Source organism: Rhodococcus ruber NBRC 15591 (assembly GCF_001894945.1).
GTDB classification, from domain to species: domain Bacteria; phylum Actinomycetota; class Actinomycetes; order Mycobacteriales; family Mycobacteriaceae; genus Rhodococcus; species Rhodococcus ruber.
On record NZ_BCXE01000012.1, the window covers coordinates 57672 to 115342 of the forward strand.

Consider the following 57671-nt stretch of genomic DNA (forward strand, 5'->3'; position numbering starts at 1 on the left):
CGGCCCTCGACGCGACACTGAAGTATCCGTGGACCCGCCCGGCGCCCGGCGCGAAGTTCGGCGCCTACGACGACGACGCCGACGTCCTCGAGTGGGTGCGCGACGGCGCGCCGGACCGGCGCAAGTGCCTCGAAGCCCAGATCATGGACTGGTCCGACGACGTCGCCTACTCCGTCCACGACGTCGAGGACGGCGTGATCGACGGACGGATCGACCTGCGCGTGCTCACCGACCCGGCGTCGGTGAGCACGCTCGTCGATCTCGGCATGCGCGAGTTCTCCGGTCTCGACCCGAACGAGCTGGTGGAGGCCTCGAAGCGACTGTCGCAGATGCCGGTGGTCCAGGCCGTCGACACCTACGACGGCAGCCTCGCGTGCTCGGTGGCGCTCAAGCGGCTCACCAGCGAACTCGTCGGCCGCTTCGCGACGGCCGCGATCATCGGCACCCGCGCCGTCACCGGCGATCGCCCGGTCACCCGCTACGACGCCGATCTCGTCGTCCCGCCTGTCGTCGCGTCCGAGGTGGCCCTGCTCAAGACCATGGCCCTGCAGTTCGTGATGTCCGATGCCGCCCACCGGCAGCGCCAGGAACGGCAGCGGGAACGGATCCACCGCGTCGCCGAATGGCTCGAGCGCACGGCCCCCGTGGGCCTCGACCCGTTCTTCGTCCCCCTCTGGGACGCCGCGCCCGACGACGCCGCCCGCATGCGGGTGATCGTCGACCAGATCGCCTCGTGCACCGAGTCCCGGCTCGAGCGGATCGACCGCGACAGCCTCGCCGCGCAGGCGAGTTGGGGGTAGCGCCTAGACTCGTCGTCGTGGCCGGGCGAATTTCAGACAGGGACATCGCGGCCGTCCGTGACCGCGTCCGGATCGAGGACATCGTCGGCGAGTACGTCGCCCTCAGGCGCGGCGGCGCCGATTCGATGAAGGGGCTGTGCCCCTTCCACGACGAGAAGTCCCCGTCCTTCCACGTCCGTCCCAACCACGGCCACTTCCACTGCTTCGGCTGCGGCGAGGGCGGCGACGTGTACTCGTTCCTGCAGAAGATCGAGCACATCAGTTTCGTCGAAGCCGTCGAGCAGCTCGCCGACCGGGTCGGCTACACCCTCAACTACGAGGGCGGGGGACCGTCGGTGCAGCGCGACCGCGGCACCCGCGCACGGCTCGTCGCCGCCAACGCGGCCGCGCAGGAGTTCTACGCCGAGCAGCTGCGGACGCCCGACGCTCAGGCGGCGCGGGACTACCTGACCGAACGCAGCTTCGACGAAGCCGCGGCCGCGGCGTTCGGGTGCGGATACGCTCCCGCCGGCTGGGATGCGCTCACCAGGCACCTGCTCTCCCGCGGCTTCGAATTCGCCGAGCTCGAGGCGGCCGGTCTGTCCAAGCAGGGTCGCCGCGGACCCATCGACCGGTTCCACCGGCGGCTGCTGTGGCCGATCCGCAACCTCGCCGGCGACGTCATCGGATTCGGAGCCCGCCGCCTGTTCGACGACGACACGCTCGCGGCAAAGTACGTCAACACCCCGGAAACGTTGCTCTACAAGAAATCCCAGGTGCTGTTCGGACTCGACCTGGCCAAGCGGGAGATCGCCAAGGCACACCAGGCGGTGATCGTCGAGGGCTACACCGACGTCATGGCAATGCACCTGTCGGGCGTGAAAACCGCAGTGGCCGCGTGCGGCACCGCGTTCGGCGACGAGCATCTGGCGATGCTGCGGCGACTGCTCATGGACGACAGCTACTTCCGCGGTGAGATCATCTACACCTTCGACGGCGACGCCGCCGGCCGGGCTGCGGCGATGAAGGCGTTCGAGGGCGACCAGAAGACCACGGCGAAGACATTCGTCGCGATCGCACCGCAGGGCATGGATCCGTGCGAGCTGCGGCAGGAGTCCGGCGACGGAGCGGTGCGCGACCTCGTCGCCCGGCGCACCCCGATGTTCGAGTTCGTCGTCAAGTCGATTCTCGCCGAGCACGACCTCGACACCGCCGAGGGTCGGGTGGAGGCGCTGCGCCGGACGGTTCCCGTGGTGGCCCGGATCAAGGAACGTACGCTGCGCGACAGTTACGCGGTGCAGTTGTCGCACTGGGTGGGCTGGGACGACATTCCGGCCGTCCGCCGCCGGGTGCAGGAGGAGTCCCGTCGCGTCGCGCGCGGCGGCGACGAGAAGGCACGCACCGTCGCGCCGCACCAGCGGGCGGAGGCGGGGCCCGCGGAGACGGTCCTGCGTCGGCCGCGTCCCGACGATCCGGCGCTGTGGCCGCAGCGCGACGCCCTCAAGGCGGCGCTGCAGTACCCCGGCATCGCCGGGACCGTGTTCGATTCGCTGCCCGCGGAGACGTTCACCGATCCGGCCTACGCGGCCGTCCGCGAAGCCGTGGCCGCGGTCGGCGGGACCGGCGCGGGACTCGGCGGCGCGGAATGGGTCGACGCCGTCGGCCGCGCCGCCACCGACCCCGTGGTGCACTCGCTGGTCATGGAACTCGCGGTGGACTCGCTGCCCGCGGAGGAGGACCGGATGCCCCGCTACATCGGCGGGGTCCTCGCGCGGCTGCAGGAGGTCTGGGTGGGGGAGCAGGTCGCCGAACTCAAATCCAAACTGCAGCGCATCTCCCCGGCCACCGAATCCGACGAGTTCCACTCGCTGCTCGGGGACCTCGTCGCACTCGAGCAGTATCGGCGCAGCCTGCTCGACCAGGCCATCGGCGACACCAGCGGCGACGGCCTGGCCGGCTGACCTCACGCCACCCGCGTCACCGCCGCAACTGGTCGCGGGGGACGAGGATCGTGGTCTGCTCGTCGAGCGGCTTCATCGGTTCGAGCTTCGGCTCCGGGCTGAGGGAGTCGGCCAGCTTCTGCCGGCTCACCTCGATCGCCTTCTTCGTCACCGGGCTACCTGCGACCGCCTTCGCCGTCCTGCTGAGCTGTTCGTATCGGGCGCGGCCCGCCCGTGTCCCCAGGACGTAGCCCGCGGCAACCCCCACCAAAAGTCCGATCAACGTCGTCTCCGTTCAGCCGTGTCAGCGTTTTACCCATCCTGCCCGATCCAGGTCCCCGGGCTCACAGGCAGGCGATTTGGTGCCGCGTCGGGTGGGGCGCTACAGTTCTTCACGCACCGCGGGAAACGGCGGGGCACGCAGGACAATCCCCTGTAGCTCAATTGGCAGAGCATTCGACTGTTAATCGAACGGTTGCTGGTTCGAGTCCAGCCGGGGGAGCTTCCGGAAAACCCCTTCCACCCGATCTCGGGTGGAAGGGGTTTTCGCGTCCCGGCCGGCACGAACCGTGGCCGGTGTGACGGAAGTTACACACGCCTCCTCGTGGCCGCGGTTCGGCCTGGCCCGGCGACACGGGGTGACCCGCGACCGGGACCGGCCGTCGCGGCCGGTAGCATTCGGCACACGTCGCGTACCTTCGGATACGCGCGGACGGGGCGGTAGCTCAGTCGGTTAGAGCCGTGGACTCATAATCCATTGGTCGCGGGTTCGAGCCCCGCCCGCCCCACCCTTCCCGCTCCGGCCGTCACACCCCCTGGAGCCGGATCTGCTGGAAGGCGACGGCGTGCCGCACGCCGATTCGGGTTCCGGCGGCCGCGGTGAACTCGCGCAGGAACGCCGCAGGATCGAAGTCCCGGCCCAGCCCGTCCAGGTAGGACCGGTGGGCGCGCAGTGATTCGATTCCGGCGTCGAGACTCTCGGTGACGTCGACGGCGTGCGACGGCTCGTTCGCGCCCATCAGGTACACGTGGCCGACCCCGTGCCACGGAGGCAGGTTCTCGTCGAGCAACTCGGGGAAGATCCAGCGATTGCCGGCGTCGCGGGCGCCGTCGAGTACCGCCAGGCCCACGGCGCGGTGGTCGGCCTGATTGACGATGCGCCCGCCGTCCAGTCCGTAGGTGGGCTCGTACGTGGCGGTGATCAGCACGTCCGGCCGGAACCTCCGGATCTCGCGGGCGATGGCGCGGCGCAGGTCGAGTCCGTATTCGACGACGCCGTCGCGGTATCCGAGGAATGTCACGTCCTCGACGCCGACGACGGCGGCGGCTTCGAGCTGCTCGCGGCGTCGCAGAGGTGCCGCCTCGGCGGGGGTGCGGCCGTCGATGCCGGCCTCGCCGTCGGTGGCGACGACGTAGGCCACCGACTTGCCCGAGCGGGTCCAGCGGGCGACGGCGCCGGCCGCGCCGTACTCGAGGTCGTCGGGATGCGCGACGACGGCCATCGCGCGGTTCCAGTTCTCGGGCAGCGTGGTCGATGTGGTGTTCACGACGGGTCCTTTCGAGTCGGTGACCGGGTCTCCTTTCGGACGTCGCACCGCGGCGAAGGACGCATTCGCCGAGCGCGAACGACGCGGCTGCGTCCGTTCGGCGCGACGGTCGTCAGTAGGGAGGACACACGGTGACGAGGATCCATGGTGGATTCCCGGGCCGGTGTCCCGATTTCGAGGAGAGACCGCCATGTCTGCCACCCGAGTCCAGCTCGCTCTCAACGTCGAGGACATCACCGCGGCGACCGAGTTCTACACCGCGTTGTTCGGGGTGTCACCGCACAAACAGCGCCCCGGGTACGCCAACTTCGCGATCGAGGACCCGCCGCTGAAGCTGGTGCTGATCGAGAATCCCGGTGCGCGCGAACGTCTGAACCACCTGGGGATCGAGACGGACGGCCCCGACGAGGTGTCCGGAGCGCTGGCTCGGTTCCGTGCTGCCGGACTGACCGCCACGATCGCCGAGCAGGATCTGTGCTGCCATGCCGTGCAGGACAAGGTTTTCGTCGACGCGCCCGACGTGCCCAACGGATGGTGGGAGTACTACGCCGTGACCGACGACGATCCCGCCAACCCGGACGGGCTGACGGGTTCGGCGTGTGCGGTCGCCTGCGCGAGCGAGGACAGCCCGACAGCGGGGGCCTGCTGCGGCTGATCGGAACTCGCCCCGGTGTGCCGTCCGGCGACGGCACACCGGCGCGCACCGCAGGATCAGCACCCCTGGATCAGCGGGGGTCGCCGGCGCAGCGGCAGTCGGTCGGGGTGGTGTAGTCCACGGGCATCCCGTGCGCATCGAGGGTCAGCGCGCAGCACCGTCCGAGCAGTTCGGCCAGCTTCCGCCGGCCCCGCTGGACCCGGGACTTCATTCCCGACAGCGACACCCCTTCGACGGCGGCGGCGCGGGCCTGCGTCAGACCTTCCAGGTCGGTCAGCTCGACGGCTCGGCGCTGCTCGGGGGAGAGCCCGTCGAGCAGCGGGCGCAGGCAGGCGGCCAGCTCCCGCTGGGCGGTCGCCGCGTCGTCCCCGTCCGGTCCGGCCGGGTCGGGCGCGTCGCCGGTGAGCGGTGCGAGCCGGTCCCGATCCCGGGCGGCCCGTCGGTAGTCGTCGATGATCGCGCTGCGGGCGATCCGGTACACCCACCGGATCAGGTGCTCGCGGTCCTCGACCCGGCCGAGGTTCCTGTGGACGCGCAGCAGGATTTCGCCGAGCACGTCGTCGGCGCGGTCCGGATCGGCGATCCGCCGCTGCACGAAGACGCGGAGCTGCGCTCCGAACTCGCGCCAGACGGCTTCGGTGGTCAGGGCGTCCGCGTCCGTCGCGGACCTGGTGGATGCCGTGGTCAGGGTGGATGCCGTGGTCATGGTGTGGTCCTCCGGGAAGGGGCGCTGTACGGGCGGTGTCCCTCCACAGACGACGGTACCGGGGAAAGGACGCAATCCCACGTCGGTGCCTGCACGCTCCGCCGGGATTGCGTCCCTGCGGCGGCGGCGACGTCTGTCTCGGTGCCAGTGCGGGACACACGATCCCGCAGCATCGGACGAAGGAGTGATCATGACCGGCATCGTGGAACGTGACGGCGACCGGGCGCTGAAGGCCAGGCACCGGGCGTTGTGGGCGGCCGGGAACTATCCGGCGGTCGCGGCCGACCTGATCCCGACGTTCGGGCCGACGCTCGTCGCCGCGGCCGGGGTGGTGGCGGGCCTGCGGGTCCTCGACGTGGGCGCCGGATCCGGCAACGCTGCCATCCCGGCCATCCCGGCCGCCGAACGGGGCGCGATCGTCACCGCCGCCGATCTGACGCCGGAGTTGTTCGTCGCGGGCCGCAGCGCCGCGACGGAGCGGGGCGTGGACCTCGAGTGGGTGGAGGTGGACGCCGAGGCCCTGCCGTTCCCCGACGCCGGCTTCGACGTCGTGCTCTCCAGCGTGGGCGCGATGTTCGCACCACACCACCGGGCCGTCGCCGACGAACTGCTGCGGGTGTGCCGGCCGGGTGGGACGATCGGGATGATCAACTGGACACCGGAGGGCTTCATCGGTCAGCTGTTCCGGCTCATGGCCCCGTATGCGCCGCCGCCCCCGCCCGGCGCGTCGCCGCCCCCGATATGGGGCGACGAGCGGCACGTCCGGGAGTTGTTCGGCGATCGGATCAGCGACCTGAGCATGGATCGCCGAAGCGTGGTGATGGACCCCAGCCCGGAGCCGATCGAGTTCCGCGAGTACTGGAAGCGCAACTACGGTCCGGTGATCGCGGTGTACCGGTTCAACGCCGCCGACCCGGACCGGACCGCGGAGCTCGACCGGAGCTTTCTGCAGTTCCTCACGGACTGGAATCGAGCCGGAGAGCCCGGCCGGACCGCGTACGACGCCGAGTACCTGCTGCTCACCGCCCGCAAGAGGTAGCCGCCCGATCGGTGCGGGCGTTCACCGCCGCGGCGCGGCGATCGGCTGCCGGCCGCGGCGCGGCGATCGGGTGCGGGCCGCGGCGCGGCGATCGGGTGCGGGCGCTGCAGCGCTGCCGAAGGGGAAGAATGCGAGGCCCCGCCGGCTTCGCGCGTCGTCGCCGGCGGGGCAGGGCCACTGTGCAGGGGGGTCGTGGCCGGATCCGAGCGTAGGCGGCCTGCGAGCGGATGTGAAGGAGAACGGCCCGGTCGGGCAGGGTAGAAGGTCCCGAACCAGGCGATTCGGGCGCCTCGACGGGGGTGCGGACCCGACTCAGCGGCGCTTCCGCGTGCCGTGCGAGGGGTGGACATCCGCGTAGCTGTCGAGGATCTCGCGGATCTCGGCGACGGCCTTCCGGCGCGACTCCGCATCCGGGATGCGTCCGAGCTGCTGCTTGAGGCTCACCGCCAGTTCGGCGTAGTCGTTCTGCCAATCGCGCCCGCTCAGGCGCGCGACGTCCGCGCGAGCGGGTTGAATCCGCGACGCGGGGGCACCGGACGCCACCTGGTAGCTCTCGCCGATCTCCGGGGTGACAATCGACAGCGAAGGGTCGAGCTCGTGCACCAGTTCGGCCAGCGCCGCCACGGCCTCCGGCTCGCCGTGGGTGAGGAACAGGCTGCCTGCCACGGGACCGCGTACCGTGATCCAGTCCAGGAGTTCGGCCTGATCCGCGTGTGCGGAATAGCTGTCGATCCGCCGGATCTGCGCCCGCACATCGATGTCCTGACCGGAGATGCGGACACGCTTCGCACCGTCGAGAATCACGCGGCCGAGCGAACCCTGCGCCTGGAAGCCGACGAACAGAATCGTCGAATCCCGACGGTGCAGATTGTGCTTCAGGTGGTGACGGATGCGCCCCGCCTCGCACATTCCCGAGGCCGCGATGATGATCGCTCCCGAGACGTCGTTGATCCGCTTGGACGTGGAGGCGTCGTCGACGTAGTGGATCGCCGGATGGCGGAAGATGTTCTTCCCCTCGAGATCCTCGAGTTCGCCCGCGTGCGCGGCGAACACCGCGGTCGCCCGGTTGGCGAGCGGTGAGTCGACGAACACCGGCACCGCGGGGATGCGGTTCTCGTCGACGAGGTGTGCGATGTCGAGCAGCAGTTCCTGCGTCCGTTCCAGCGCGAAGGCGGGGACGACGAGGTTGCCGCCGTGCCCGACCGCACGGTCGATCTCCTCTTCGAGCAGGTCACGCCGTTGCTCGATCGTCATCCGCACGCGGGTCCGGTTTCCGTAGGTGGATTCGCAGACGAGATGGTCCGGCCCCGAGGGGCCGGTCGGGTCGGGGTGGAACGCCTTCTGGGCGGGACCGAGGTCGCCGGAGAAGAGCAGGCGCACACCCTCCGCGTCGATCTCCGCCGACGCGGCCCCCAGTATGTGCCCCGCGTTCCACAGCCGTGCGCGAAAACCTGCAGCGGGCTCGAACCACTCTCCGAGCGCCACCGGACGGGCCTGCCCCCAGGCGGCGAGGGCGTCTGCCTCCGTGTAGAGCGGGGTGAACCTCCTTCCGCGCGTGCGGTCGCGTCGCCGATTCCGCCGCTCGGCCTCGAACTCCTGGATGCGCCCGGCGTCGGCGAGCATGAATTCCAGCAGGTCGGTGGTCGGGCCGGTGCAGAAGATCGGCCCCTCGAAACCCTGGGCCACCAGCTTGGGCAGCAGACCGCAATGATCGATGTGGGCATGGGTGAGGACGACGGCGTCGATCTCGTCCGGTGCGAACGCGAAGTCACCGTAGTTCAGCTCTTCGAGAGTGCGTGAGCCCTGGAACAGGCCGCAGTCCACCAGAATCCGCGTCGAGTCCAGCGCGATCTCCGTGCACGAGCCGGTGACCGTCTGCGCGGCGCCGTGGAAGACGAGAGTCGGGTCGTGCGCCACACGCAGCTCCTACGACATGGAATCGCGGTCGAAATTGCGGGTACCACAGTCAAGCTATCCGAACCTCGGGTCGGTCGGACCCCGCTCGGGCATGTCGCGTATTCGAATGCGCCGACGGGCCCGCACCCGCCGGCCGTGGATATCACCCCGGGTCTCACCCTCGCCTGCTGTCACACGCGCCGGCGCCTGCCCGATGGACATCGTGGTGGCGTCGAGCACCCCGACGTTCGGCGCCACCTCGGACCGGCGCCCGGCCCGGACGGGCCGGGCGCCGCGTCAGTCCCGCAGCTCCGCGCACACGGTGCGCGGCTGCTCGGCGCGGGCCGCACCGTGCGGGCGCCGTCGTGGTCCCTTCGGCTGCATCGGACCGGGCCGCGGGGACCGATGCTCGGCTCTGAGGGCGATCGCTGCCCCGACGATCGTGGCCACCACCGCAGCGACGGCGACCCACGCGACGAGCAGCGAGGCGATCACGTTCATGCCGTCTACACCGCCGCTGCCCGGGGAAGGGTTACGCGGTTTTCGATCTTCACCCTGGGATTCACCCTGGTCGACGTCCCGTTCGCGTGATCGGTCCGGTTTCACCGTGCCGGCGCCGCCGGCCCGGCGGGTGCGGCGGGGGTGCGGTCCGGCTTGCGGCCGGGCCGACCGCCGGCGATAGAACCTGTTCCAATTTCGCCGTCTTGTGGCTATGGTCACATGCGTACACACGCACTGTGACGGAGGGCGATGCAGATGAAGACCAAGGGCGCGATCCTGTGGGGTCTCAACGAGCCGTGGTCGGTGGAGGAAATCGAGATCGGTGACCCGGTCGCGGGCGAGGTGCAGATCCGCATGGAGGCGGCGGGGATGTGCCACTCGGACCACCACATCGTCACGGGAGCGACGCCCATGCCGTCCTTCCCGGTGATGGGCGGCCACGAGGGGTCCGGCGTCATCACGAAGGTCGGCGACGGCGTCGTCGGCCTGGAGGTCGGCGATCACGTCGTCCTGTCCTTCATTCCGGCATGCGGTCGCTGCCCGTCGTGCGCCACCGGTCACTCGAACCTGTGCGATCTCGGCGCGGGCCTGCTCAGCGGGATGGCGATCTCCGACGGCACCTACCGGATCCAGGCGCGCGGACAGCACGTGATCCCGATGTGCCTGCTCGGCACCTTCTCGCCGTACATGACGGTCAACCAGACACAGGTCGTCAAGATCGACAAGGACGTCCCGTTCGAGCTGGCCGCCCTCGTCGGCTGCGGCGTGCCCACCGGCTGGGGCTCGGCCACCCACGTCGCCGACGTCAAGCCCGGGGAGGCTGTCGCCGTGATCGGCGTGGGGGGCGTGGGGATGAGCGCCCTGCAGGGCGCCGTCGCGTCCGGAGCGCGACAGATCTTCGCGATCGACCCCGTGCCGTGGAAGCGGGAGCAGGCCCTGAAGTTCGGCGCGACGCACGCCTACCCGTCGATGGCCGAGGCGCTCATGCCGATCATGGAGACCACGTGGGGACGCATGGCGGACAAGACGATCATCACCGTGGGCGAGATGCGCGGCGAGTACGTCGAGGAGGCCTTGCAGCTGACCGCGAAGAACGGCCGCTGCGTGGTCACCGCGATGGGGCACATGACGGACATGGACGTGAAGCTGAACGCGTTCCTGTTCGCGATGCTGCAGAAGGATCTGCAGGGCAACATCTTCGGCGGCTGCAATGCGCGGGTCGACATTCCGAACCTGCTCGCGATGTACAAGGCCGGACAGCTCAACCTCGCGGACATGGTCACCCGCACGTATACCCTCGAGCAGGTCAACGACGGCTACCAGGACATGCTCGACGGGAAGAACATCCGCGGCGTCATCCGGTACACCGACGCCGATCGGTGATTCCGCGGCCACCGGTGCCGTCTTCTAGGCTGGGTACGTGAACAGCCTCGACGCGATCTCCGACTGGCCTGTCGACCACGCCGCCGCCGCGGTTCTCACCCGCGCCGGCGGCGTCGTCGCAGAGCGCGGCGACCAGTTGCGGCTCTACCGTCTCGCATCGGTCACCAAGCCGCTCGTCGCCTACGCGGTCCTCGTCGCTGTGGAGGAGGGCGCGCTCGAACTCGATCAGCCCGCCGGTCCGCCGGGGTCGACCGTCCGCCATCTGCTGGCGCACGCCTCGGGACTGGCCTTCGACGAACGCGTGTCGCAGGCGGAGCCCGGCCGCAAGCGGATCTACTCGAGCGCGGGCTTCGAAATTCTCGCGGAGCTCGTCGAGGGCGAGACCGGCATCCCGTTCCCCGAATACCTCACCCAGGCCGTCTTCGAGCCGCTCGGCATGCGGGAGTCGTCGCTGCCGGGACCTGCCGGGCACGGTGGGCAGTCGTCGCTCACCGACCTGACGCACTTCGCCGCGGAACTGCTCGCGCCCCGTCTGGTGTCGACCCAGACGCTTGCGGAGGCCACCCGGGTGCAGTTCCCCGGACTCGACGGGATCGTGCCCGGGTACGGGATGCACAAGCCCAACGACTGGGGGCTCGGTGTCGAGATCCGCGGCCGGAAGGACCCGCACTGGACCGGTGCGGCCAATTCACCCGAAACGTACGGGCACTTCGGTCAGTCCGGTACATTCCTGTGGGTCGATCCCCGCGCGGGGATCGCGTGTGTCGTGCTGACGGACAGGGCATTCGGCGAGTGGGCGAAACCACTGTGGCCCGCCCTCGCGGACGACGTCCTCACCGAATTCTCAAATTCCTCATCCGTTCCCTAGCGAAACAGGAGTAACACGGGCAGACTGTCCTCTGTCGCCATGCGCGACCGCTTCGATGTCAGGCCGTTGGGGAAGACGTCCCTCGTCGAAGTGGAGGTGTGTAGTGCGTGCGTCGAACCAGTTCGCGGATGCGACGACCGGGGTGGTCTACATCCACTCGTCGCCTGCTGCGGTCTGCCCGCATATCGAATGGGCACTGGCCGCCACCCTCGATTGCCGTCCGGATCTCACCTGGATCGGTCAACCGGTCGACGTCGGACAACTGCGCACCACTGTGAACTGGGCGGGTCCGGTGGGGACCGCCGCACGCCTCGTCGACGCCCTCCGGGTGTGGCCGATGATCCGCTTCGAGATCACCGAGGACCCCAGCGACGGCGTCGACGGCGAGCGCTACAGTCACGTGCCCGGACTGGGACTGTGGCGGGGCAACACGAGCGCGAACGGCGACGTCGTGGTCGGCGAGATGCGGCTGCGGTCACTGCTCGCCGGTGGCAGCAACATCGTCGAGGAGCTGAACCGGGTGTTGGGCACGGCCTGGGACGAGGCCCTCGAGCCCTACCGCAGCGGCGGCGAGGGCGCCGAGGTGACCTGGCTGCGCCGGAACGTGGGATAGGCCGCTACGCGGCCCGTGCGTCTTTTGGGCTGCTGGGGCAACCCAAAAGACGCACCGGCGGCGCAGCCGCCTACAGCGGGATGTTCTTGTGCCGGCCGCGACGCGCCGGAGCCGACGCCAGCGCCTGGGCGAGCGTGCTGCGGGTCGTCGCCGGATCGATGAGTTCGTCGACGACACCGATCGACATCGCCCGGCCGACGCCGCCGGCGATGGCTTCGTGCTCGGCGGCGAGACGGTCGTGCAGCGCCTCGCGTTCCTCCTCCGGTGCCGCGGCCAGGGCCCGCTTGTGCAGGATCCCCACCGCCGCCTTGGCGCCCATCACGGCGACCTCGGCGTCGGGCCAGGCGAACACGGCGGTCGCACCCAGGGCCCGGGAGTTCATCGCGATGTAGGCGCCGCCGTAGATCTTCCGGGTCACCAGCGTCACGCGGGGCACCTCGGACTCGGCGAAGGCATGCAGCAGCTTCGCTCCGCGACGGACGACACCCTCCCACTCCTGGCTCACGCCGGGCAGGTAGCCGGGCACGTCGACGACGACGACGAGAGGGACCCCGAACGCATTGCACAGGCGCACGAAGCGCGCGGACTTCTCGGCGCTGACGGAATCCAGGCAGCCACCGAGACGCAAGGGGTTGTTCGCGATGACGCCGACGGTGCGGCCGCCGAGACGACCGAAACCGGTGACGACGCTGCGCGCCCAGCCGGCCTGCAGTTCCTCGAAGCTGGACTCGCCCTCGACGTTGTCGAGCAGCTCGTGCACGATCGGGCGGACATCGTAGGCGCGGCGCGGGGATTCGGGCAGCAGCGCCCGCAAGTCGGTGTCGCCGCGACGGGCGGCGTCGAGGTCGAACTCGCCTTGTTCGGCAAGCATCGACACGAGGCGACGGGCCCGGTGCAGGGCGTCGTCCTCGTCGTGGGCGGCGATGTGCGCAACGCCCGACTTCTTGGTGTGGGTGTCCGGACCGCCGAGCGATTCCATGTCGACCTGCTCACCGGTGACGCTGCGCACCACGTCGGGACCGGTGACGAAGATGCGGGCCTCGGGCGCCATGATGACGATGTCGGTGAGTGCCGGTCCGTAGGCGGCGCCACCCGCCGCGAACCCGAGGACGACGGAGATCTGGGGGATCCGCCCGGAAGCGCGGACCATTGCCTCGAAGATCAAGCCGACCGCGTGCAGGGAGTCGACGCCCTCTGCGAGCCGGGCACCGCCCGAATGCCACAGCCCCACGATCGGGATGTCCTGCTCGAGGGCGGTGTCGATGGCGTCGACGATGTGCTTGCAGCCGTCCACGCCCATGGCGCCACCCATCACGGTGGCGTCGGAGCAGTACGCGACGGTCCGGACGCCGTCGATGGAACCGATCGCGGCGAGCATGCCGGACTTGTCCCGGGGGTGCAGCAGGCTCAGGGTGCCCGCGTCGAACAGTCGCTCGAGCCGCCGGAGCGGATCGCGGGGATCGACGGCAGCGTCGCGCGTCTGAGCAGGTTCCAGGACGGTCATCGCGTTCTCCTCGGGCAAGGCAAGAGCGGGGGATGGGCGCCGGGGGTGGGGATCTCGTGACGAGATCCCCACCCCGACGGCGAGCGAAGTCCGGTCGGGTCAGGCCCGGCCGAACGCGAGCGCAACGTTGTGCCCACCGAAACCGAACGAGTTGTTCAGCGCGAAATCGATCTGGCCGTACCGGGCTTCGCCCTTCACGACGTCGAGATCGATCTCTGGATCCTGGTTGTCCACATTGAGCGTGGGCGGGATGACCCCGTCCCGCAGGCTCAGGACCGTCAGGACCGCTTCCAGCGCACCGACCGCACCGATCGAATGCCCGAGGGCACCCTTCGGTGCGTACACCGCGGCGTGGTTGCCCACCGCGGCATTGATCGCCTTCGCCTCGGCGATGTCGCCGATGGGCGTGGCGGTGGCATGCGCGTTGACGAAGCCGATGTCGGACGGCGTCAGGCCGGCGCCGTGGAGGGCCTTCGTCATGGCGCGTGCCGCGCCGGTCCCCTCGGGATCGGGGGCCACGATGTGGAATCCGTCCGAGGTGATGCCGGCGCCGAGCAGACGGGCGTGGATGGTGGCGCCGCGAGCCTTGGCGTGTTCCTCGGTCTCGAGCACCATCAGCGCGCCGGCCTCGCCGAAGACGAAACCGTCGCGGTCCTTGTCGAACGGGCGCGACGCCCCACGCGGATCCTCGTTGCGGGTGCTCAGTGCCCGCATCATGGCGAAGCTGGCGGTGGCAACCGCGTCGAGCTGGCCCTCGACACCACCGGCGACGACGATGTCGGCATCGCCCATCGCGATCATCCGGTAGGCGTGGGCGATGGCCTCGTTGCCGGACGAGCAGGCGGACACCGGCGTCATCACGCCGGCCTTCGCGCCGAGCTCGAGACCCACGGTCGCCGACGGGCCGTTCGGCATGACCATCTGCACGGCGAACGGAGACACCTTGCGGTAGCCGCCGCCGCGCAGCTTGTCGACCGCGTCGATGAGCGCTTCGCCACCACCGAGACCGGTGCCGACGACGACGCCGAGGCGTTCGCGGTCGACCTCCGGGCTGCCGGCATTCGCCCACACGGTGCGGCCGAGGTGGAGCGCGAGCCGCTCGACGAAGCTCATCCGGCGGATCTCGACGCGTGAGAGGGTTTCGTCGGGGCTCGTCGTGAGCTTGCCGCCGATGCGAACCGGCAGGTCGAACTCGTCGACGAATCCGGTCAGCGTGTCGATCCCGCTCTCACCGGCGAGCAGGCCCTTCCACGTGGCATCCACGTCACCTGCGATCGATGTCGTGGCCGCGAGGCTGGTGACGACGACGTTGGGAAATGTCCCTGTGCGGGGAGAGGCGGAAGTCACGGTTGAGCTCACTCGTTGTCGTTCGTGGCCTGGACGCCCTCGGCCTCGAGCTTCTGGATGTACGCGACGGCGTCACCGACGGTGCGCAGGCTCGCGAGATCCTCGTCGGGGATCTTCACGCCGTACTTGTCCTCGGTCTGCACGGCGATCTCCACCATGGACAGGGAGTCGATGTCGAGATCGTCGACGAACGACTTCTCGACGGTCACCTCGGAGGGCTCGATGCCGGTGACCTCTTCGATGATCTCCGCGAGACCGGCGATGATTTCTTCCTGGGTGGCGGCCACGTCGTGGCTCCCTTCTTCGTTTCGTCTTGCTGTGATCGGACCGGGTGGAGGGTTCCGCCCGGATTCCGGGTGCCCGTCGAGGGCAGGTCCCGTGCTGCGCGACGCGCGCGCAGCAAACTAACCGACTCTGATCGATTCGGCCAGCGCTGAGATCTCCTCAGGGGTCTGGAGTGCCGTGGTCGGCGTGCCGCGCATCTCACGCTTGGCGATGCCGACCAGGGTGCCGGCCGGGGGAAGCTCCACGACCGCCGAGACCTCGGCCGCACGCAGGGTCGCGGTGCACAGGTCCCAGCGCACCGGTCGGGTGACCTGTGCGGCAAGCTTGGTCAGTGCGTCCGCTCCCGAGGCGACCGGCGCCCCGTCGGAGTTGGACAGCAACGTGCGGGTCGGATCGCTGGGCACGATCTTCGCCGCGGCCTCGGCGACGGCTTCCTGGGCCGGGGCCATGAATGCGGTGTGGAAGGCCCCGGCGACCGGAAGGGGCCGGATCCGGGCCTTCTCCGGAGCGTTCGCCGCGAGCTCCTCGAGCGCCGTGAGGCGGCCGGCGGCGACGATCTGGCCGGCGGCGTTCACGTTCGCCGGCGTCAGGCCCAGCTCGGCCAGCCGGGCGAGCACCTCGTCCTCCCGGCCGCCGAGCACGGCCGACATGCCGGTCGGCTCGAGCGCGCACGCCCGGGCCATCTCGGCGCCGCGGACGGCAGCGAGCATGACCGCCTCGTCCGCGCTGATGACGCCGGCGATGGCCGCGGCGGCGAGCTCACCGACCGAATGCCCGGCGACGATCGTGTCGTCCGGGACGAGGCCGCGGGACTCGAGCTCCTCGTAGGCGAGCAGTGCCGTCGCGACGACCAGCGGCTGGGTCACGGCGGTGTCGGTGATCTCCGCGGCCGTCGCGGTGGTGCCGAGGCGTTCGAGGTCGAGGCCCGAGGCCTTCGACCACAGCTGGACGCGATCGCGGGCGCCGGCCTGCTCCAACCAGGAGGCGAGCATGCCGGGTTTCTGGGACCCCTGACCGGGGGCGAGCAGCGAAATCACGATGATCAGGGAACACCCTGGAGACAGTCCTGCGAGATGTCGGTAGGGATGAACTCTCGGGTGCAGTTTTGTAGGGTTTCAACAAAACTGCACGTCGGCGTTCACCATCGACGAAGTGCCGTCCCCTGTTACGCGCCCGGTTCGCGCAATGTGAAACGGGAGACGGGTGGGACTGGAGTCCGCAATTCGTTATGACTTCGAGCCAACCTTCCCACGGTGGCCGCGATCCGCAACACGTACGCATCACGGGGATTCGTCGGGTCCCGGCCGGTGACTTCTGTGATCCGCTTGAGTCGGTACCGCACGGTATTTGGATGAACAAACAGCTGCCGGGCGCAGGTCTCGACAGCACCCCCGCAGTCGAGGTATGCGTCGAGGGTGTCGGCCAGCGCCACACCCGCCTCGGTGAGCGGAGCCACCACATCGTCCTCGAGGGCAGCGATCGCTCCCGCGTCGCCGAGCAGGGCCCGCTCCGGCAACAGCTCCGCCGCATGCACCGGCCGCGGCGCGCCCCGCCACCCGGCCACCGCTTCCATCCCGGCCATCGCCTCGACCGCGGAGGCATGCGCCGACGCGAGGGTGGGCGTGGTGGGACCGATCACCACCGGATCGTCCGAGAAGCTGCGCATCAGCTCGGACCGGAACGCCATTGCCTCGACGCTCCCGTGCAGCTCGCCGCTGACCACCATCACGAGCCGCTCGCCCTGCACCACCGCCAGCGCCGCCCGGCCGTGCTGCTGCGCGATCGAGTGCACGGTCGTCACGACCGAGACCCCCTCGTTCGGCGGGGGAGTGCCGATGATCACGGTGGCCGGCGCCGTCGCATCCCAGTTCAGCGTCGCGGCGCGCGAGAGCATGTCCGACCCGGTGTCGCCACGGACCACCGCGTCGACGACCAGCGCCTCGAGGCGGGTGTCCCACGCGCCGCGGGACTCCGCGGCGCTCGCGTACACCGAGGCCGCGGCGAACCCGAGTTCCCGGCCGTAGCGCAGCGTCGCCTCGGTGAGCGCGACGAGTTGCTGCTCGTTGCGTGCCAGGGCCGGCAGCCACTGCTCGAAGAACTCCATGGCAGCGCGGACCATGTCCACGGTCTGGCGCAACGTCAGCCGCCGCGCCAGGTCCTGCGGGATCACCTGGAACGCGTCCAGGCTGAACCGCAGGTCGCTGTCGGGATTGCGCACCCATTCGAGGAAGTCGACGACAGCCGTCTGGATGATCAGCTGCACGTTGGACCGCTGCGACGCGTCGAGATCGGCGAAGAACGGCAACTGTTCCTGCATGGAGTGCACGGCCTCGGTGGACAGCCGTCCGGAGAACTGCTTGACGCGACGCAGGAGCGCATCGGGCAGGGGATCTCGCTCCGGCCGCGCCGGCGGCACCGGACGCCCCGTAGGGACGCCCGGTGCGCGCTTCGGACGCGGCTCTGCGGGTTCTACGACCATGGGACGAAACTACGCCCGCGGCCCGCCGCCCGCGGCAGAGCGGTTCGGATCAGGCCACGCCGGGATCCGAGGTCTGCTCCGGTGCGGCCGCCACGTCGTCGATCCGGTACCGCTGGGCGGCCTCGACCGCCCGCGCGCGATCGACAGCGCCGTCCCGGCCGAGGGCGGCGAGCACCGCGACCACCGTGGACTCCGCGTCGATGTTGAAGAATCGGCGCGCGGCGGGGCGGGTGTCGGAGAACCCGAACCCGTCGGCGCCGAGGGTGGTGTAGTCGCCCGGCACCCACTGCCGGATCTGGTCCGGTACCGCACGCATCCAGTCGGAGACGGCCACGAACGGCCCGGCGGCGTCGGCCAGGATCTTCGCCACGTACGGCGTCGGAGCGTCGGCGCCCGGGTCGAGCAGCGCCTGCCGCTCGCATTCGACACCGTCGCGGCGCAGCTCGCCCCACGAGGTCACCGACCACACGTCTGCGGCCACGTCCCACTCGTCGGCCAGCATCTCCTGGGCCCGCAACGCCTCGGGCATGAGCACGCCGGAGGCGAGGATCTGCGCCTTCGGCCCGGCGCCCTCGCCGCGGCGGTACAGGTAGATGCCCTTGAGCAGGCCCTCGACGTCGAGGTTCTCCGGCTCGGCCGGCTGCACGTACGGCTCGTTGTAGAGGGTGATGTAGTAGAAGACGTTCTCGCCACCGAACCCGTCGACGCCCTCCGTGCCGCCGTACATGCGGCGCAGACCGTCCTTGACGATGTGCGCGAGCTCGTAGGAGAACGCGGGATCGTAGGACACCACCGCCGGGTTCGTCGACGCCAGCAGCAGCGAATGCCCGTCGGCGTGCTGCAGCCCCTCACCGGTGAGGGTGGTGCGGCCGGCTGTCGCGCCGAGCACGAATCCGCGGGCCATCTGGTCCGCCGCCGCCCACAGGCCGTCGCCGGTGCGCTGGAAGCCGAACATCGAGTAGAAGATGTACAGGGGGATCATCGGCAGCCCGTGCGTGGCGTACGAGGTGCCGACCGCGGTGAACGAGGCGGTGGACCCGGCCTCGTTGATGCCCTCGTGCAGGATCTGCCCGGCGACGCTCTCCTTGTAGGCGAGCATCAGCTCCGCGTCGACCGACGTGTACAGCTGGCCGTTGCGGTTGTAGATCTTCAGCGACGGGAACCACGAGTCCATGCCGAACGTGCGGGCCTCGTCCGGGATGATCGGCACGATGCGCGGACCGATCTCCTTGTCGCGCAGCAGCTCCTTCATGATGCGCACCAATGCCATGGTGGTGGCCACCTGCTGCTTGCCGGAGCCCTTGCGGACCACCTCGTAGGTCTTGTCCCCCGGCAGCGGCAGCGGAGCGTCGGCGGTGCGGCGTTCGGGCAGGAACCCGCCGAGCGCGCGGCGCCGCTCGAGCATGTACTGGATCTCCGGCGAGTCGTTGCCCGGGTGGTAGTACGGCGGCATCTTCGGGTTCGCCTCGAGTTCGGCGTCCGAGATCGGGATGCGCTGCAGATCGCGGAAGTACTTGAGGTCCTCGAGCGTGAGCTTCTTCATCTGGTGCGTGGCGTTGCGACCCTCGAAGTGCTTGCCGAGGGTGTACCCCTTGATCGTGTGCGCGAGGATCACCGTCGGCTGACCCTTGTGCGCCATGGCCGCGGCGTACGCCGCGTAGATCTTGCGGTAGTCGTGGCCGCCGCGCTTGAGGTTCCAGATCTCCTGGTCGCTGAGGTTCTTGACCAGCTCCTTCGTGCGCGGATCGCGGCCGAAGAAGTGCTCACGGACGAAGGCCCCGTCGTTGGCCTTGTAGGTCTGGTAGTCGCCGTCCGGCGTCACGTTCATCAGATTGACGAGCGCACCGTCCTTGTCGGCGTGCAGCAGGGCGTCCCACTCCCGGCCCCAGACCACCTTGATGACGTTCCAGCCGGCCCCGCGGAAGAACGACTCCAGCTCCTGGATGATCTTGCCGTTGCCGCGAACCGGACCGTCGAGGCGCTGCAGATTGCAGTTGACCACGAACGTGAGGTTGTCCAGACCCTCGGTGGCCGCGACGTGCGCGAGACCGCGCGACTCCGGTTCGTCCATCTCGCCGTCGCCGAGGAACGCCCACACGTGCTGGTCGGAGGTGTCCTTCAGGCCGCGGTCGTGCAGGTAGTGGTTGAACCGCGCCTGGTAGATCGCGTTCATCGGGCCCAGGCCCATCGACACCGTCGGGAACTCCCAGAAGTCCGGCAGCAGCCGCGGATGCGGGTAGGACGGCAGGCCGCCGCCCTGGTCGGCGTGGCTGGCCTCCTGGCGGAACCCGTCGAGTTGCTCGGCCGGGATGCGGCCCTCGAGGTAGGCGCGGGCATAGATGCCGGGGGAGGCGTGCCCCTGGATGAAGATCTGGTCACCGCCGCCCGGGTGGTCCTTGCCGCGGAAGAAGTGGTTGAAGCCCACCTCGTACAGCGCCGCGGAGGACGCGTAGGTGGAGATGTGGCCGCCGACGCCGATGCCGGGACGCTGTGCGCGGTGCACCATGATCGCGGCGTTCCACCGGATGAAGGCGCGGTAGCGGCGCTCGACCTCCTCGTCGCCGGGGAACCACGGCTCGTTCTCGGTCGGGATGGTGTTCACGTAGTCGGTCGAGGTCAGTGCCGGAATGGACACATGGCGTTCGCCGGCGCGCTCGAGCAGGCGCAGCATCAGGTAACGGGCACGCGCAGGACCGGCGGACTCGAGCAGCCCGTCGAACGACTCGAGCCACTCCGTGGTCTCGGCCGGGTCTATGTCCGGCAGGTAGGAGGCCACGCCCTCGCGGATGACCCGCACGCGGCCGTCGGTGGCCCCGGTGGTGTTCGGCGAGGATCCCGCTTCCGAGGCGCCCGGTGTGGCGGCGCTCGTCGAGGAATCGGGCTCGTGGATCAGGTCTGTCAACGTCTGCTCCTCATCGTGGTGGGGCGCGCAGGTGTGGCGCCCGCTCCGTAGGGCCGGCTCTTGTGGGAGCCGACTCATCGACATCTGAACGAGATGCACTGCTCATCTTCCCCCATCGCGCGGTAGGAGGCATCCCCCCGGGTGTACAACGCCTGCAGGCCGGGTATCCGCACGGTTCGGGTCCGCGCGGCGGGTCGGCGTGTGGCGCTTCTCGCGGTAACGTCCCGGGAAGATTCTTGTGAGTTTCCGTGCGATTCGGCTTGCGTTGAGCTCCCCGAGGATGTTCGCTTTGAAAAATCGCTCATGACATCCGGTACGCGGCACGCCCGCGGCCACAACCGAAGGAGGACACCACCGTGGTCGCCGCGGCGGACGCCCAGAACTACGTTCAGAAGCTCGGTATCTCCCACGACCAGGTGGTTCAGGAACTCGGTTGGGACGAGGACACGGACGACGACCTGCGGGCCGCCGTCGAGGACACGATCGGATCGGACCTGCTCGACGAGGAATCCGACGAGGTCGTCGATGTGGTGCTGCTCTGGTGGCGCGACAGCGACGGAGACCTCGTCGATGCGCTGATGGATGCGATCGGCCCGCTCGCCGACGAGGGCGTCGTCTGGGTGCTGACGCCGAAGACCGGGCGTCCGGATCATGTCGAGCCCAGCGAGATCGCCGAATCGGCCACGACCGCCGGCCTGACCCAGACCTCGACCGCCAATCTCGGCGACTGGGTGGGCAGCCGGCTGGTGCAGCCGAAGGCCGCCCGCACCAAGCGCTGAGCACACCGCTCAGTTCCTCTCCATCGACGTAAGGACTACCGACGCACATGGCGATCGAGGTGGGTGCCCAGGCGCCCGATTTCACACTCAAGGACCAGAACAACCAGGAAGTGACGCTGTCGAGCTTCCGCGGGAAGAAGAACGTGCTGCTCGTGTTCTACCCGCTCGCGTTCACCGGCGTCTGCCAGGGCGAGCTGTGCGCCGTGCGGGACGACCTGCCGACCTACGAGAACGACGACACCGCGATCGTCGCCGTGTCGGTGGGGGCCTCGCCCACGCACAAGATCTGGGCCGCCGAGCAGGGCTACACGTTCCCGCTGCTCTCCGATTTCTGGCCGCACGGTGCCGTGGCCCAGGCCTACGGTGTGTTCAACGAGAAGTTCGGTTTCGCCAACCGCGGCACCTTCGTCGTCGACAAGGACGGCATCGTCCGGTTCGCCGAGGAGAATCAGCCCGGCGAGCCCCGTGACCAGGGCGCTTGGGTGCGAGCGCTGGCCGCGCTAAAGTCCTGAGGCACAGTCCGGCGGCGCGAGCCGCCGGATCTGCGGGCGTGTAGCTCAGTGGTAGAGCTCTGGTTTTACACACCAGCGGTCGGGGGTTCGAAACCCTCCGCGCCCACCAGGAATGTGGCCGTGAAAGACCTGGTCAGGGACCGGGCGCGTATGCCTCGACGGGACTTTTGCCCACACGTGTCGACGTCCGCGGACGCAGCCGGGCTCGTGGGGCCGCACCCGGGGGTCTTTGGGCTCTGTCGCGGCTGGGCAGGGTTTGCTGTGCTCGTGGGGTGAAGGTGCCGCTGCTCACCTCGTTCGAGGGCTATCGGGCCGACCGGATCGGCCGGGACCTGCTGGCCGGCCTGACGGTGTGGGCGGTTCTGGTGCCCGAGGCCCTCGCGTACGCCACGATCGCCGGGGTGTCCCCGGTGATCGGCCTGTATGCCGCGCCCGCGGCGCTGCTCCTCTACGCGCTGTTCGGCAGCTCCCGGCACCTGGTGGTGGGGCCGATGGCGGCCACCGCTGCGCTGTCGGGTGCTGCTGTCGCCGGCATCGCCGGTGACGCCGATGCGGCAGCGCTGACGGCCGGTCTGGCGCTGCTGGTCGGGGTGCTCGGGATCCTCGCGGGGCTGGCGCGTCTGGGGTTTCTGGCTTCCTTCATCTCCGAGCCGGTGCTGAAGGGATTCATCGTCGGCCTGGCGCTGACGATCATCGTCGGTCAGCTCCCGAAGCTCTTCGGAGTCCCGAAGGGGGACGGGGACTTCTTCGAAAAAACCTGGCACCTGGTCACGTCGCTGGGTGGGACGAACGGCTGGACGTTGGCCGTCGGCGCCGGCTCCCTTGCGCTCGTCCTGGTCCTGCACCGGGTGTCGCCCCGGCTGCCCGCACCGCTGGTCGCGGTCGCCCTGGGCATCGTCGCCGTCTCGGTCCTCGACCTCGACGCCAAGGGAGTGGAGATCGTCGGGCAGATCGAGGGCGGGTTACCTCCGCTCGGCCTCCCCAGCATCCCTGGATCCGACTACGTCGCGCTGCTCGCGTCGGCGGCAGGGATCCTGCTGGTCGCGTTCGCCGAGGGCGTCGGAGCAGCCAAGAACTACGCCGCCGAGCAACACTACGAGATCGATCCGAACCGGGAACTGCTCGGGGTGGGCACAGCGAACATCGGCGCGGGGCTGTCCTCCGGGATGATCGTCAACGGGTCCCTGTCGAAGACCGCGGTCAACGTCTCGGCCGGGGCGGTGTCGCAGCTCTCCGGCATCGTCGTGGCGGCGCTGACGGTGCTGACCCTGCTGTTCCTGACCGGCCTGTTCGCGAACCTGCCGGAGGCCACCCTCGCTGCCGTGGTGATCGCGGCTGTCACGAAGCTCGTCGACTTCCGGACGCTGCGCAAGTACGCGCGTCTGGCCACTCCGAGCCTGCGGCGGATCTACGGCGTCACCGCGTACGCGGACTTCCTCGCCGCGGCGAGCGCCATGGCTGGCGTGCTGGTCTTCGACATCCTTCCCGGGCTCTTCCTCGGCGTCGCGGTGTCGGTCCTGCTCCTGCTGTTCCGGGCCTCGCGGCCGCATGTCGCCGAGCTGGGCCGCACACCGGACGGAAGCCGCTGGGTCGACCTGCAGCGCCGTCCCGACGCGCGCACCGAGCCGGGGATCGTGGTGCTGCGCCCGGAGGCCGGGCTGATCTACGCCAACGCCGACAACGTGGCGGCCGCCGTACGCGGTCATGTCCGGGACGACACGCGGGCCGTCGTCCTCGACACCGCAGCTGTGCCGGGAATCGACATCACCGCCGTCGGCATGCTGGACCGGCTGTATGCCGAACTCGAGCACCGTCGCATCCGTCTGCTCTTCGCCGGCGAGATCGGCCAGGTGCGCGACCTGCTCAGCGCGACCGGCATCGCCAGTGTCGTCACAGGCGCACACCCGACCGTCGACGAGGCCGTCACCGCGGCCCGTCGCAACCTCGACCACCCCCCGGACGACGACCCGACGTCGGCGTGACCTCCGGACGGGCGGTGGAGAAGCACCGGCCGTCCGGGTGGACCATCCCGGCCGCTACGCGAGCGGTTCGATGTCGGGCAGTCTCCATGTCTTGTCGAACCACGGTTCCAGCGGACCGTAGAGCCGGAATGCCACGAACCAGCTCTTGCCGGGCAGCGTCTGGATCCAGTTTCGGCTGTCCTCGGGCCGGTCGGGACCGAAGCGGACGTCGACCGAGCCGTCGTCGTTCGGGGCGAGGTCCTTGTCTTGACTGGAAATCGACGGCCAGTCCTGTCCGGTCTGCAGCATCGAGCGGGTCTGGGTGTCGTAAGCGATGACGGACCAGAAGTTGGCGACCGGAACATTCGCGGGCACGTGCAGCCGGTAGGTCCTGCCGCCGTCGAAGTGCGCGCCCTCGGAGTCGACGAAGGCAAAGGCGTACTGCGATGCGGCGCCGACCATCTCGACCTCGAGGGCCGGACTGATCGGTGCTCCCACAAAGTAGTACTGGGCGACGGAGTCCAGCAGGGCGGCGCCGTCCTCCTGGAAGCGGTAACCGCCGAGAAGCACGGTCCGCCAGGTGCTGTCCGGGTAGTAGTACGCCTCCGGCCGGCGGAACCGGTAACAGAGGGCACGGGCAGTGGCGTCGGCTACGGTGGCAGCTTCGGTGAGGACGGCCCGCATCCGCTCGTCGGGGTCGAACGGCTTACCTTGCCGAATGCCGATCGAGGCGAACATCCCCAGGGTGAGAGGATCGGACGACTCGGCTGGCTCGGACTGCACGGTCTCGTCGAGCAGCTCCCACGCCCGATACTCGGCGGGCGCAACGAAGACGATCGGTTCGGGTGAGATGTTCACGAAACGGAGCGGCGGCGGGTCGTCGGCCTCCGCCAGCGGATAGACCCGAGCCATGGCCTTGATGGCCTCGACGCCCGGGTGAGGATCGCCGTGCTCGTCGAGGAAGCTGCGCCACAGCAGCCACAGGACGTAGGTGCGCGGCCGCACGACCAAGTAACCGCCGGGGACCTTGCGGTCGTAGCCGGGCGGCAGGAACAGGTACTTGCCGCCCTGGCCCCTGTCCGGCCCGGTCAGGCCGACGTCGACGACCCACCGCTGCCAGGCATCGTTGATCATGCCCAGCACGCTCGGAGGGCTTTCGAGAACAAGCGGGCCGTCGTGCAGGTCCATCAGCATGGTGCTGTACGAAGTGTTGTTGTTGCCGGTGAGGACCACGCTGCGCGGGTAGACCAGGTCTTCCCAGATCGCCATGGTCGAGTTGGCCGGACCCAGCGCCAGCATTGCCTTACGCACCGCTGCCACTTCGACCGGGGCCAGGGCCAGCAGGTACGCCTGTACCGCCCGCTGGAAATCCAGGTTGTCGAACACCGTCCGGGTCGTCTCGTCGTCCGGGACTCCGTCGAAGAACCGCAGCGTGCCCAACCGGGTGCGGACTTCGTCCGGCACCTCGATACCAGGCGGAATCGGGGTGCTGTTCGAATGCGAGGTCATGGAGTCCTCCTGTGTCGACAGCCCCTGCCGGGATCCTCGGCCCACGCGACCGCTTGCGCCACCCACTCAGTGTGGACCGTTACTGCCCCACGGTCTGCCGGATCGACGAGAACACGCGACGGGGCGCCGGCACGCCACCGGCAGTTCGGCCGGTTCGATTCGCTCGCCGCCGTGGTCGTCGCGGTCTACTTCTCGTCGGGACGACGCGAGCCGTGGGGCGAGACGAATTCGACAGGTACGTCGTCGACGACGTTCTCGGCGAACGAGAAGCTGCCGTCCTCGTAGTGGGTCGGTCTCGCCAAGCGCAGCAGCCTCCCGCCGTCGTAGACGCCCATCACCCGCCAGTACTCCTCGGCCCACCAGACACCTTGACCGAGCCGCACTTCGCCGGGTTTCACGAAAACCTCCTGGCCGGACTCGAATTGCGCCGTCGACGGGTCGGTGTCGATGGCCGGAGCGGCGCGCGCGTCGCCGGCGCGAGGCTCTCGGGCAATCGTATTGTTCACGCACCGGGAGTGCAGGTGTCTGGCATAGTCGATCCCGGTCCGACGTCCGGGTGGTGGTGGGGTATGCCGTGGGTTTCGTGATTGGCCGATCCGTCCGAAGCGCTGTGTTCGCGATCGCGCTCGCACTGGTTGCGACCGTGTCCGGCACCGGCAGTGCCGGTGCCGAACCGCTGCTACCCGCTCCCGATCCGGACCCGTTCTACGCCGCGCCGCCCGATCTCCCGGCGCGCGCACCGGGCGATGTGCTGCGGGTCCGGCAGTTGCCGCCCTCGTACTACTTTCCGGGCAGCACGGTGTGGGAAGTGCTGTTCCGCACCACGGATTCGCAGGATCGACCCGTCGCGGCGAATACGACCTTCGTGCGGCCGGCGCATCACGTGCCGAACGGGCCGCTGCTGTCGTATCAGCACATCATCAACGCGCTCGGGCACAAGTGCAAGATCGTCTCCCAGCTCTACACCAGCCATCCGTTGCACCAGATCCGGGAGGCCGCCGGACTCAATCTTGCGCTGGCGCGCGGGTGGGCGGTGGCGCTGCCCGACCATCTGGGCCCACGGATGGCCTACGGCGCCGCCAAGCTCGGCGGCCGGGTCACGCTGGACGGAATCCGCGCCGTGCAACGCGTGCCGGAACTGCAGGTGGCGGAGAGCAAGGTCGCGCTGGGCGGCTATTCGGGGGGCGGGATGGCCACCTCGTGGGCCGCGGCGCTGGCCCCGGAATACGCCCCGGAGCTGAACATCGTGGGAGCCGCCGAGGGCGGTGTCCCGATGAACCTGGTGAAGATGGCCGAGAGCCTGGGCACCGCGCCGCATCCGGCGTTCGGCCTCGCGATGGCTGCCGCCCTCGGGCTCGAACGCGAGTATCCCGACCGCATCCACGTCACCCCGCAGCTCAACGCCCAGGGACACTGGCTCAAGCAGCTGATCGCCAACGGCTGCACCAACGAGATCATGTTCTGGGGAGTCGGTCGCAGCGCGGCCGAGATGACCGACAACCGCCGGTTCCTCGACGATCCGGCAGCGCGGACGGTGATGGAGGAGAACAGCCTCGAGCTGTATGCCGGCGTGCCGAAGGCGCCGATCTTCGAATGGCACAGTCCGACAGATGCGCTCATCCCGGTCGACTCCGTGATCGCCACGATGCGCCGCTACTGCGCGGCCGGGGTGCCGGTGCAGACTCTCCTGACCCCGACGCCCGACCATCTCTCCGCTGCCGCCCTGGGCCTGTTCCCGGCCCTGGACTGGGTCGACGCACGGTTCCGCGGCGAACCGGCGCCCAGCACCTGCTGACGCCTCCGCCGTTTGCGCAACTGCCCACGTCGGCGATTGCTGCGGATCTACACTCGGCGCATGGCTGCGCTGCGGGCGGTGGACGAGACGGTCGACTTCGCGAAGATCGACGATCAGGCCCCGTCGGTGGCCCGGTTGTTCGTCGACCGGGTCGCCGCGACGCCGGAGGCCGAGGCCTTCCGGTACCCCCGGGGCGACGGCTGGGGAAGCACGACCTGGCGTCAGGTCGGCGACCGGGTCACCGCACTCGCCGCGGGCTTGATCGCGCTGGGAGTCGAACCCGAGGACCCGGTGGCGATCGCCTCGTCGACCCGGTACGAGTGGGTGCTCGCCGACTTCGCGATCATGTGCGCCGGCGCCGCGACCACCACCATCTATCCCACGACCAACGCGCCCGACGTCGCCTTCATCGTCGGCAACTCGGGCAGCGCCGTCGTGGTCGCGGAGGACTGGACCCAGGTCGACAAGCTCGTCGCCCACCGCGCCGATCTGCCCGAGGTGCGGACCGTGGTGGTCGTCGACGGCGAAGGCGACGGGGACTGGGTCGTCACCCTCGCCGACCTGGAGGGCCGGGGCCGCGCACTGCTCGCCGAGTCGCCCTCCGTCGTCGCCGACCGGGTGGCTGCGATCCGTCCCGAGCAGTTGGCGAGCATCATGTACACCTCCGGCACCACCGGCAAGCCGAAGGGCGTGCTGCTGCCGCACTCGGGGTGGACGTACACCGCCGCGGCCGTCGACGCGGTGAACATCCTCGGCCCCGACGACCTGAACTTCCTCTGGTTGCCGCTGTCGCACGCCTTCGGCAAGGTGATGCTGGCGTTGCCGCTGCAGATCGGCTTCACCACGGTGATCGACGGCCGCGTGGAGAAGATCGTCGAGAACCTCGCTGTCGTGCGCCCCACCTTCATGGGCGCCGCGCCGCGCATCTTCGAGAAGGCGCACGCGCGCATCGAGGCGATGGTCGCCGAGGAGGGCGGGGCGAAGAAGAAGATCTTCGACTGGGCCGTCGGCGTCGGCCTGCGTGTCTCGCAGGCCCGGCAGGAGGACCGCACCCCGTCCGCCCTCGACCGGCTCCGGTACCGGATCGCCGACCGTCTGGTGTTCTCCACCGTCAAGGAACGTTTCGGCGGTCGCCTGCGGTTCTTCGTCTCGGCGGCGGCGCCGCTCGACCGTGCCGTCGCGCAGTGGTTCGATGCCGCCGGCATCATCATCCTCGAGGGGTACGGCCTGACCGAGACATCCGCCGCGTCGTTCATCAACCGCCCGTACGCGTACCGGCTCGGCACCGTGGGCTGGCCCTTCCCCGGTACGGAGGTGCAGATCGCCGAGGACGGCGAGGTACTCCTGCGCGGGCCGGGCGTCATGGACGGCTACCACGAGCGGCCCGAGGCCACCGCGGAGGCGCTCGAACCGGACGGCTGGTTCCACACCGGCGACATCGGGGAACTCGATTCCGAGGGTTTCCTGCGGATCACCGACCGCAAGAAGGACCTGTTCAAGACCAGTCAGGGCAAGTACGTCGCGCCGTCCGCGATCTCCGCCGCCTTCAAAGGCATCTGCCCGTACGCCGGCGAGATCGTCGTGTACGGCGAGAGCCGGCCCTACTGCGTCGCCCTCGTCGGCCTCGATGCCGAGGCGATCACCGAATGGGCGGGCAAGAACGGCATGGCCGGCAGGGAGTTCGGCGAGATCGCCCGGGACGAGCGGACCCACGCGCTGATCGGCGAGTGCATCGACCGGCTCAACGACCGGCTCAACCGCTGGGAGCAGATCAAGAGGTTCGCCGTCCTCGATCGGGAGCTGTCCATCGAGGCGGGAGATCTGACACCGAGCATGAAGCTGCGCCGCAAACTGGTGGTCGACAACTTCGCCGATCGGATCGAGCAGCTCTACGCCTGACGGGGCAGCATCCCCGGCGCCGGTTCGGAATCCGCCCACGTCACGGCGTGCGCGGGTTCCGAAGTGGCGGGCGGATCTCCCGGGCGCATCCCCACCTGGGATCCGGCGGGCGACGTCCGGCTGCCTCGACGGTCCGCTGTTCGAGTAGCCGGGCCTGCCGATCCGCGGGAGCCGCGTCCGGGTTCAGGCCTCCGGTCCGGCGTCGTCGTCCTCGCCCTCGGCCTGATCCGGCTGCGTCGGGGCGCTCGACTGCAACTGCTCGGGGTCGGCGTCCGGGTCCTGGGATGCGTCGTACTGCTGCGGGTTTCCGGTGTTCTCGGTCATGGGCGACGGATGCACCGGCCGGACCGGTCCTAAACCCGTTGCCGACCCGTCGTCGCTCCGGGCGGTGCCCGGCGGAGCCTGCTACCCGGAGCCTGTCCCGGCCGTCTCGTACGCCTCCGCCAGCAGCGCGACGACGCCGTCGTCGAGCTGGTCCGGGGTGGCGATGCTCAAGCGGTGGGTCGTCACCTTCGCGGTGGTCGGGAAGGCCTCCCGCAGCTGCGGGTGATGGACCCGCCGCGGCAGGTCCACGGCGATCTCGAGCCGCGACGAATAGACGAACGCCGCCGCGAAGATCCGACCGCGTCCCCATCGCACCTCGGCGGGACGGACCTGCTCCTCGACGTCGTCGCCGAGGCCCAGCACGAGCGTGCGGAGCCGGCAGAACATGTCGACGGCGGCGTCGTCCTTGTCGGCCAGGTAGTCGTCGATCGTCGCGTGCATCGCGGGCTCCTCGCCTGAGTGGCTCAACGGGACCGGCCGTAACGGTCGGCGAGCTTGTCGTCGGTGCTGCGCTCCACCGGGGCGGGCGTCGGCTCGGCCTCGGGTGCGGTCGCCGGCGCCGGTTCCTTCCGCTTGCGGCGCTCGCGCAGCTCCGCCCACACGAAGTACCCCAGCCCCAGCGGCGCCATGATTCCGAATGCCACCCACTGCAGCCCGTACGACAGGTAGGGGCCGGCGTCGAGTTGCGGCAGCGGGATCGTGCCCAGCCCCCCGGCCTGGTTCTCGGACAGCTGCAGGTATCCGCCCGTCAGCTCCAGGCCGGTGAACGCCGCGATCTGCGCGGGATCGATCGAGTAGACCTGGGCGTGGCCGGCGTCGCGGAACGGGGCCCTGCCCTCGGCGGTTCCCTCGGACATTCGCAGGCGCGCATCGACGGTCACCGTGCCGGTGGGCGGCGGGGCGAACCCGGGGATCTCCGTGCCCCGTTCCGGACGCACGTATCCGCGGTTCACCAGGACGGTGCGGCCGTCGGCGAGCCGAAACGGTGTGAGCACCTCGTAGGCGGGGGAGGACTCGACGCTGCGCAACCGCACCAGCAGATCCGAGTCCGGGAGGTACGAGCCGGTCGCGACGACGCGCCGCCACTCGTCCTCCGGAGCCGGCGCGGGCCCGGTGAGCAGCTCCTCGACCGGCACGGGGTCCGTGGCCAGCGAGGCGGTGATCCGGTCGTTGCGCTCCTCGGTGGTGGTGTTCTTGCCGAGCTGCCACGGCGCGAGCACGGTGAAGCACGCGTAGGCGAAGCCGCCCACCACCAGGGCCAGCACCAGCCAGCTCGGGCGGAGCAGGAACGTCAGTCGTCGCACGTAACCACGGTAACCGGTGACGCGGGCCTCAGTGCCGTCGCACCCAGTCGAGCAGACCCGGGATCGCCGCCTCGATCTGCCGCCGGACCAGTTCGAACTCGTGCCGGTCGCCGTAGTACGGATCCGGAACCGACTCGCCCTCGGCGTCCGGGTCGAAGCTGCGCAGCAGCGCCCGGCGCTCGGCGGGCACCCCGAGCTGCGCGAGCATCCGGTCGTGGCCGGCGTCCAGCGCGACCACCGGATCGGCGGCGAGCTGTTCGTCGGTCACGCGCCGGGCGCAGTGCCCGATCGGGTAACCGTGCCTCCGCAACAGCTCCGTGGTGCGGGGATCCGCGTCCTCGCCGGCGTGCCAGTCGCCGGTGCCCGCGCTGGTGACCCGCACCTGCCCGGCGAGGCCGGCCCTGCGGAGATGCTCGGCGAAGATCTTCTCCGCCATCGGCGAGCGGCAGATGTTGCCGGTGCACACGAACGTCACGTGCAGGCGCTCAGCGGTCACCGGTCAGCATCCTCGTCAGTTCGCCGACGCTGGACGTGGACCGGTGCGCGGCGGCCGCCTCGTCGACCGCGCCGTACCCCCACTCGACGAACACCGTCGGGATGCCCCACCGCGCGGCACCCGTCACGTCGTGCTCGCGGTCACCGACCATGACCACGCCGCCGGTGCCGCCGTCCTCGGCGGCGACCGGGTCCACCCCGAGCGCGACCAGACTGTGCGCGATCACGTCCGCCTTCGCCCGCCGGGTCCCGTCGTCGCTCGCGCCGCCGATGAAGTCGAAGTGGCCGGCCAACTCGAAATGCTCGAGGATGCGGACCGCGAAGTTCTGGTTCTTCGACGTCGCGACGGCGAGGCGGCTGCCGGCGTCGCGCACTCGCCCGAGCATCGTCGCCACCCCGTCGAAGACGGAGTTCTCCGCCCAGCCCCGCTCGTCGTACCGCTCGATGTACGCGGTGAGAGCCCGGTGAACCTGCTGCTCGTCGAGACCGAGTCCGCGCAGGGTGTCGATCATCGGCGGACCGAGGACGCGCTGCGGCTCGTCGTGCGCCGGTTCCGGAGCGCCCACCGTGGCGAGCGCATGCCGGAACCCGTCGATCACGCCCGCCGCCGAGTCCGTGAGGGTGCCGTCGAGGTCGAACAGCACCACGGGTGCCGGCAACAGCAGAGGATGCAGATCGGCGAGAGTCGTCACGCCCCCATTGTCCCGGCTGCCGGCGAGGCCCGCCGCGTAGGGTCGGGGACGGTTTGCGGGGACAGTTTGTGGGGACAACGGTGGAGACGACGGAGGAGGAGCGGTGACGGCGGTGACGCTGCGCGAGGTGATCGACGTGCTCGAGACGGCCTACCCGCCGTCGCTGGCCGAGTCGTGGGACTCGGTCGGACTGGTCGCCGGCGATCCCGACGAACCTGTGAACAGGGTGCTGCTCGCGGTCGACGCCACCGCGGCCGTGGTCGACGAAGCCCTCGACTGGGGTGCGCAACTGCTCCTCGTGCACCACCCGCTGCTGCTGCGCGGTGTCGACACCGTCGGCGCGCACACCCCGAAGGGCGCCCTGATCCACCGGCTCATCCGGGGCGGCTGCGCGCTGTTCACCGCCCACACCAACGCCGACCGCGCCGATCCGGGCGTGTCCGACGCGCTGGCACAGGCGCTCGGCCTGACCGGACTGAGGCCGATCGAGCCCAAGCCCGAACCGGCCGTCGACAAGTGGGTGGTCCTCGTGCCCGCCGACTCGGCCGAACAGGTGCGCGCCGCCCTGTTCGACGCCGGCGCGGGCCGGCTCGGCAACTACCGCGAATGCTGCTGGACGACCTCCGGGACCGGACAGTTCCGTCCCGAGGCCGGCGCGGATCCGGCGATCGGCACCGTCGGCGAACTCGAGCGCGTCGCCGAGGACCGCGTCGAGGTCGTCGCCCCGCGATCCGTGCGCGGCCGGGTGCTTGCCGCTCTGCGCGCGGCGCACCCCTACGAGGAACCCGCGTTCGACGTGCTCGAACTGGCCGAGCTGCCCGGCTCGCGGGGACTGGGCCGCGTCGGCGACCTCCCGGTGCCGCAGACGCTGCGCGAGTTCACCGAACGCGTCGCCGCGGCACTGCCGGCCACGGAGTGGGGGGTGCGCGGTGCCGGCGACCCCGACCGGATCGTCCGCACCGTTGCGGTGTGCGGCGGCTCCGGCGACTCCTTTCTCGGCACCGTCGCACGGCTCGGCGTCGATGCGTACGTCACCGCGGATCTGCGGCACCATCCGGCCGACGAGCACCTGCGCGCCGGCGGACCCGCGCTCGTCGACGTCGCGCACTGGGCCAGCGAGTACCCGTGGTGTGCGCAGGCGAAGGGAGTGCTCGACGCCGCGTTCGCCGATCGCGACGGGTGGGCGGCCCGCGTCAGCGAGCTACGCACCGATCCCTGGACCACCGCCGCCCGGTAGGTCCGGGTTCCTCGTGACCGGCCGCGCGGTACGGTAGGCAGCTATCACCCCCAGATCTCGCCGCCGAAAGCAGGAACCCGCCGAGTGAACGTCGAACCCGCCGTGCAGTCCAAGCTCCTGGCCCTCGCCGCTGTGGACACCGAGGTGACCCGCCTGGCGCACCGGCGCCGCACCCTGCCCGAACAGCAGGAGGTCGAACGGCTCGAGGCGGAACGCACCGCGCGGCGGGACGCCGCCGTCGCCGTCGAGATCATCCTCGACGACCTCGACCGCGACATCCGCAAGCTCGAAGGGGAGGTCGAGGCGGTCCGCCAACGGGAGGAGCGCGACCGCAAGCTCCTCGCCGGCGGCAGCGTGGCCGCCAAGCAGCTGTCCGAACTCCAGCACGAGCTGACCAGTCTCGAACGGCGGCAGGCGCTGCTCGAGGACGAGCTGCTCGAGGTCATGGAACGCCGGGAGGCGTCCAAGGCCGACCACGACCACGCCGGCGCGCGGCTGTCGAGCGTCGACGCCGAACTCGCGGACGCCGTCCGCCTGCGCGACGAAGCGCTCGCCGACATCGAGGTCGCCGAGCAGCGGTGCCTGAGCGACCGCGCGGCACTCGTGGAGGCCTTTCCCGCCGAGCTCGTCGACCAGTACGAGGCGCAGCGGTCGAAGACCGGCACCGGCGCGGCCCTGCTGCAGGCGCGACGGTGCGGCGCATGCCGCCTCGAACTCGACCGCGGCGAGATCTCTCGCATCGCCGCCGCCCCGCCCGAGGCGCTCGTGCGCTGCCCCGAATGCAACGCGATCCTGGTACGTACCAAGGAATCCGGGATTTGAGCCGGGTCGTTGTCGAGGCCGACGGCGGTTCGCGCGGCAACCCCGGACCGGCCGGCTACGGTGCGGTGGTCTTCGATGCCGACCGCGAGGCCGTGCTGGCCGAACGCAGCGCGAGCATCGGCCGCGCCACCAACAACGTGGCCGAATACCAAGGCCTGATCGCCGGATTGACCGCCGCCGCCGAACTCGGGGCCGACGAGGTCGACGTCCGGATGGATTCCAAGCTCGTCGTCGAGCAGATGTCGGGCCGATGGAAGATCAAGCACCCGGACATGATTCCGCTCGCCGCGCGTGCCCGCGAATTGGCCGGAGGATTCTCGCGGGTCGAGTTCACCTGGGTGCCGCGCGCGGAGAACGCCTACGCCGACCGGCTCGCCAACGAGGCGATGGACGGTGCTGCCTCGGCCACCACAGGTTCCGAACCGCCGTCGTCCGCATCGGCGCCGCCGGCGAAATCGCCCGGCTGGACCGGTGCCGTCGGGACACCCACGCGGATGCTGCTGCTGCGGCACGGGCAGACCCCGCTGTCGGTGGAGCGCCGCTACTCCGGGCGCGGTAATCCGCCGCTGACCGAGCTGGGCCGCGCGCAGGCGCGCGCGGCTGCCCGTCGGATCGGCGAGCGTGGCAATGTCGCCGCGGCGGTCTCGTCGCCGCTCGGACGGGCGCGAGAGACCGCCGAGGCCGCCGCGGCGGTGCTCGGTCTGCCCGTGACGGTGCACGACGGGCTCCTCGAGACCGACTTCGGCAAGTGGGAGGGACTGACCTTCCGCGAGGCGGCACAGCGTGACCCCGATCTGCACCGTCGCTGGCTGGGCGACACCTCGGTGCGCCCGCCGGGTGGGGAGAGCTTCGACGAGGTCCGCGGCCGTCTCGCTGCCGTCCGGGACGAACTGGTCGCGGAGTACGGCGGGGCGAACCTGCTCGTCGTCTCCCACGTCACGCCGATCAAGACCCTGCTGCAGATGGCGCTCGATGCCGGGCCGTCGCTGCTGTATCGCCTGCACCTGGACCTCGCGTCGCTGAGCATCGCCGAGTTCTATCCCGACGGCGGCGCGGCCGTGCGCCTGGTCAACGACACCTCGCACCTGTAGGCGCCCGCGGCATCGGTGTGTCCTTTGGGCTGCGGTAGCCGCCCAAAGGACACACCGGCGGCGGCGTCCCGGTTGGGTGACCGACACGTGGGGTATGCACCAGCGAGAGTGGTTACACCGACAGTGATCACACCGACGGTGATCACACCGACGGTGATCACACCGACGGTGGCCAGAGCAGCAGTCTGGGCAGCATTCGGAGGTGCCGACAATGACCGAACCGCACGACGAGCCGAATCTCGACGACGTCATCACTCCGACGGAACACGTCACCCGCGATCGCCGTGAGCACGGCAAAGCGCCGGAACGCCTCGACGACGACTATCTCGAATATCGCACCGAACAGGAACGCATCGCCGCCGGTCTCGACGACTACGACCCCGATCGCGTACCTCCGGCGACGGACTGACCCCGTCCGCGGGCGCCCGACCCCGCACGCGGCGTTCCGTCGTTCACACCTGCAGTTTCCGCAGCGTGCGCAGGTTGCGCGTCGTGGTCACCGCCTTGTAGCGGGGCTTGCCGAGGCTCCGGCCGAAGGCGCTCCGGACCGTCTGCCCGCGCTCGACGTCCCAGTACAGGACGCCGTCGCCCCGGACGACGCGCTCGACCGCCGGATCGAGACCCGCCGCCGTCGCCGCGAGTTCGTCCAGAACCGCGGGATCGGCGACGAAGATCGCGTATGCGTGCCGGCCGTCGCGCTCCTGGAACGGGTAGGCGTCGACGATCGCCGCGACGGCGGCCTGATCGTGGACGAACACGAACGCCTCGTAGCCGAATCGAGCGCGCAGCGCCGCCTCGATCCGTGCCTTCGATTCGGCGGTGTCGGCCGGGCCGGCGTCGAACAGCACGTTGCCCGACGCGAGCACGGTGCGGACGTTCCCGAAACCGAGTCCGGAGAACACGTCCTTCAGATCCGCCATCGCGATGGTGATGCCGCCGACGTTGATGCCGCGCAGCAGAGCCACATATCTCGCCATGGCGGTACCGTAGTTCGCATTTGCGACACGTGAGGCAGTACGCTGATCGACGCGGACGAGTTGGCCGGGCGACCGCGGCACAGGGAACCGGCACCGTGGCGGTGCCAGGCCCTGGATCGAGGAAAGTCCGGACTCCACAGAGCAGGGCGGTTGCTAACGGCAACCCGAGGTGACTCGCGGGACAGTGCCACAGAAATCAGACCGCCCACCCTTCGGGGTGGGTAAGGGTGAAACGGTGCGGTAAGAGCGCACCAGCACCCCGGGTGACCGGGGTGGCTCGGTAAACCCCGCCCGGAGCAAGGTTGAAGGCCGCACCGACCCGTCGGTGCGGCTGCGCAGGTGTCCGAGGGCTGCTCGCCCGAGCCTGCGGGTGAACCGCTCGAGGTACCCGGCGACGGTGTGCCCAGATGGATGGTCGCCACCCCGCCTCGGCGGGGTACAGGATCCGGCTTACAGGCCGGCTCGTCCGCCCACTCGGCTCAGATCGGGGCGACGACCAGCAGGTGCGCCCAGAAGGAGGCGGCCTCGTGTCCCAGGTAGGGGAGCAGGAAGTCGTAGAGCAGGTACGACATGCGATTCCTTTCGCGTCGTCGAGCGGGGACCAGGGGCCGACCGTACCAGCCGCGCCGTCGCACGCGGGTTACCCCGACACTCGGCACCGCGTGGGGCAGACTGGGAGTCATGAGCGACGAGGGCTGGTACTACGACGTACACACCGGAAAGGTCAGCCAGGGGAAGGACCCGAGCGCGCTGAACCGCATGGGGCCGTACCCGGACCGCGCCACCGCCGAACGGGCACTCGAGATCGCGGCCGAGCGCAACAGGGCAGCGGACGACGCCGACGAGGAATGGAACCGCTGAGCGGTTCCCCGGCACGGTGACGCACACCCGCATCGTCGTCGCGCCCGCGATCGACTTCGGTGCCGTCCGCGCCGAATTCGCGCTCGACGACGACTACCCCCTGCCCGCCGTCGCCGAGGCCGACGCCGCAGCCGACCGCTGGTCCGCCGCGCGGCTGGACCGCACGGATCTGCCCCTGGTGACCATCGACCCACCGGGATCGATGGATCTCGACCAGGCCCTGCACCTCGAGCGGACCGTCGACGGATTCGTGCTGCACTACGCGATCGCCGACGTCGCGGCCTTCGTCGCCCCCGGCGGCGCGCTCGACCGCGAGAGCAGGCGCCGCGGTCAGACCTACTACCTGCCCGACGGGTCGGTCCCGCTGCATCCGCGGTCGTTGTCCGAGGACGCGGCCAGTCTGCTGCCCGGCCGCGTGCGCCCGGCGGCGCTGTGGCGCATCGTTCTCGACGAGGCCGCCGAGCCTGTGGATGTGACGGTGCGGCGCGCACTGGTCCGATCCGTCGCACGGTTCGACTACGCCGGGGTGCAGGCCGGTGTCGACGCCGGTGTCGTGCACCCGTCGATCGCGGCGCTGCCCGAGTTCGGCCGGCTCCGCGAAGCGGCGGCCCGGGCCCGGGGCGCGATCGAACTGCGGCTGCCCGAACAGGACGTGATCGCCGACGGGAACGGCTGGCGGTTGACCACCCAGCCGCGCACGGAGGTCGACGACTGGAACTCCCATGTCTCGCTGCTGACCGGAATGTGCGCGGCGCAGATGATGCTCGACGCGCGGATCGGGTTGCTGCGAACCCTGCCGGCGGCCGCTCCCGAAGCCGTGACGCAACTGCGGCGCACCGCCTCCGCCCTGGGCGTGCCCTGGCCGGCCGATGTGCCGGTGGGTAGTTTCCTGGCCGGCCTCGACATGACCGTGCCCGGCACGCTGGTGCTGATGAGCGAGGCCCCCGCGCTGCTGCGCGGCGCGTCGTACGTCGCGTTCGACGGCGAGGTGCCGGAGCAGCCGGGGCACGGGGCGATCGGAGCGCCGTACGCACACGTCACGGCGCCGCTGCGGCGGTTGGCCGACCGGTTCGCGACGGAGGTGTGCCTGGCGGTCTGTGCCGGCACCGACGTGCCGGCATCCGTGCGCGCGGCGCTCCCGGAGCTTCGCGAGACCATGACCGGTTCCGATGCGCTCGCCGGGAAGGTGACCCGCGCGTGCATCGAACTCACCGAGGCGACGGTCCTCGTCCCGCACGTGGGGGAGACGTTCGATGCGACGGTCCTGCGCGCGACGAACGGCCGCCGGGACGCCGAGGTGTTCGTGCCCGACGCCACCGTGATCGCCCCGTGCACCGGGGAACCGAAGGAAGGCAGCCGAATCCGGATCCGGCTCACACACGCCGACCCGCAGACGCGGAAGGTGCGGTTTGCGTACCCGGCGTGACGGCGCTGCCGGCCGCGAGCGGCGGCCGCGGGGCCTGTTCGCCGGCATCGTCGCCGCGGTGGCGCTCGTGGTCCTCGCCGCGGTGCTGGTGCTCGGCGCGGTACCGAGCCGATACCTGCCCTGGGACACCGCCGATTTCCCGGACGTGGACACCTCGTCGCTGACGCAGCCGCAGGCGCGGATCGTGGAGTTGCTCGGGGACGAACACCGCACGCAGCGACCCGGGACCTTCTATTCCGAGGGCGCCGAGGAGCCGTGGTGCGCGAACTTCGTCAGCTGGATCATGCGGGAAGCGGGCCGCCCGCTGGCCAATCCGCATTCCGGGCACTGGCGGATCCCCGGCGTGTACACCCTGCAGGAGTACTACGACTCGGCCGGCCGATTCGAACCGGCCGGCGGCGGCTACCGGCCGGTGGTGGGTGATGTGGTGCTGTACGAGAACGAGCTGTGGGTCGGCCAGCACACCAACATCGTCGTCGCGGTCGACGGCGACACCGCGACGACCGTCGGCGGCAACGAACTCGGCCGTATCCGCGTGCACACCGTCGACGTCACGTCCGACTCGGCGGTGGTCGGGTTCGGCCGCCTCGAATGAGGTTCAGCGAAAGCGGTCGGTCGCCTCGAGCAGGTGATGGGTGATGCCGGGTTCGTTCGCGGCGTGCCCGGCGTCGTCGACGACGACGAAGTCCGAGCCGGGCCATGCCTTGTGCAGTTCCCACGCGCTCGTCGCGGGGCAGACCACGTCGTAGCGGCCCTGCACGATCACCCCGGGAACGGCGTGCAGCCGCCCGGCGTCGCGCAGCAGCTGCCCTTCCTCGAGGAAACCGCGGTGGCGGAAGTAGTGGTTCTCGATGCGGGCGAACGCCAGCGCGAAACGCGGGTCCGACGTCTCCGCCACCCGTTCCGGTGCGGGCAGCAGGGCGCTGGTCGCACCCTCCCACGTCGACCACGCCACGGCGGCCCGCAGCGCGACGTCGGGGTCGGGCGAATGCAGCAGCCGGTGGTACGTGTCGACCGGATGCTCGCCCTCCGGCGCGCCGGTCAGCGGTTCCAGGAAGCGCTCCCACAGTTCGGGGAAGAGCTGTCCGGCACCGCCCTTGTAGTACCAGTCGATCTCGCTGCTGCGCAGCAGGAAGATGCCGCGCAGCACCAGCTCGGTGACCCGGTGCGGATGCCGTTGCGCATACGCCAGCGCCAGTGTCGACCCCCACGAGCCACCGAACACCTGCCAACGGCCGATCCCCAGCCGCCGCCGCAAGGCTTCGATGTCGGCGAGCAGGTACTCGGTGGTGTTGGCGGACAGATCGGCGCCGTCGGCGACGTGCGGGACCGACCGGCCGCAGCCGCGCTGATCGAACAGCACGATCCGGTACGCCTCCGGATCGAAGAACCGGCGGTGTGCGGGGACGGTGCCGCCGCCGGGGCCGCCGTGCAGGAACACCACCGGCTTGCCGGCCGGATTGCCGCTGACCTCCCAATAGACGCGCTGGCCGTCACCGACATCGAGCATGCCCTGCTCGTGCGGCTCGATCGGCGGGTACGGCTGCCGCAACGGCATCAGAAGCCGACCAGGGCGGACGCGAGGGTCGGGATCTGCAGCGCCTCGAGTGCCTCGCCGCGCACCTCGGGGCACTGGGCGGAGGCGATCGCGTCGACCCGGTCACGGTCCCGGGCGAGCGCCAGCATGTCGATGCCGTTGCGGGCGGCCCACTCGCCGACCAGCAGGTTCAGACCGGGCTTGCTCATGGACGGGGTGTAGGTGCGCCAGCTCTGCAGCTGGGCCTCCATCTGCGAGCACAGCTCGGCGGCCTGGGGCTCCGTGACTCCACCCGGAAGCGTGCTCGGCTCCGATGTCGCGTCCGTCGTCGGCTGCGCCGACACGGAACTCGAGCCGCTGGGGGCGGGCTGGCCGCCGGACGCGCACCCGGCCAGGCCGGCGATCGTCGCACCGGCGACGGCAACGGCGAGCAGTGTGCGACGGGGACGAATCATCTGCGGTGCACCTCGTGGGTCGGTACGGCCCGGGCCTACGGGCGAGGGAACCTGCGGCCGGACCGGCCGCAGGTTCCCTCGCCCTGCCGGATCAGAAGGAATGCTCGGGACCGGGGAACGTCCCGGCCGCCACCTCTGCAGCATATTCGGCGGCCGCGCGGCGCAGTTCGTCGCCCACGCTGCCGAACTTCTTGACGAACTTCGCGGTCCTGCCGCTGGTGTATCCGGCCATGTCCTGCCACACGAGGACCTGGGCGTCGCACTCGTTTCCGGCACCGATCCCGACCGTGGGGATGGTCAGCTTGCGGGTGACCTGACCGGCGATGTCGGCGGGCACCATCTCCATGACCACGGAGAAGGCGCCGGCCTCCTGCACGGCGATGGCGTCGGCGACGAGCTGTTCGGCGCCGTCGCCGCGACCCTGCACCCGGAAACCGCCGAGGCTGTTGACCGACTGCGGGGTGAACCCGACGTGCGCCTGGACGGGGATGCCGGCGGCGGTGATCGCGGCGATCTGCGCGGCGACCCGCTCGCCGCCCTCGAGCTTGACGGCGTGGGCGCCGCCTTCCTTCATGAAGCGGATGGCGGTGGCGAGGGCCTGCTCCGGCGATGCCTCGTAGGTGCCGAAGGGCAGGTCGGCGATCACCAGGGCGTGCGGGGCGCCGCGCACCACGCCGCGTACGAGGGGGAGCATCTCGTCGACCGTGACCGGCACGGTCGTGTCGTAGCCGTAGACGACGTTCGCGGCGGAGTCGCCCACGAGCAGCACCGGGATGCCGGCCTCCTCGAAGATGCGGGCGCTCGAGTAGTCGTACGCCGTCAGCTCGGCCCAGCGCCGGCCCTCGGCCTTCATGGCCTGCAGGTGATGGACCCGCGTCTTGCGGCGAGGAGCGTCGGACGGAGTCGAGCCGCCGTAGAGGGCAGTCGTGGATTCGGACATCAGAGGTCCCTTTCTGCCTCGAGGCCCGTGCGGGTCCCCGGGTTGGGTGATGACGGTCTCAGTCTGCCACCGGCGTCATCCGGGCAGTAGCGGCACCGGTGGTGCGATTGGTCACATCCGCCGGTCGCGGCCGCAGGACCGGTCCCGAACCGCCGACCCGGCCGCAGGACCGGTCCCGAACCACCGAGCCGGCCGCGGTTGCTCCCGTGGCACCATCGCTGGGTGTCGTCCCTTCCACTCCGCGCCGTCGCGGTGACCGCCGTGGCGCTGCTCGCCGCCGGATGCAGCACCACGACCGAGACCGCGCCGCCGCGGACGGCGCCGCTCGGCGCCCCGGCCGGCCTCGAGCAGTTCTACGGACAGCAGGTGCAGTGGGAGTCCTGCCGGGACTACGGCGCCGACGCCGGCTCGCTGCCGCGCGGCGTGCAGTGTGCGCGGATCACGGTGCCGCTGGACTACGACGACCCGGGCGGGGAGACGATCACCGTGGCGATCTCGCGTTCGCCCGCGTCGGGGCAGCGGATCGGCTCGCTGCTCGTCAACCCCGGCGGACCGGGTGCGTCCGGGCTCGGGCTGGCCACCGTCGCCGACGGCACCGAGCTGACCGACCGTTTCGACGTGATCGGCTTCGATCCCCGCGGCATCGGCGCCTCCGAGCCCGCGGTGCGCTGCCGCACCGACGCCGAGGCGGACGTCGACCGCGCGTTCGACGACGGCGACATGAGTCCCGAGGGCATCGCGCGCACGGAGCAGCGGCACCGCGACTACGCCGAGGCCTGCGCGCAACGCACCGGCACCGACCTGCTCGCCCACGTGGGCACCCGCGAAGTGGTGCGCGACATGGACGTGCTCCGTTCCGTCCTCGGCGACGAGAGACTCAATTACCTCGGCTTCTCGTACGGCACCCGGATCGGCACGCTCTATGCGGAAACCTTCCCCGACCGGGTGCGGACGATGGTGCTCGACGGTGCGCTCGATCCCGAGCAGGATCCCCTCGACGAGGTCCTGCTGCAGGCGGCCGGCTTCCAGACCGCATTCGACGCGTTCGCGGCGGACTGCGCCCGCTACGACGACTGTGCGCTCGGCACCGACCCGGCTGCGGCGGTGGAGAAGTTCCGCGCTCTCGTGGATCCGTTGATCGCGGCGCCCGCGGACACCACGGATCCGCGGGGTCTGAGCCACCGGGACGCGGTCACCGGGGTGCAGCAGGGCCTGTACTCGCCGCGGCTGTGGGGTTCGCTGCGGGCGGGCCTCGCGGCGCTGACCGACGGCCGGGGCGACACGCTGTTGCTGCTCGCGGACCTGTACGAGGGACGCGGCGACGACGGCACCTACACCAACGCCACCGACGCGTTCAATGCGATCCGGTGCGTGGACGATCCGCCGGTGACGGACCCGGCCGTCGCGGCCGAGGCCGACCGGCTGTACCGGCAGGCGGCGCCGTTCCTCGACGACGGCCGCGCGAGCGGCGCCGCGCCGCGGGATCTGTGCGCCTTCTGGCCGGTGCCGCCCACCGGTGCGCCGCACACCCCGGACGTGCCGGGCCTGCCGACCGTGCTCGTCGTCTCCACCACCGGGGACCCCGCGACGCCGTACCAGGCGGGGGTGGACCTGGCCCGGCAACTCGGTGGCACGCTCGTCACCTTCACGGGTACCCAGCACACCATCGTCCTGGACGGCGAGGACTGCGTCGACGACCCGGTGACCGGCTATTTCGTGACCGGGCAGGCGCCCGCCGCGGACCTGCGGTGCTGACCACCCGACGATGTGAGCGACACGCCGGAACCACAACCCGCGGATGTAACACGGATTTAACGCACTGTGCCTAGTCTCGGCCGTATGGATCGCCAGAAGGAGTTCGTGCTCCGCACCCTCGAAGAGCGCGACATTCGGTTCGTGCGCTTGTGGTTCACCGACGTCGTCGGAACCCTCAAGTCGGTGGCGATCGCCCCGGCCGAACTCGAAGGAGCCTTCGAGGAGGGCATCGGGTTCGACGGCTCGGCCATCGAGGGTTTCTCCCGCATCTCCGAGGCCGACATGGTCGCCCGCCCGGACGCCTCGACCTTCCAGGTGCTGCCGTGGGCCGACGGCAAGGGTCAGCAGTACTCGGCCCGCATGTTCTGCGACATCACCATGCCCGACGGCACCCCCAGCTGGGCCGACCCGCGACACGTGCTGCGTCGCCAGCTCAACAAGGCGTCCGACCTGGGCTTCAGCTGCTACGTGCATCCCGAGATCGAGTTCTTCCTCATCGAGAACGGTGAACCGGGGGCGCTGCCGGTGCCCGCCGACGACGGCGGCTACTTCGACCAGTCGGTGCACCGCTCGGCCCCGAACTTCCGCCGGCACGCCATCGACGCGCTCGAGTCGATGGGCATCTCCGTCGAGTTCAGCCACCACGAGACCGCACCCGGTCAGCAGGAGATCGACCTGCGGTACGCCGACGCGCTGTCCATGGCCGACAACGTGATGACCTTCCGCTACGTGGTCAAGGAGATCGCGATGTCGGAGGGCGTGCGCGCGACGTTCATGCCCAAGCCGTTCCGCGAGCACGCGGGCTCGGCCATGCACACCCACATGAGCCTGTTCGAGGGCGAGAACAACGCGTTCCACGATCCGGACGATCCGTTGCAGCTCTCGGCGACCGGCAAGGCGTTCATCGCCGGGGTGCTCGAGCACGCCAACGAGATCAGTGCCGTGACCAACCAGTGGGTCAACTCGTACAAGCGCATCGTGCACGGCGGCGAGGCGCCCACCGCAGCGTGCTGGGGCCCGTCCAACCGTTCCGCCCTGGTGCGGGTGCCGATGTACACGCCGAGCAAGGCGTCGTCGCGCCGGGTCGAGATCCGCACACCCGACTCGGCCTGCAACCCGTACCTGACGTTCGCGGTGCTGCTCGCCGCCGGCCTGCGCGGCATCGAGAAGGGCTACGAGCTCGGGCCCGAGGCCGAGGACGACGTGTGGGCGCTGACCTCCGCGGAACGGCGTGCGATGGGGTACCGCGAGCTGCCCACCGACCTCGACATCGCCCTGCGGGAGATGGAGAAGTCGGAACTGGTGGCCGAGGCACTCGGGGAGCATGTGTTCAACTTCTTCCTCCGCAACAAGTGGACGGAGTGGGAGAACTACCGCAGCCAGGTCACCCCGTACGAACTGGATCAGTATCTGGGCTTGTAACCCCTTGCCGGCCGCGGCCGCCCGGGGGAGTCGCCGCGGACCGGCCGGTTGACGACGACGAAGAGGTGAGGTCCGTGCCCACTCGGGCGGCAGTGTCCCGCGCCGGAACGACGCCACCATGGTGAGACCGCCGGCGGCGCGCTCGGCGATACCGAGCGCCGGGCGGCTCGGCCTGCTCGCTCCGACCGCGCCGGACGAGCTCCGGCAGCTCGGCTGGACCGGCACCGAGAGCACCGAACTGCTGTGGGCGCTCTCGCGCGCACCCGACGCGGACCTCGCGCTGCGGACCCTGGCCCGCCTGCACGACGCGCTCGGGGATGGCTGGGCGGAACTCGTCGCCGCGCTGCGCACCGACAAGGGACTGCGCGGGCGGCTGTTCGGCCTGTTCGGAGGCTCGTCCGCCCTCGGCGACCACATCGTCGCCCACCCGGAGCGGTGGCGTGATCTCGCCGGGGCGCTGCACCTGCCCGACCGGCGAACCCTCACCGAGCGGATGCTCGGCTGTGTCGACGCCGAGCCCGAGGCCGGGACGGGCGAGAACCGTCTGATCTACCGGGCGAAGATCACCGGTCCGGCCGCGGTGGCGGCTCTGCGCACCGGCTACCGCGATCAGTTGGCGCTGCTCGCGGCCGCCGATCTCGCCGCCGTCGTGGAGAACGAACCGGTCCTGCCGTACCTCGAGGTGGGCCAGCGGCTCGCGGATCTCGCCGATGCGGCCCTGACGGCGGCCCTGGCGGTGGCCGTCGCCAACGTCGTCACGGACGGTCCCTGCCCCGTCGACCTGGCCGTGATCGCGATGGGCAAGTGCGGGGCCCGCGAGCTCAACTATGTCAGCGACGTCGACGTCGTGTTCGTCGCCGAGCCGTCCGATGCCCGCGCCAGCCGCATCGCCGGGGAGATGATGCGGATCGGCACCTCGGCGTTCTTCGAGGTCGACGCCGCGCTGCGTCCCGAGGGCAAACGCGGCGAACTGGTCCGCACCCTGGACTCGCACGTCGCGTACTACCAGCGCTGGGCCAAGACCTGGGAGTTCCAGGCGCTGCTCAAGGCCCGGCCGATGACCGGCGACCTCGATCTCGGTCGCCGCTACGTCGAGGCACTCAGTCCGATGGTGTGGACGGCGTCCGAGCGGGATGCGTTCGTGCCCGAGGTGCAGGCGATGCGCCGGCGCGTCGAGGAGCTCGTGCCCGCCGAACTGCGCGAGCGCGAACTCAAGCTCGGCCGCGGCAGCCTGCGCGACGTCGAGTTCGCGGTCCAGCTGCTGCAGCTCGTGCACGGCCGCGCCGACGAGTCGCTCCGCGTGCCGAACACGGTGCAGGCGCTGTCCGCCCTCGCCGACGGGGGATACGTCGGGCGCGACGACGCCGCGAACCTGCGGGCCTCCTACGAGTTCCTGCGGTTGCTCGAGCACCGGCTGCAGCTGCAACGGCTCAAACGCACGCACACGCTGCCGCCCCCCGAGGACCGGGAGGCGATGCGCTGGCTCGCTCGCGCCGCGCACATGCGCCCCGACGGCCGGCACGACGCGCTCGGCGTGCTCGAGGCGGAGATCAAGCGCAACGCGGCCCGGGTACGCAAACTGCACGCGAAGCTGTTCTACCGCCCGCTGCTCGAGTCGGTCGCCCGGGTGGACAAGGAGGCGCTGCGGCTGTCGCCCGACGCCGCGGTCCGCCAGCTCGCCGCTCTCGGCTACAGCGCACCGGAGAACGCCCTCGGCCACCTGACGGCGCTGTCCGGTGGCGCCTCGCGCAAGGCCCGCATCCAGGCGCTGCTGCTGCCCCAGCTGCTCGAGGCACTGGGGGAGACGAGCGACCCCGACGCCGGCCTGCTCGCCTACCGCCGCCTGTCGGAGGCGCTCGTCGACCGGGTGTGGTTCCTGCGGACGCTGCGCGACGAGCCGTCCGTCGCGGACCGGCTCATGACCGTGCTCGGTTCCTCCGCCTACGTGTCGAATCTGCTGGTTCGGGCCCCGGACGTCGTCCGGCTCTATGCGGACGGCGCCGGTGGTCCCCGGCTCCTCGAACCGCAGCCCGAGGAGGTCGCCAAGGCCATCGTCACCTCCTCGGCCCGCTACGGCACCCCCGACAGGGCCATCAACGCGGCCCGGTCGTTGCGCCGGGCCGAACTCGCCCGTATCGCCAGCGCCGACATTCTCGGAATGCTGGACGTACCGCAGGTGTGCCGCGCGCTGTCCGCCGTGTGGGCGGCCGTGCTCGAGGCTGCCCTGAGCGCCGTGATCAAGGCGTCCGAGCTGGAGGACGGGCCGGCTCCGGCACGGCTCGCGGTCATCGGCATGGGCCGCCTCGGCGGTGGCGAGCTGGGCTACGGATCCGACGCCGACGTGCTGTTCGTGTGCGAACCGACCGCCGGCGCCGACGAGACCGCCGCGGTGAAGTGGGCGAACCAGGTCGCCGAGCGGGTGCGCGCCCTGCTCGGTGCGCCGAGCACGGATCCGCCGCTCGAGGTCGACACCGGGCTGCGACCCGAGGGGCGCAGCGGCCCGATGGTGCGCACCCTCGCGTCCTACCAGGCGTACTACGCGCAGTGGGCGCAGACGTGGGAGGTGCAGGCACTGTTGCGGGCCGACGCGGTGGCCGGGGACGCCGACCTCGGGCTGCGCTTCCTGCACATGATCGACGCCACCCGGTACCCGGCCGGCGGGGTGTCGGACGACGCGGTGCGCGAGATCCGCCGGATGAAGGCTCGCGTCGACTCGGAACGGTTGCCGCGCGGCGCCGATCCCGCCACGCACACCAAGCTGGGCCGCGGCGGTCTGGCCGACATCGAGTGGACCGTGCAGCTGCTGCAGCTGCAGCACGCTCACAACATCGAGTCGCTGCACAATACGTCGACGCTCGAGACGCTCGACGCGATCGGTGCCGCCGAACTGCTCAGCAGCGCGGACGTCGCACTGCTGCGCGACGCGTGGCTCACCGCCACTCGCGCCCGCAACGCGCTCGTGCTGGTGCGCGGCAAACGGACCGATCAGCTGCCCGGTCCGGGGAAGCTGCTCTCGGCGGTGGCGCAGGTCGCCGGCTGGCCGGGGGGTGACGCCTCCGAGTTCCTCGACCACTATCTGCGGGTCACCCGGCGTGCGCGGGCAGTCGTGGAACGCGTGTTCGGGACGTGAGATCCCGGATCCAGCTGCCGCACCCACGCGATTCGTATGTGAGAAAAGGAGATTCGTGACGACTTCGCGCCGTGTCCCGACGGTCGACGCCGTGGCCGGGGCGCTGGGGGAACTGCGGTCGCGGACGCCGGTGGTGCAGTCCCTGACGAACGTGGTCTCGGCGAACTTCGTGACCAACGTGCTTCTGGCGGCGGGCGCGAGCAATGCGCACATCGACAACGTGCACGAGGCCGGCGGATTCGCGCGGGCGGCCGACGGCGTCCTGATCAACGTCGGCACCCCCGACGATGCCACCGCGGAGGCGTTCCGTCTCGCGGCCCGCAGCGCTCACGAGGCCGGCACCCCGTGGGTCCTCGACCCGGTGGGCGTGGGCGGTCTGCCGTGGCGCAGCGACCTCGCCGCCGAACTGCTGGCGCACCGGCCGACGGCGATCCGCGGCAACGCCTCCGAGATCATCGCCCTGGCGGGCCTGCGGGGCGGGACCCGCGGCGTCGACAGTTCCGCCGACGCGGCGGCGGCGGTCCCGGCGGCGCTGGCCCTGCTCGATCGTGCCGAGGCCGTATCGGCTTCGGGCGCAATCGATCACCTCGTCGGCCAGGACGCCGGCGGGGCAGTGATCGGTGTGCGGGTCGGCGGTGGCAGTGCGATGCTGCAGCAGGTGACGGCCACGGGTTGTGCCCTCGGCGGTCTCGTCGCCGCATACCTCGCCGTCGCACCGACGCCGTTGATCGGGCTCGCCGCGGCCCACGTGCATGTCGCCGTCGCCGCGGAGATCGCCGAGGCGGCCGCCGCGGGCCCCGGCACGTTCGCCGTGGCCTATCTCGACGCCCTCTACACCGTGGACGCCGACACGCTCCGTGCCCGCGCGCAGCTCGAGATCTTCGAACCGCGCAGGTAGCTCGGCGACTCCGGATCTCTCAGCGGCAGACGACGACGAGACCCACGCCCAGCCACACCTGTCGTTCGACGCGATCGAACTCGTCGTCGTCGTGGTCGTACACGTAGTCGACCTCGGTGCGGTAGCCGCGATCTCGTTGTTCGGTGACGCGGCAGTCGCCGGACAGATTCCCGGCGCGGTTGGTGATCCTGTAGGGGATGCCTTCCGCGTCCAGGAGGGCGATCGCCTGCTGTTCGCTGAGACCGACTACATCGGGCGCGGGTTGCGCTGCGGCGAGGCCGGAACCGAGAAGGAGGGTGGCGGCGGCCGCGCACAGCGCGGCCGGGAGGGTGGTGCGCATGACAACGTCCTTTCGGGAACGATGTCGCGATGGAGTGAATCCGGTGGGGGACATCCGTGCCGCCGGTGGTGGCGGGGGCGGCGTCCGTCAGATGTGGTCTATCGGCGCGATCCGGCGGTGGATCCGGGCGGCGAGCGCCCCCGCGGCGCGGACCGTGGTCCGGCCGTGGACGACGGTGCCCCGGCACGGCGGGGTGCGCAGACGTTCATCAGCAGTTCCCCAAGGCGCCCCGACCCGGAACCGGCCGGCGCCACTTCAGGGTACTCCCGGCTTCTGACAAATCCGGCAGAACTGGCGGACCTGCCGGAACGGGCCGCTGCGTGCGGCCCGCAGTCCGTCGGTCGGAACCGGACGGCGGAGCCCGTACCGGATCGGTCGGCGGGAGCGCGCGCCGGGCGAGGCGCCGACGGCTGATCACCGTGACCATCTGCCCGATGTGTCGCACGTCACAACTGAACAGAATGATCCGCTGAAAAGTTGTCTGTTGACTGATTCAATCAGCTGTGTCGATCATTGCTGAACCAGTTGATGTGACTCGAGCGACGTGCGCAGCACCTGTCGCAGCAAAGGAACAGTGCGATGACCGAAACCGTGGTCCGCGAAATCGAGCGTTCTCCCTACGATCTGGACGACCGGTACCGCTCCGGCTCGGGCACGGTGCTCCTCACCGGTGTCCAGGCGATCGCCCGCCAACTCGTCGAACAGCACGTGCGCGACATCCGCGACGGCCGCCGCGTGGCCACATTCGTCTCCGGGTATCCCGGCAGCCCGCTCGGCGGGCTCGACAAGCTGCTGCACGGCATGCCGAAGGTCCTCGCCGAGCACGACATCACCTTCGTGCCCGGATTCAACGAGGAACTCGCCGCAACCTCCGTATGGGGCAGTCAGGGCCAGCTGGGGGCGGGCACGCCCACCCACGACGGCGTGGTCGGCGTCTGGTACGGCAAGGGGCCCGGCCTGGACCGGGCCACCGACGCGCTGCGGCACGCGAACATGTACGGCGTGGACCCGAACGGCGGTGTCCTGCTGATGGTCGGCGACGACCCGGCGTCGAAGTCGTCGACCGTGCCCGCGGTGAGCGAACGGTCCCTCGCCGCCCTCGGGATCCCGGTCCTGTTTCCGCGCAACGCCGCCGAGATCGTCACGATGGGCCTGCACGGAGTCGCGCTGTCGCGCGCGTCCGGCTGCCTCGTCGCTCTCAAGGTCGTCGCAGACGTCGCCGACGGCGCGTGGTCCGTCGACGGTTCGGTTGCGGACCTGCGCATCACCGTTCCCGAGATCGAATGGGAGGGAAGGCCGTTCGTGTACCGGCAGCGCCCGATGGCGGCCCCGGGCGACAGCGTGATCGCCGAGGCGGACCTGTACGGGCCGCGCTGGGCGATGGTGCACGCGTACGGGAAGGCCAACGGCCTGGACGTCGTCGAGGTCGACCCCCCGCACGCCCGGATCGGACTCGCCGCCACCGGTACCACGTTCGACGCGCTGCGACAGGCCCTGCTCGATCTCGGGGTGACCGACGCCGACCTGCACCGCGCCGGCATCCGGCTGCTGCGCATCGGAATGCCGTACCCGATCGGTCCCGACCTGGTACGCGAATTCGCTTCCGGTCTCGACCAGCTCGTCGTCGTCGAGGACAAGACCGCGTTCGTCGAAACCCAGATCCGGGAGATCCTCTACGGCACCGACCATCCGCCGCGCATCGTCGGCAAGAGGGACGCCGACGGCCGGCCGCTGATGCCCGTCGACGGCGAGCTCACCGCCGGACGGATCCGCGGTCCGCTGCGCCGGGTGCTGCGCGGACACGTCGACCTCGGACCTGCGCCGTTGCCCCAGTTGCCGCTGGAGGTGCTGTCTGCCAAGCGCGCCCCGTACTTCTGCAGCGGCTGCCCGCACAACCGCTCCACGGCCCTGCCGGACGGCTCGATCGGCGGCGGCGGCATCGGCTGTCACGCACTCGTCACCATGTCCGGCCGCGCCGACAGCGCCGTCACCGGCCTGACCCAGATGGGTGGCGAGGGCGCGCAGTGGATCGGGCAGGCACCGTTCACCGACATCGGCCACATGTTCCAGAATCTCGGCGACGGAACGTACTTCCACTCCGGTCAGCTCGCCGTGCAGGCGTGCGTCGCGGCCGGGGTGAACATCACCTTCAAGCTGCTCTACAACGACGTCGTCGCCATGACCGGCGCGCAGGACGCCGAGGGCGCACTGACCGTTCCTGCGCTCACCCGCAAACTCGCCACCGAGGGCGTGCGCAGGATCATCGTCTGCTCCGACGACCCGAAGCGGCACCGCAAGCGCTCCCTCGCCCGCGGCGTGCAGGTCTGGCACCGCGACCGGCTCGACGAAGCACAGCGCGTGCTGCGCGAGGTCCCCGGCGTCACCGTGCTCATCTACGACCAGCACTGCGCGGCCGACGCGCGCCGGCAACGCAAGCGCGGGACCCTGCCCGCCCGCACCACCCGGGTGGTGATCAACGAGGCGGTGTGCGAGGGCTGCGGCGACTGCGGCGTCAAGAGCAACTGCCTGTCGGTGCAGCCGGTCGACACCGAGTTCGGGTCGAAGACCCGGATCGACCAGACCTCCTGCAACACCGACTACTCGTGCCTCGACGGGGACTGCCCGTCGTTCGTGACGGTCGAGGCGTCGCCCGGCCGGAAGGCTCGGCGCCGCAGCGTCCCGACGCCGCCGGCCGTGCCCGACGTCGACGTCGACACCCCGGAGGGCACCCGCAACGTCTTCCTCGCCGGCATCGGCGGCACCGGCATCGTCACCGTCAACCAGGTGCTCGCGACCGCCGCGCTGCGCGCGGGCTTCGACGTCGAGTCCCTGGACCAGATCGGCATGAGCCAGAAGGCGGGCCCGGTGGTCTCGCACCTGCGGTTCGCCGCCGACGGCCTCGCACCGGGGAACCGGGTGACCACCGGCGGTGCGTCGTGCCTGTTGGCGCTGGACCTGCTGACCGCGGCGGATGCGAAGAACCTTGCCTACGCCGACCCGCACTCGACCGTCGCGGTCGCCTCGACGAGCCGCACCCCCACCGGGGACATGGTGTACGACAGGTCGATCCGGCACCCGGACGAGCAGCAGCTGCTCGCGCGGCTGGGCGCGGTGACCCGTCGGCTGGTCTCGTTCGACGCCCTCGCCGCCGCGCAGGCGCTCTTCGGTGACACCTCCGCCGCGAACTTCCTCGTCGTCGGCGCCGCCCACCAGCTCGGCGGACTGCAGATCCCCGCCGCGGCCGTCGAGGAAGCGATCGAGATCAACGGCGTGGCGGTCGCGGCGAACATCGCGGCGTTCCGGTGGGGGCGGGTGGCGGTCGCCGACCCGGACGCGTTCGCGGCCGCGACCGAACCGGCGCGGCCCGAGCGGAGAGCCACCGTCGTACCGGAACACCTGCTGGCCGGCACCACCTTCGACGGCGAGGTGCTGCGACTCGTGCGGGTGCGCGCCGCGTCACTGATCGACTTCCAGGGTGACCGTCTCGCCGCCCGGTACATCGAGCGGGTGCAGGCGGTGTGGGAGGCCGAACGCCGCGTCACCGCGCGCACGGACTTCAGCGCGGCCGTCGCGCGCGGACTGTTCAAGTTCACCGCCTACAAGGACGAGTACGAGGTCGCGCGGATGCTCGTCGACCCCGCCTTCCTCGACGAGGTGCAGTCCCAGGTGCCCGGCGGAGCGCAACTGACCTATCGGCTGCACCCGCCCGTGCTGCGCGCACTCGGTCGCACGAAGAAGGTCGGGTTCGGTCCGAAGTCGCACGTGGCGCTGCGGGTGCTGGCCAAGGGCCGCCGGCTGCGCGGCACCCGGCTCGATCCGTTCGGGTACGCCCACGTCCGCAGGGTCGAACGCGCCCTGCTCGAGCACTACACCGCGACGATCGACCGTCTCGCTGCCGAATTGGACATCGAGAACTACGACCGTGCGGTGCAGGTCGCGGAGCTGGCGGACGCGGTCCGCGGCTACGAGGACGTCAAGCTGCGCTCCGTCGAGCAGTACCGCACACGCCTCGCCGGCCTGGGCATCGACACCGACTTCTGATGCCCCCGTCTTCCGATGTCACCGCCTTCCGACGTCACCGTCTTCTGACGTCACCGACTTCCGACGTCACCGAATCGTCTCTGTCCGAAAGGAATCCACTCGTGACCGCCTCCCTTCTCGACCACGCGCCGGCCGGAGTCTTCGACCGTTCCCGTCGCCTGTCCGACCGTCCGCACGAGCAGGTCGTCTTCTGTCAGGACGCCGCCACCGGCCTGCGCGCGATCGTCGCGATCCACTCCACCGCGCTCGGCCCCGCCCTCGGCGGCACCCGTTTCTACCCCTACGCCGACGAGGCCACCGCGCTCGAGGACGTGCTGCGCCTGTCGTGGGGCATGACCTACAAGGCCGCGGTCGCCGGGGTGAACCTCGGCGGCGGCAAGGCCGTCATCCTCGGTGACCCGGTCACGGACAAGAGCGACGCGCTGCTCGCCGCGTACGGGCGGTTCGTCGAGTCCCTCGGCGGTCGCTACGTCACGGCCGCCGACGTCGGCACCGCCGCCGGTGATCTGGACGTCGTCGGCCGGCACACCCGGCACGCGGTCGGACGCACCACCGCAGCCGGCGGATCCGGGGACAGCTCGCCGCTCACCGCGCTCGGAGTGTTCCGTGCGATGCGGGCCGGCGCCGAACATGTCTGGGGCACAGCATCTCTGGACGGACGCACCGTCGGTGTCGAGGGGCTCGGGAAGGTGGGCTACGAGCTGGTGCGGCTGCTCGTCGCCGACGGGGCCGACGTGATGGTCGCCGACGTGAACCCCGGGGCCGTGGCCCGGGTGGCCGCCGACTTCCCCGTCCGCATCGCGAGCAGCGTGGTCGACGCCCCGGTGGACGTGTACGCACCGTGTGCGCTCGGTGGGACGCTCACCACGTCGACCGGCAGCGCGCTCGGGGCGCGGCTGGTGTGCGGTGCCGCGAACAATCAGCTCGCCCGCCCCGAGGTCGAGGATCTGCTCCGCGACCGGGGCATCACCTGGGTGCCGGACTATGTCGCCAACGCCGGCGGCCTGATCCAGGTCGCCGGTGAGGTCGACGGCTCCGAGCCGAGCGTCGTCCGGTCCAGGGTGGACGCGATCTTCGACCGCACCGCCGAGATCTTCGCGATGTCGCGAACCCTGGGCATCGGGCCCGGCGCGGCGGCGAACCGGCTCGCCGAGCAGCGCATCGACGCGGCCTGACGGACGCGGGCGGCGTACCGTCCCGGCCGGTCGCACGGCGAACAGGGGAGGCACCACGGTGCCTCCCCTCTCGCTCGTGCACCGGGTGCGGGCGCGACCCGGAAGCGGTTGTCCCCGAGCGCCGGTGGGCCGAACGGCGACGTCCCTCAGCGACGGTCGCTCGTCGGCACGGAGCGCCCGTGCCCGGAGTCGCGGGTGAGATGTTCGAGCAGGGGCTGCGTCCGGTACGCCACGGGCGTCGTCAGGGCCAGCGTGGTGGTGGTGTGGGCGACGCCCTCGATCGCGTGGATGCGTTCGAGTTGCAGGAGCAGGTCCTCCTGCGACTGTGCCGCCATCCGGATCAGCAAGTCCTCCCGGCCCGTCGTCGCGTGCACCTCGAGTACTTCGGGGAATCGTTCGAGCTCCGCGATGACGTGCCCCATCCGCGCCTGCACGAGTTCCGCGCCGATGAACGCCTGCAGCGGCAGGCCGAGCTTCGGCAGATCGACCACCGGGCGATATCCCGTCACGGCGCCCGACTCCTCGAGCTTCCGGATCCGCGACTGGACGGTGTTGCGGGCGACGCCGAGCTTCGCTGCCAGATCGACTATGCCGGCTCGCGGGTTGTGGGTGAGCTCGGCGAGGAGAGCCGCGTCGAGCCGATCGAAACTGAGCACGGTGACATCCTTTCAGTTGTGATGGGCGTCACATTTGAGCATCGTGCGTAGCTGTTGCCGAAGATGTTGACACGAAAAGTGACAGTGCCATGATTGCTGCACTGAATTGCTCACGCAATCCCTCTCTGCGGCACCACAATGCGTCGCCCATGAGGGCCGTGCCCCCGGTCGCCCACGAGGTCCGGCGGGCCCCCATCCCATCCCGAGGAGCACACCATGCCCGGAGTCGGCATCTGGCGCACCAAGTCCGTCGAACAGTCCATCGCGGACACCGACGAACCCGGTTCGCGGTTGCGGCGGCAGCTGACCGCCAAGGACCTGACCGTGTTCGGCGTCGCCGTGGTGATCGGCGCCGGCATCTTCACCCTCACCGCGCGCACCGCGGGCAACGTCGCGGGCCCGTCGATCTCGCTGGCCTTCGTGCTCGCCGCGATCACGTGCGGCCTCGCGGCCCTGTGCTACGCGGAGTTCGCGTCGACCGTCCCCGTCGCCGGAAGCGCCTACACCTTCTCGTACGCGACCTTCGGTGAGTTCGCCGCCTGGATCATCGGCTGGGACCTCATCCTCGAGTTCGCGCTCGCCTCCGCCGTCGTCGCCAAGGGCTGGTCGCTGTATCTCGGCGGCATGCTCGGCGGCACCGCACACACCACGATGCACCTCGGGCCGCTCGCGGTCGACTGGGGCGCGTTGCTCATCGTCGGCGCGATCACGGTCGTGCTCGCCGTCGGCACCAAGATGTCCTCGCGTGTGTCGGCCGTCGTCACCGCCGTCAAGGTCGCCGTCGTCGTGCTGGTCATCGCGGTCGGCGTCTTCTACATCGACAAGAGCAACTACTCGCCCTACATTCCGCCGGCGGAGGGCGCGCAGGGCACCGCGAGCGGCGTGCACCAGTCGCTGTTCTCGGCGCTCACCGGGGCCGACGGCAGCAGTTACGGGTGGTACGGCCTGCTCGCCGCCGCGAGCCTGGTGTTCTTCGCCTTCATCGGCTTCGACGTGGTCGCCACCACCGCGGAGGAGGCGAAGAACCCGCAGAAGTCGCTGCCGCGCGGCATCTTCGCCTCGCTCGCCATCGTCACGGTCCTCTACGTCGGCGTGACGCTGGTGCTGACCGGCATGGTGAAGTACACCGACCTGCGGACGGGCAGCGCACTCGTCGGCGACGGCAGTGCCACCCTGGCCACCGCGTTCGAGGCTCACGGCATCACGTGGGCGCAGACGGCGATCAACATCGGCGGCCTCGCCGGCCTCACCACCGTCGTGATGGTGATGATGCTCGGCCAGACCCGCGTGCTGTTCGCGATGTCCCGGGACGGGCTGATGCCGCGGCGGCTGGCCACGACGGGCCGCAAGGGCACCCCGGTACGCATCACCCTGCTGGTCGGCAGCATCGTTGCCGTCCTCGCCGCGGTGTTCCCGATGGGTGTGCTCGAGGAGATGGTCAACATCGGCACTCTGTTCGCCTTCGCGCTGGTGTGCATCGGTGTAATGGTGCTCCGCCGCACCCGCCCCGACCTGCCGCGTGGGTTCCGGGTTCCGCTCGTGCCCCTGGTGCCGATTCTTGCGGTCCTCGCGTGCGGCTGGCTGATGCTCAACCTGTCCGTCGAGACGTGGCTGCGGTTCGGGGCCTGGATGGCCCTGGGCGTGGTGGTCTACGCCGTCTACGGCCGCCGCACGTCGGTGCTCGGGCAGCGACTCCGGGCCGAGGCGGCCCGGCGGGCCGAGGCCTCGCACGCCGTCCGCGAGCCCCGGCCGGTGTAGCGCGGCCCCGGACCCGGCCCCGCGGCGACCGCTGCGGGGTCGCGACCGTGCGACGGGTCGACGCCTCGGCGGCCACCCCGGGGCCCGCCCGGCCGGGCGGATCCCGTCACCTGGTCGCGGTCGTCAGCGGGGGAGGTCGCGCTGTGCGAGGATCGCGGGTCCCATCCAGCGTCGGAGGTATCGCCGCAGGTCGTCGTCGCTCCGCGGGGGATCGTCGGGGGAGACGAAGAAGGACTGCATCGTGCGCAGCACGTACTCGACGAGCTCGCGCAGGGCCGCCTCGTCGTATCCGTAGCGCGCCCAATCGACGTCGAAGCGCTCGATCATCGTCATCCCGAATTCCTGCGCCTCGTCGGACGTGAGGCCGTCGGGACGGACGTTCGAATACGTGCCGGTGAGCAGGAGGCCCAGATGTGGCGTGCGCCGAACCTCGGAGAGGGTGTAGACGACGCCTTCCGTCATCGCGTCCACGGGGTCCGCGAGGCCGTCGATGTGCCGGGCGAGGCGATCGAGGAATCCGTCGACCGACGCGATCGCCGCGGCCCGCATCAGCGCATCCGCGCTGGGGAAGTAGCGGTAGACCGTCTGGCGGATGACACCCAGCGATTCCGCGACCTCGGCCAGGCTGATGACGGAACCCGTCCGGCCGATCAGATCGACTGCGGCGGAAACGATTCGGCGAGACGCTTCGTCGTCGTTCTCCGGGGGGCTGCCGCCCCAACCGCGTCGTCGTGCCACTGCTCGCTTCCTCGGATCGGGCCGCATCGGGACCGGCGGATCCCCCTCGGCGGGGTCCTGTCGACCGTCCGCTCGAACGACCGACGGTAGCACGGGGGCGGTACCTCGCCCGCGCCACCGACCGTGTAACACGTTCTCATCATACGTAGGCTGCGTTATATGTATGATCGCTGCGCCGGGGCTTCGGAGCCGTCGGGGGGCCGCCGGACCAGCCCATTCCCGCAAGACGAGGTGCAACGCCCGTGACCGACCTGCAGATCCGAAGAATGAACTTCGCGTTCGAGGAAGACGACGTGCCGTTCCTGTGGAACGAGGAGAACCCGGCCTTCTCGAGCATGGCGAACGCGGTCTCGTTCCTGGCGATCGGCTTCGAGAAGATGATCGTGAAGATGATCCTCCAAGCCAAGCCGCTGATCACCGACCCCGACGTCGCCGCGGAGGCGGACGCGTTCATGCGTCAGGAAGGCCAGCACTCGACGGCACACCGGCAGCATGTCAAGGCCCTGATCGTGCGGTACCCCGGGCTCCGGGAAACCCTCGACGCCGTCATCGGGGAATTCGACCGGCTCACCGCACAGACGTCGCTGAACTACCGGCTCGCCTACACCGCAGATCTCGAGGCAACCTTCACGCCGGTGTTCAAGTTGATGCTCGACAACGAGGCCACCCTGTTCCGGCCCGGCGACGACCGGGTGGCG

52 protein-coding genes, 3 tRNA genes and 1 other RNA gene (2 of these 56 cut by a window edge) are annotated in these 57671 nt (G+C 70.4%); 31 read left to right on the forward strand and 25 right to left on the reverse strand.

Features of this window, described 5'->3' with window-relative positions; translation table 11 throughout:
* Both RR3_RS08095 and dnaG read left to right on the forward strand, forming a co-directional pair.
* Nucleotides 1–800 carry the 3' portion of a deoxyguanosinetriphosphate triphosphohydrolase gene (locus RR3_RS08095; protein ID WP_064066137.1) on the forward strand. 472 nt of this gene lie to the left of the window's left edge, so 800 of the gene's 1272 nt are visible here — the last part of the coding sequence; its start codon lies off the left edge, out of view; its stop codon occupies nt 798–800.
* Nucleotides 801–817: 17 nt separating this feature from the next.
* Nucleotides 818–2740: a DNA primase gene (gene dnaG, locus RR3_RS08100; RefSeq protein WP_010594276.1), complete on the forward strand. Its 1923-nt coding sequence runs from the start codon at nt 818–820 to the stop codon at nt 2738–2740.
* Nucleotides 2741–2756: 16 nt separating this feature from the next.
* Here dnaG and RR3_RS08105 read toward each other — a convergent pair whose 3' ends face one another.
* On the reverse strand, nt 2757–3002 hold the full coding sequence (locus tag RR3_RS08105; protein ID WP_010594277.1) for a hypothetical protein: 246 nt from the start codon (nt 3000–3002) through the stop codon (nt 2757–2759).
* A 146-nt stretch (nt 3003–3148) separates the two neighbouring features.
* Here RR3_RS08105 and RR3_RS08110 point away from each other — a divergent pair.
* Both RR3_RS08110 and RR3_RS08115 read left to right on the forward strand, forming a co-directional pair.
* Nucleotides 3149–3221 (forward strand) — tRNA-Asn (locus RR3_RS08110).
* A gap of 212 nt (nt 3222–3433) precedes the next feature.
* Nucleotides 3434–3507, forward strand: a tRNA-Ile gene (locus tag RR3_RS08115).
* Nucleotides 3508–3525: 18 nt separating this feature from the next.
* On the opposite strand, the gene RR3_RS08120 is transcribed toward RR3_RS08115, so the two are convergent.
* Entirely contained in the window at nt 3526–4266 is a 741-nt protein-coding gene (locus tag RR3_RS08120) for a PIG-L deacetylase family protein (protein ID WP_010594278.1), read from the reverse strand.
* 190 nt (nt 4267–4456) lie between these two features.
* On the opposite strand from RR3_RS08120, the gene RR3_RS08125 reads away from it, so the two are divergent.
* Nucleotides 4457–4921 carry an ArsI/CadI family heavy metal resistance metalloenzyme gene (locus RR3_RS08125; protein WP_017680336.1) on the forward strand — a complete coding sequence of 155 codons (465 nt, stop codon included), beginning with the start codon at nt 4457–4459 and terminating at the stop codon, nt 4919–4921.
* 70 nt (nt 4922–4991) lie between these two features.
* Here the strand turns inward: RR3_RS08125 and RR3_RS08130 are convergent, their stop codons facing one another.
* Complete coding sequence (locus RR3_RS08130) at nt 4992–5627, reverse strand: sigma-70 family RNA polymerase sigma factor (protein ID WP_010594281.1); 636 nt, start codon at nt 5625–5627, stop codon at nt 4992–4994.
* 190 nt (nt 5628–5817) lie between these two features.
* Here RR3_RS08130 and RR3_RS08135 point away from each other — a divergent pair, with 190 nt between their 5' ends.
* Nucleotides 5818–6666, forward strand: coding sequence for a class I SAM-dependent methyltransferase (locus tag RR3_RS08135; protein WP_064066138.1), 849 nt, complete (start codon nt 5818–5820; stop codon nt 6664–6666).
* A gap of 312 nt (nt 6667–6978) precedes the next feature.
* On the opposite strand, the gene RR3_RS08140 is transcribed toward RR3_RS08135, so the two are convergent.
* Both RR3_RS08140 and RR3_RS08145 read right to left on the reverse strand, forming a co-directional pair.
* Nucleotides 6979–8583 (reverse strand): MBL fold metallo-hydrolase, encoded by a 1605-nt coding sequence (locus tag RR3_RS08140; RefSeq protein WP_064066114.1) that lies wholly within the window; start codon nt 8581–8583, stop codon nt 6979–6981.
* Between the two features lie 276 nt (nt 8584–8859).
* Nucleotides 8860–9063, reverse strand: coding sequence for a hypothetical protein (locus RR3_RS08145; RefSeq protein WP_064066115.1), 204 nt, complete (start codon nt 9061–9063; stop codon nt 8860–8862).
* Nucleotides 9064–9318: 255 nt separating this feature from the next.
* Between RR3_RS08145 and RR3_RS08150 the strand changes: the two genes are divergently transcribed.
* The 3 genes from RR3_RS08150 (at nt 9319) to RR3_RS08160 (ending at nt 11927) form a co-directional block, all read left to right on the forward strand.
* The gene (locus RR3_RS08150; protein ID WP_010594285.1) at nt 9319–10446 is read left to right on the forward strand and encodes an NDMA-dependent alcohol dehydrogenase; all 1128 of its coding nucleotides are present in this window, start codon (nt 9319–9321) and stop codon (nt 10444–10446) included.
* A gap of 37 nt (nt 10447–10483) precedes the next feature.
* The gene (locus tag RR3_RS08155) at nt 10484–11314 is read left to right on the forward strand and encodes a serine hydrolase domain-containing protein (protein WP_010594286.1); all 831 of its coding nucleotides are present in this window, start codon (nt 10484–10486) and stop codon (nt 11312–11314) included.
* 103 nt (nt 11315–11417) lie between these two features.
* Nucleotides 11418–11927, forward strand: coding sequence for a DUF3145 domain-containing protein (locus RR3_RS08160; RefSeq protein WP_003937070.1), 510 nt, complete (start codon nt 11418–11420; stop codon nt 11925–11927).
* A gap of 70 nt (nt 11928–11997) precedes the next feature.
* On the opposite strand, the gene RR3_RS08165 is transcribed toward RR3_RS08160, so the two are convergent.
* The 6 genes from RR3_RS08165 to aceE all read right to left on the reverse strand — a co-directional run bounded on the left by RR3_RS08165 (nt 11998) and on the right by aceE (nt 20444).
* Entirely contained in the window at nt 11998–13431 is a 1434-nt protein-coding gene (locus RR3_RS08165) for an acyl-CoA carboxylase subunit beta (protein ID WP_010594287.1), read from the reverse strand.
* Nucleotides 13432–13530: 99 nt separating this feature from the next.
* Nucleotides 13531–14778, reverse strand: a complete 1248-nt coding sequence (locus RR3_RS08170) for a KasA/KasB family beta-ketoacyl-ACP synthase (RefSeq protein ID WP_010594288.1) — start codon at nt 14776–14778, stop codon at nt 13531–13533.
* An 8-nt stretch (nt 14779–14786) separates the two neighbouring features.
* Nucleotides 14787–15065 (reverse strand): meromycolate extension acyl carrier protein AcpM, encoded by a 279-nt coding sequence (gene acpM / locus RR3_RS08175; RefSeq protein ID WP_003937073.1) that lies wholly within the window; start codon nt 15063–15065, stop codon nt 14787–14789.
* A gap of 117 nt (nt 15066–15182) precedes the next feature.
* Nucleotides 15183–16100 carry an ACP S-malonyltransferase gene (locus RR3_RS08180; RefSeq protein WP_017680341.1) on the reverse strand — a complete coding sequence of 306 codons (918 nt, stop codon included), beginning with the start codon at nt 16098–16100 and terminating at the stop codon, nt 15183–15185.
* Between the two features lie 128 nt (nt 16101–16228).
* Nucleotides 16229–17542: a PucR family transcriptional regulator gene (locus RR3_RS08185; protein WP_225222858.1), complete on the reverse strand. Its 1314-nt coding sequence runs from the start codon at nt 17540–17542 to the stop codon at nt 16229–16231.
* A gap of 49 nt (nt 17543–17591) precedes the next feature.
* Nucleotides 17592–20444 carry a pyruvate dehydrogenase (acetyl-transferring), homodimeric type gene (gene aceE, locus RR3_RS08190; protein WP_017680342.1) on the reverse strand — a complete coding sequence of 951 codons (2853 nt, stop codon included), beginning with the start codon at nt 20442–20444 and terminating at the stop codon, nt 17592–17594.
* A gap of 356 nt (nt 20445–20800) precedes the next feature.
* Between aceE and RR3_RS08195 the strand changes: the two genes are divergently transcribed.
* The 4 genes from RR3_RS08195 (at nt 20801) to RR3_RS08210 (ending at nt 23717) form a co-directional block, all read left to right on the forward strand.
* A complete protein-coding gene (locus RR3_RS08195) occupies nt 20801–21223 on the forward strand; it encodes a DUF3052 domain-containing protein (protein ID WP_003937077.1) in 423 nt (140 codons plus the stop codon).
* Between the two features lie 47 nt (nt 21224–21270).
* On the forward strand, nt 21271–21735 hold the full coding sequence (locus RR3_RS08200; protein ID WP_010594292.1) for a peroxiredoxin: 465 nt from the start codon (nt 21271–21273) through the stop codon (nt 21733–21735).
* Nucleotides 21736–21769: 34 nt separating this feature from the next.
* Nucleotides 21770–21844, forward strand: a tRNA-Val gene (locus RR3_RS08205).
* A gap of 163 nt (nt 21845–22007) precedes the next feature.
* A complete protein-coding gene (locus tag RR3_RS08210; protein WP_064066116.1) occupies nt 22008–23717 on the forward strand; it encodes a SulP family inorganic anion transporter in 1710 nt (569 codons plus the stop codon).
* Between the two features lie 54 nt (nt 23718–23771).
* On the opposite strand, the gene RR3_RS08215 is transcribed toward RR3_RS08210, so the two are convergent.
* Entirely contained in the window at nt 23772–25205 is a 1434-nt protein-coding gene (locus RR3_RS08215; protein ID WP_064066117.1) for a DUF1254 domain-containing protein, read from the reverse strand.
* Between the two features lie 185 nt (nt 25206–25390).
* Nucleotides 25391–25603 (reverse strand): hypothetical protein, encoded by a 213-nt coding sequence (locus RR3_RS08220; protein ID WP_230831604.1) that lies wholly within the window; start codon nt 25601–25603, stop codon nt 25391–25393.
* Between the two features lie 176 nt (nt 25604–25779).
* Between RR3_RS08220 and RR3_RS08225 the strand changes: the two genes are divergently transcribed.
* Both RR3_RS08225 and RR3_RS08230 read left to right on the forward strand, forming a co-directional pair.
* On the forward strand, nt 25780–27000 hold the full coding sequence (locus RR3_RS08225; protein ID WP_371851030.1) for a lipase family protein: 1221 nt from the start codon (nt 25780–25782) through the stop codon (nt 26998–27000).
* 60 nt (nt 27001–27060) lie between these two features.
* On the forward strand, nt 27061–28899 hold the full coding sequence (locus RR3_RS08230) for an AMP-dependent synthetase/ligase (RefSeq protein ID WP_064066118.1): 1839 nt from the start codon (nt 27061–27063) through the stop codon (nt 28897–28899).
* Between the two features lie 183 nt (nt 28900–29082).
* Here RR3_RS08230 and RR3_RS24860 read toward each other — a convergent pair whose 3' ends face one another.
* The 5 genes from RR3_RS24860 to RR3_RS08250 form a co-directional block, all read right to left on the reverse strand.
* Nucleotides 29083–29223 (reverse strand): hypothetical protein, encoded by a 141-nt coding sequence (locus tag RR3_RS24860; protein WP_017680347.1) that lies wholly within the window; start codon nt 29221–29223, stop codon nt 29083–29085.
* A gap of 81 nt (nt 29224–29304) precedes the next feature.
* Nucleotides 29305–29664: a DUF5655 domain-containing protein gene (locus RR3_RS08235; protein WP_010594297.1), complete on the reverse strand. Its 360-nt coding sequence runs from the start codon at nt 29662–29664 to the stop codon at nt 29305–29307.
* Between the two features lie 23 nt (nt 29665–29687).
* Nucleotides 29688–30527 carry an SURF1 family cytochrome oxidase biogenesis protein gene (locus RR3_RS08240; protein WP_064066119.1) on the reverse strand — a complete coding sequence of 280 codons (840 nt, stop codon included), beginning with the start codon at nt 30525–30527 and terminating at the stop codon, nt 29688–29690.
* A gap of 28 nt (nt 30528–30555) precedes the next feature.
* The gene (locus RR3_RS08245; protein WP_064066120.1) at nt 30556–31023 is read right to left on the reverse strand and encodes a low molecular weight protein-tyrosine-phosphatase; all 468 of its coding nucleotides are present in this window, start codon (nt 31021–31023) and stop codon (nt 30556–30558) included.
* Nucleotides 31013–31714, reverse strand: coding sequence for an HAD hydrolase-like protein (locus RR3_RS08250; protein ID WP_064066121.1), 702 nt, complete (start codon nt 31712–31714; stop codon nt 31013–31015). Before RR3_RS08250 ends, RR3_RS08245 begins: the two co-directional genes overlap by 11 nt.
* Nucleotides 31715–31817: 103 nt before the next feature.
* On the opposite strand from RR3_RS08250, the gene RR3_RS08255 reads away from it, so the two are divergent.
* The 4 genes from RR3_RS08255 (at nt 31818) to RR3_RS08270 (ending at nt 35273) form a co-directional block, all read left to right on the forward strand.
* Nucleotides 31818–32951: a Nif3-like dinuclear metal center hexameric protein gene (locus tag RR3_RS08255; RefSeq protein ID WP_010594300.1), complete on the forward strand. Its 1134-nt coding sequence runs from the start codon at nt 31818–31820 to the stop codon at nt 32949–32951.
* Nucleotides 32952–33035: 84 nt separating this feature from the next.
* Entirely contained in the window at nt 33036–33773 is a 738-nt protein-coding gene (locus RR3_RS08260) for a zinc ribbon domain-containing protein (protein ID WP_010594301.1), read from the forward strand.
* A complete protein-coding gene (locus RR3_RS08265) occupies nt 33731–34864 on the forward strand; it encodes a bifunctional RNase H/acid phosphatase (protein WP_174557559.1) in 1134 nt (377 codons plus the stop codon). Before RR3_RS08260 ends, RR3_RS08265 begins: the two co-directional genes overlap by 43 nt.
* Nucleotides 34865–35075: 211 nt before the next feature.
* Nucleotides 35076–35273 (forward strand): hypothetical protein, encoded by a 198-nt coding sequence (locus tag RR3_RS08270; protein ID WP_010594303.1) that lies wholly within the window; start codon nt 35076–35078, stop codon nt 35271–35273.
* Between the two features lie 43 nt (nt 35274–35316).
* Here RR3_RS08270 and RR3_RS08275 read toward each other — a convergent pair whose 3' ends face one another.
* A complete protein-coding gene (locus tag RR3_RS08275) occupies nt 35317–35841 on the reverse strand; it encodes a DUF1697 domain-containing protein (RefSeq protein ID WP_064066123.1) in 525 nt (174 codons plus the stop codon).
* Between the two features lie 56 nt (nt 35842–35897).
* Here RR3_RS08275 and rnpB point away from each other — a divergent pair.
* The 4 genes from rnpB to RR3_RS08295 all read left to right on the forward strand — a co-directional run bounded on the left by rnpB (nt 35898) and on the right by RR3_RS08295 (nt 38723).
* An RNA gene (gene rnpB / locus RR3_RS08280) (RNase P RNA component class A) lies at nt 35898–36310 on the forward strand.
* Between the two features lie 212 nt (nt 36311–36522).
* Nucleotides 36523–36702 (forward strand): hypothetical protein, encoded by a 180-nt coding sequence (locus tag RR3_RS08285; protein ID WP_064066124.1) that lies wholly within the window; start codon nt 36523–36525, stop codon nt 36700–36702.
* Between the two features lie 16 nt (nt 36703–36718).
* Nucleotides 36719–38128 carry an RNB domain-containing ribonuclease gene (locus tag RR3_RS08290; RefSeq protein ID WP_064066125.1) on the forward strand — a complete coding sequence of 470 codons (1410 nt, stop codon included), beginning with the start codon at nt 36719–36721 and terminating at the stop codon, nt 38126–38128.
* Nucleotides 38112–38723, forward strand: a complete 612-nt coding sequence (locus tag RR3_RS08295; protein ID WP_064066126.1) for a CHAP domain-containing protein — start codon at nt 38112–38114, stop codon at nt 38721–38723. Before RR3_RS08290 ends, RR3_RS08295 begins: the two co-directional genes overlap by 17 nt.
* A 3-nt stretch (nt 38724–38726) precedes the next feature.
* Here RR3_RS08295 and pip read toward each other — a convergent pair whose 3' ends face one another.
* From pip to panB, 3 genes are all read right to left on the reverse strand, one after another.
* The gene (pip, locus tag RR3_RS08300; protein WP_064066127.1) at nt 38727–39686 is read right to left on the reverse strand and encodes a prolyl aminopeptidase; all 960 of its coding nucleotides are present in this window, start codon (nt 39684–39686) and stop codon (nt 38727–38729) included.
* Nucleotides 39686–40120, reverse strand: a complete 435-nt coding sequence (locus RR3_RS08305; RefSeq protein WP_017680353.1) for a hypothetical protein — start codon at nt 40118–40120, stop codon at nt 39686–39688. Before RR3_RS08305 ends, pip begins: the two co-directional genes overlap by 1 nt.
* Nucleotides 40121–40211: 91 nt before the next feature.
* Nucleotides 40212–41060 (reverse strand): 3-methyl-2-oxobutanoate hydroxymethyltransferase, encoded by an 849-nt coding sequence (panB, locus tag RR3_RS08310; RefSeq protein WP_010594310.1) that lies wholly within the window; start codon nt 41058–41060, stop codon nt 40212–40214.
* 222 nt (nt 41061–41282) lie between these two features.
* Here panB and RR3_RS08315 point away from each other — a divergent pair, with 222 nt between their 5' ends.
* The 4 genes from RR3_RS08315 (at nt 41283) to thiM (ending at nt 48265) form a co-directional block, all read left to right on the forward strand.
* Nucleotides 41283–42815: an alpha/beta hydrolase gene (locus RR3_RS08315; RefSeq protein ID WP_064066128.1), complete on the forward strand. Its 1533-nt coding sequence runs from the start codon at nt 41283–41285 to the stop codon at nt 42813–42815.
* An 84-nt stretch (nt 42816–42899) separates the two neighbouring features.
* A complete protein-coding gene (locus RR3_RS08320; protein ID WP_010594312.1) occupies nt 42900–44237 on the forward strand; it encodes a glutamine synthetase family protein in 1338 nt (445 codons plus the stop codon).
* 118 nt (nt 44238–44355) lie between these two features.
* The gene (locus RR3_RS08325; RefSeq protein WP_010594313.1) at nt 44356–47367 is read left to right on the forward strand and encodes a bifunctional [glutamine synthetase] adenylyltransferase/[glutamine synthetase]-adenylyl-L-tyrosine phosphorylase; all 3012 of its coding nucleotides are present in this window, start codon (nt 44356–44358) and stop codon (nt 47365–47367) included.
* 55 nt (nt 47368–47422) lie between these two features.
* Nucleotides 47423–48265 carry a hydroxyethylthiazole kinase gene (thiM, locus tag RR3_RS08330; RefSeq protein ID WP_064066129.1) on the forward strand — a complete coding sequence of 281 codons (843 nt, stop codon included), beginning with the start codon at nt 47423–47425 and terminating at the stop codon, nt 48263–48265.
* A gap of 19 nt (nt 48266–48284) precedes the next feature.
* On the opposite strand, the gene RR3_RS08335 is transcribed toward thiM, so the two are convergent.
* Nucleotides 48285–48605: a PASTA domain-containing protein gene (locus RR3_RS08335; RefSeq protein ID WP_010594315.1), complete on the reverse strand. Its 321-nt coding sequence runs from the start codon at nt 48603–48605 to the stop codon at nt 48285–48287.
* Between the two features lie 579 nt (nt 48606–49184).
* Between RR3_RS08335 and RR3_RS08340 the strand changes: the two genes are divergently transcribed.
* Nucleotides 49185–52646, forward strand: a complete 3462-nt coding sequence (locus tag RR3_RS08340) for an indolepyruvate ferredoxin oxidoreductase family protein (protein WP_064066130.1) — start codon at nt 49185–49187, stop codon at nt 52644–52646.
* 101 nt (nt 52647–52747) lie between these two features.
* Complete coding sequence (locus tag RR3_RS08345; RefSeq protein ID WP_064066131.1) at nt 52748–53821, forward strand: Leu/Phe/Val dehydrogenase; 1074 nt, start codon at nt 52748–52750, stop codon at nt 53819–53821.
* Nucleotides 53822–53967: 146 nt separating this feature from the next.
* On the opposite strand, the gene RR3_RS08350 is transcribed toward RR3_RS08345, so the two are convergent.
* Nucleotides 53968–54477 (reverse strand): Lrp/AsnC family transcriptional regulator, encoded by a 510-nt coding sequence (locus RR3_RS08350; protein WP_010594318.1) that lies wholly within the window; start codon nt 54475–54477, stop codon nt 53968–53970.
* Nucleotides 54478–54693: 216 nt separating this feature from the next.
* Here RR3_RS08350 and RR3_RS08355 point away from each other — a divergent pair, with 216 nt between their 5' ends.
* Nucleotides 54694–56235, forward strand: a complete 1542-nt coding sequence (locus RR3_RS08355) for an amino acid permease (protein ID WP_064066132.1) — start codon at nt 54694–54696, stop codon at nt 56233–56235.
* 123 nt (nt 56236–56358) lie between these two features.
* Here RR3_RS08355 and RR3_RS08360 read toward each other — a convergent pair whose 3' ends face one another.
* Complete coding sequence (locus RR3_RS08360) at nt 56359–56973, reverse strand: TetR/AcrR family transcriptional regulator (RefSeq protein WP_040275251.1); 615 nt, start codon at nt 56971–56973, stop codon at nt 56359–56361.
* A gap of 242 nt (nt 56974–57215) precedes the next feature.
* On the opposite strand from RR3_RS08360, the gene RR3_RS08365 reads away from it, so the two are divergent.
* Nucleotides 57216–57671, forward strand: partial view of a metal-dependent hydrolase gene (locus tag RR3_RS08365; RefSeq protein ID WP_059174729.1) — the 5' portion only. The gene runs 471 nt beyond the window's last position; the window shows 456 of its 927 coding nt (coding positions 1–456); its start codon is at nt 57216–57218; its stop codon lies off the right edge, out of view.

Coding starts and splice junctions, on each gene's coding strand:
- RR3_RS08125 (WP_017680336.1), top strand. CDS start 4,457: ATGTCTGCCACCCGAGTCCAGCTCGCTCTCAACGTCGAGGACATCACC.
- RR3_RS08130 (WP_010594281.1), bottom strand. CDS start 5,627: ATGACCACGGCATCCACCCTGACCACGGCATCCACCAGGTCCGCGACG.
- RR3_RS08135 (WP_064066138.1), top strand. CDS start 5,818: ATGACCGGCATCGTGGAACGTGACGGCGACCGGGCGCTGAAGGCCAGG.
- RR3_RS08145 (WP_064066115.1), bottom strand. CDS start 9,063: ATGAACGTGATCGCCTCGCTGCTCGTCGCGTGGGTCGCCGTCGCTGCG.
- RR3_RS08150 (WP_010594285.1), top strand. CDS start 9,319: ATGAAGACCAAGGGCGCGATCCTGTGGGGTCTCAACGAGCCGTGGTCG.
- RR3_RS08165 (WP_010594287.1), bottom strand. CDS start 13,431: ATGACCGTCCTGGAACCTGCTCAGACGCGCGACGCTGCCGTCGATCCC.
- RR3_RS08185 (WP_225222858.1), bottom strand. CDS start 17,542: ATGGTCGTAGAACCCGCAGAGCCGCGTCCGAAGCGCGCACCGGGCGTC.
- RR3_RS08200 (WP_010594292.1), top strand. CDS start 21,271: ATGGCGATCGAGGTGGGTGCCCAGGCGCCCGATTTCACACTCAAGGAC.
- RR3_RS08215 (WP_064066117.1), bottom strand. CDS start 25,205: ATGACCTCGCATTCGAACAGCACCCCGATTCCGCCTGGTATCGAGGTG.
- RR3_RS08230 (WP_064066118.1), top strand. CDS start 27,061: ATGGCTGCGCTGCGGGCGGTGGACGAGACGGTCGACTTCGCGAAGATC.
- RR3_RS24860 (WP_017680347.1), bottom strand. CDS start 29,223: ATGACCGAGAACACCGGAAACCCGCAGCAGTACGACGCATCCCAGGAC.
- RR3_RS08235 (WP_010594297.1), bottom strand. CDS start 29,664: ATGCACGCGACGATCGACGACTACCTGGCCGACAAGGACGACGCCGCC.
- RR3_RS08265 (WP_174557559.1), top strand. CDS start 33,731: ATGCAACGCGATCCTGGTACGTACCAAGGAATCCGGGATTTGAGCCGG.
- RR3_RS08270 (WP_010594303.1), top strand. CDS start 35,076: ATGACCGAACCGCACGACGAGCCGAATCTCGACGACGTCATCACTCCG.
- RR3_RS08275 (WP_064066123.1), bottom strand. CDS start 35,841: ATGGCGAGATATGTGGCTCTGCTGCGCGGCATCAACGTCGGCGGCATC.
- RR3_RS08285 (WP_064066124.1), top strand. CDS start 36,523: ATGAGCGACGAGGGCTGGTACTACGACGTACACACCGGAAAGGTCAGC.
- pip (WP_064066127.1), bottom strand. CDS start 39,686: ATGCCGTTGCGGCAGCCGTACCCGCCGATCGAGCCGCACGAGCAGGGC.
- RR3_RS08305 (WP_017680353.1), bottom strand. CDS start 40,120: ATGATTCGTCCCCGTCGCACACTGCTCGCCGTTGCCGTCGCCGGTGCG.
- panB (WP_010594310.1), bottom strand. CDS start 41,060: ATGTCCGAATCCACGACTGCCCTCTACGGCGGCTCGACTCCGTCCGAC.
- RR3_RS08320 (WP_010594312.1), top strand. CDS start 42,900: ATGGATCGCCAGAAGGAGTTCGTGCTCCGCACCCTCGAAGAGCGCGAC.
- RR3_RS08325 (WP_010594313.1), top strand. CDS start 44,356: ATGGTGAGACCGCCGGCGGCGCGCTCGGCGATACCGAGCGCCGGGCGG.
- RR3_RS08335 (WP_010594315.1), bottom strand. CDS start 48,605: ATGCGCACCACCCTCCCGGCCGCGCTGTGCGCGGCCGCCGCCACCCTC.
- RR3_RS08340 (WP_064066130.1), top strand. CDS start 49,185: ATGACCGAAACCGTGGTCCGCGAAATCGAGCGTTCTCCCTACGATCTG.
- RR3_RS08355 (WP_064066132.1), top strand. CDS start 54,694: ATGCCCGGAGTCGGCATCTGGCGCACCAAGTCCGTCGAACAGTCCATC.